42 protein-coding genes, 1 tRNA gene and 2 pseudogenes (2 of these 45 cut by a window edge) are annotated in these 57,671 nt (G+C 56.0%); 14 read left to right on the forward strand and 31 right to left on the reverse strand.

What is annotated here, in order from left to right; genetic code table 11:
• On the reverse strand, positions 1-555 hold the 5' portion of the coding sequence (gene cobN, locus KCQ76_RS00260; protein WP_060941886.1) for a cobaltochelatase subunit CobN. It extends 3,165 nt beyond the left edge of the window; the window shows 555 of its 3,720 coding nt (coding positions 1-555); it begins with the start codon at positions 553-555; the stop codon falls past the left edge of the window.
• 193 nt (positions 556-748) lie between these two features.
• On the opposite strand from cobN, the gene KCQ76_RS00265 reads away from it, so the two are divergent.
• The 3 genes and pseudogenes from KCQ76_RS00265 to cobJ all read left to right on the forward strand — a co-directional run bounded on the left by KCQ76_RS00265 (position 749) and on the right by cobJ (position 4,329).
• Positions 749-1,972: a ferredoxin-like domain-containing protein gene (locus KCQ76_RS00265; protein ID WP_046202335.1), complete on the forward strand. Its 1,224-nt coding sequence runs from the start codon at positions 749-751 to the stop codon at positions 1,970-1,972.
• Entirely contained in the window at positions 1,965-2,741 is a 777-nt protein-coding gene (locus tag KCQ76_RS00270; protein ID WP_052722270.1) for a precorrin-8X methylmutase, read from the forward strand. The genes KCQ76_RS00265 and KCQ76_RS00270 overlap by 8 nt, the downstream gene beginning before the upstream one ends.
• Positions 2,738-4,329: pseudogene (gene cobJ, locus KCQ76_RS00275) on the forward strand (precorrin-3B C(17)-methyltransferase). The gene KCQ76_RS00270 and the pseudogene cobJ overlap by 4 nt, the downstream one beginning before the upstream one ends.
• Here the strand turns inward: cobJ and KCQ76_RS00280 are convergent.
• The 13 genes from KCQ76_RS00280 to KCQ76_RS00340 form a co-directional block, all read right to left on the reverse strand.
• Positions 4,316-5,038: a cobalt-precorrin-6A reductase gene (locus tag KCQ76_RS00280; RefSeq protein ID WP_046202334.1), complete on the reverse strand. Its 723-nt coding sequence runs from the start codon at positions 5,036-5,038 to the stop codon at positions 4,316-4,318. The pseudogene cobJ and the gene KCQ76_RS00280 sit on opposite strands and share 14 nt — an antisense overlap.
• Before the next feature lie 62 nt (positions 5,039-5,100).
• Positions 5,101-5,877, reverse strand: coding sequence for a precorrin-4 C(11)-methyltransferase (gene cobM, locus KCQ76_RS00285; RefSeq protein WP_046205193.1), 777 nt, complete (start codon positions 5,875-5,877; stop codon positions 5,101-5,103).
• Between the two features lie 54 nt (positions 5,878-5,931).
• Entirely contained in the window at positions 5,932-7,245 is a 1,314-nt protein-coding gene (gene cbiE / locus KCQ76_RS00290; RefSeq protein ID WP_082089856.1) for a precorrin-6y C5,15-methyltransferase (decarboxylating) subunit CbiE, read from the reverse strand.
• Between the two features lie 13 nt (positions 7,246-7,258).
• Complete coding sequence (locus tag KCQ76_RS00295) at positions 7,259-8,494, reverse strand: M24 family metallopeptidase (RefSeq protein ID WP_231725294.1); 1,236 nt, start codon at positions 8,492-8,494, stop codon at positions 7,259-7,261.
• Positions 8,495-8,530: 36 nt separating this feature from the next.
• Positions 8,531-11,395, reverse strand: a complete 2,865-nt coding sequence (locus KCQ76_RS00300) for a DEAD/DEAH box helicase (RefSeq protein WP_060941885.1) — start codon at positions 11,393-11,395, stop codon at positions 8,531-8,533.
• A 106-nt stretch (positions 11,396-11,501) separates the two neighbouring features.
• Positions 11,502-12,746, reverse strand: a complete 1,245-nt coding sequence (gene tatC / locus KCQ76_RS00305; RefSeq protein WP_046202332.1) for a twin-arginine translocase subunit TatC — start codon at positions 12,744-12,746, stop codon at positions 11,502-11,504.
• 225 nt (positions 12,747-12,971) lie between these two features.
• Positions 12,972-13,247 carry a Sec-independent protein translocase subunit TatA gene (gene tatA, locus KCQ76_RS00310; protein ID WP_046202331.1) on the reverse strand — a complete coding sequence of 92 codons (276 nt, stop codon included), beginning with the start codon at positions 13,245-13,247 and terminating at the stop codon, positions 12,972-12,974.
• A gap of 84 nt (positions 13,248-13,331) precedes the next feature.
• Positions 13,332-15,413, reverse strand: a complete 2,082-nt coding sequence (locus KCQ76_RS00315) for a WYL domain-containing transcriptional regulator (RefSeq protein WP_221914769.1) — start codon at positions 15,411-15,413, stop codon at positions 13,332-13,334.
• A gap of 18 nt (positions 15,414-15,431) precedes the next feature.
• On the reverse strand, positions 15,432-16,829 hold the full coding sequence (gene pafA, locus KCQ76_RS00320) for a Pup--protein ligase (protein ID WP_046205204.1): 1,398 nt from the start codon (positions 16,827-16,829) through the stop codon (positions 15,432-15,434).
• Positions 16,830-16,861: 32 nt separating this feature from the next.
• The gene (locus KCQ76_RS00325; protein ID WP_046202329.1) at positions 16,862-17,050 is read right to left on the reverse strand and encodes a ubiquitin-like protein Pup; all 189 of its coding nucleotides are present in this window, start codon (positions 17,048-17,050) and stop codon (positions 16,862-16,864) included.
• A 117-nt stretch (positions 17,051-17,167) separates the two neighbouring features.
• A complete protein-coding gene (gene dop / locus KCQ76_RS00330) occupies positions 17,168-18,730 on the reverse strand; it encodes a depupylase/deamidase Dop (RefSeq protein WP_060941884.1) in 1,563 nt (520 codons plus the stop codon).
• A complete protein-coding gene (arc, locus tag KCQ76_RS00335; RefSeq protein WP_046202328.1) occupies positions 18,720-20,438 on the reverse strand; it encodes a proteasome ATPase in 1,719 nt (572 codons plus the stop codon). The genes dop and arc overlap by 11 nt, the downstream gene beginning before the upstream one ends.
• Before the next feature lie 152 nt (positions 20,439-20,590).
• Positions 20,591-21,427 (reverse strand): tRNA (adenine-N1)-methyltransferase, encoded by an 837-nt coding sequence (locus KCQ76_RS00340; protein ID WP_046202327.1) that lies wholly within the window; start codon positions 21,425-21,427, stop codon positions 20,591-20,593.
• A 117-nt stretch (positions 21,428-21,544) separates the two neighbouring features.
• On the opposite strand from KCQ76_RS00340, the gene KCQ76_RS00345 reads away from it, so the two are divergent.
• Entirely contained in the window at positions 21,545-22,357 is an 813-nt protein-coding gene (locus KCQ76_RS00345; protein ID WP_046202430.1) for a RecB family exonuclease, read from the forward strand.
• Between the two features lie 53 nt (positions 22,358-22,410).
• Here the strand turns inward: KCQ76_RS00345 and hisG are convergent, their stop codons facing one another.
• The 6 genes and pseudogenes from hisG to KCQ76_RS00375 form a co-directional block, all read right to left on the reverse strand.
• On the reverse strand, positions 22,411-23,265 hold the full coding sequence (gene hisG / locus KCQ76_RS00350; RefSeq protein ID WP_046202326.1) for an ATP phosphoribosyltransferase: 855 nt from the start codon (positions 23,263-23,265) through the stop codon (positions 22,411-22,413).
• Positions 23,266-23,355: 90 nt separating this feature from the next.
• Positions 23,356-23,619, reverse strand: coding sequence for a phosphoribosyl-ATP diphosphatase (locus KCQ76_RS00355; RefSeq protein ID WP_046202429.1), 264 nt, complete (start codon positions 23,617-23,619; stop codon positions 23,356-23,358).
• Positions 23,620-23,660: 41 nt separating this feature from the next.
• Positions 23,661-24,350: an HAD family hydrolase gene (locus KCQ76_RS00360; protein WP_046202325.1), complete on the reverse strand. Its 690-nt coding sequence runs from the start codon at positions 24,348-24,350 to the stop codon at positions 23,661-23,663.
• A gap of 149 nt (positions 24,351-24,499) precedes the next feature.
• The gene (gene metH, locus KCQ76_RS00365) at positions 24,500-28,096 is read right to left on the reverse strand and encodes a methionine synthase (protein WP_373369241.1); all 3,597 of its coding nucleotides are present in this window, start codon (positions 28,094-28,096) and stop codon (positions 24,500-24,502) included.
• Positions 28,097-28,610: 514 nt separating this feature from the next.
• Positions 28,611-29,798, reverse strand: a pseudogene (gene mshC, locus KCQ76_RS00370) (cysteine--1-D-myo-inosityl 2-amino-2-deoxy-alpha-D-glucopyranoside ligase); the annotation flags it as partial.
• A gap of 34 nt (positions 29,799-29,832) precedes the next feature.
• The gene (locus tag KCQ76_RS00375) at positions 29,833-30,660 is read right to left on the reverse strand and encodes an undecaprenyl-diphosphate phosphatase (RefSeq protein WP_046202427.1); all 828 of its coding nucleotides are present in this window, start codon (positions 30,658-30,660) and stop codon (positions 29,833-29,835) included.
• A 440-nt stretch (positions 30,661-31,100) separates the two neighbouring features.
• On the opposite strand from KCQ76_RS00375, the gene KCQ76_RS00380 reads away from it, so the two are divergent.
• Together KCQ76_RS00380 and KCQ76_RS00385 are read left to right on the forward strand one after the other, a co-directional pair.
• Entirely contained in the window at positions 31,101-32,285 is a 1,185-nt protein-coding gene (locus KCQ76_RS00380; protein ID WP_221914770.1) for a YncE family protein, read from the forward strand.
• 2 nt (positions 32,286-32,287) lie between these two features.
• Positions 32,288-33,448: a quinone-dependent dihydroorotate dehydrogenase gene (locus tag KCQ76_RS00385; protein ID WP_082089847.1), complete on the forward strand. Its 1,161-nt coding sequence runs from the start codon at positions 32,288-32,290 to the stop codon at positions 33,446-33,448.
• Positions 33,449-33,455: 7 nt separating this feature from the next.
• On the opposite strand, the gene KCQ76_RS00390 is transcribed toward KCQ76_RS00385, so the two are convergent.
• The 3 genes from KCQ76_RS00390 to KCQ76_RS00400 form a co-directional block, all read right to left on the reverse strand.
• Complete coding sequence (locus tag KCQ76_RS00390; protein WP_046202322.1) at positions 33,456-34,058, reverse strand: YbhB/YbcL family Raf kinase inhibitor-like protein; 603 nt, start codon at positions 34,056-34,058, stop codon at positions 33,456-33,458.
• A 39-nt stretch (positions 34,059-34,097) separates the two neighbouring features.
• Positions 34,098-35,711 (reverse strand): hypothetical protein, encoded by a 1,614-nt coding sequence (locus KCQ76_RS00395; protein ID WP_236881541.1) that lies wholly within the window; start codon positions 35,709-35,711, stop codon positions 34,098-34,100.
• Between the two features lie 190 nt (positions 35,712-35,901).
• On the reverse strand, positions 35,902-36,441 hold the full coding sequence (locus tag KCQ76_RS00400; protein ID WP_146003221.1) for a hypothetical protein: 540 nt from the start codon (positions 36,439-36,441) through the stop codon (positions 35,902-35,904).
• Positions 36,442-36,952: 511 nt separating this feature from the next.
• Here KCQ76_RS00400 and KCQ76_RS00405 point away from each other — a divergent pair.
• Positions 36,953-37,038, forward strand: a tRNA-Leu gene (locus tag KCQ76_RS00405).
• Between the two features lie 72 nt (positions 37,039-37,110).
• Here the strand turns inward: KCQ76_RS00405 and meaB are convergent.
• From meaB to KCQ76_RS00420, 3 genes are all read right to left on the reverse strand, one after another.
• Positions 37,111-38,253, reverse strand: a complete 1,143-nt coding sequence (meaB, locus tag KCQ76_RS00410; protein ID WP_046202319.1) for a methylmalonyl Co-A mutase-associated GTPase MeaB — start codon at positions 38,251-38,253, stop codon at positions 37,111-37,113.
• 291 nt (positions 38,254-38,544) lie between these two features.
• Positions 38,545-40,794, reverse strand: coding sequence for a methylmalonyl-CoA mutase (gene scpA, locus KCQ76_RS00415; protein ID WP_046202318.1), 2,250 nt, complete (start codon positions 40,792-40,794; stop codon positions 38,545-38,547).
• 23 nt (positions 40,795-40,817) lie between these two features.
• Complete coding sequence (locus tag KCQ76_RS00420; protein WP_046202317.1) at positions 40,818-42,680, reverse strand: methylmalonyl-CoA mutase family protein; 1,863 nt, start codon at positions 42,678-42,680, stop codon at positions 40,818-40,820.
• Positions 42,681-43,106: 426 nt separating this feature from the next.
• Between KCQ76_RS00420 and KCQ76_RS00425 the strand changes: the two genes are divergently transcribed.
• Entirely contained in the window at positions 43,107-43,868 is a 762-nt protein-coding gene (locus KCQ76_RS00425) for a TVP38/TMEM64 family protein (protein WP_231725290.1), read from the forward strand.
• A 21-nt stretch (positions 43,869-43,889) separates the two neighbouring features.
• A complete protein-coding gene (locus KCQ76_RS00430) occupies positions 43,890-44,495 on the forward strand; it encodes a hypothetical protein (protein WP_046202316.1) in 606 nt (201 codons plus the stop codon).
• Here KCQ76_RS00430 and KCQ76_RS00435 read toward each other — a convergent pair whose 3' ends face one another.
• The 3 genes from KCQ76_RS00435 to KCQ76_RS00445 are packed head-to-tail and all read right to left on the reverse strand — an operon-like array spanning position 44,496 to position 47,061.
• Complete coding sequence (locus KCQ76_RS00435) at positions 44,496-45,683, reverse strand: SPFH domain-containing protein (protein WP_373369108.1); 1,188 nt, start codon at positions 45,681-45,683, stop codon at positions 44,496-44,498. It abuts the gene before it with no gap.
• Between the two features lie 60 nt (positions 45,684-45,743).
• Positions 45,744-46,178: an NfeD family protein gene (locus KCQ76_RS00440; protein WP_046202314.1), complete on the reverse strand. Its 435-nt coding sequence runs from the start codon at positions 46,176-46,178 to the stop codon at positions 45,744-45,746.
• Between the two features lie 52 nt (positions 46,179-46,230).
• Positions 46,231-47,061: a DUF3097 domain-containing protein gene (locus KCQ76_RS00445; protein WP_046202313.1), complete on the reverse strand. Its 831-nt coding sequence runs from the start codon at positions 47,059-47,061 to the stop codon at positions 46,231-46,233.
• Between the two features lie 81 nt (positions 47,062-47,142).
• Here KCQ76_RS00445 and KCQ76_RS00450 point away from each other — a divergent pair, with 81 nt between their 5' ends.
• On the forward strand, positions 47,143-47,922 hold the full coding sequence (locus KCQ76_RS00450; RefSeq protein WP_052722267.1) for an Rv1486c family protein: 780 nt from the start codon (positions 47,143-47,145) through the stop codon (positions 47,920-47,922).
• A 39-nt stretch (positions 47,923-47,961) separates the two neighbouring features.
• Here the strand turns inward: KCQ76_RS00450 and KCQ76_RS00455 are convergent, their stop codons facing one another.
• Together KCQ76_RS00455 and KCQ76_RS00460 are read right to left on the reverse strand one after the other, a co-directional pair.
• Complete coding sequence (locus KCQ76_RS00455) at positions 47,962-49,143, reverse strand: ferrochelatase (protein ID WP_102215113.1); 1,182 nt, start codon at positions 49,141-49,143, stop codon at positions 47,962-47,964.
• Between the two features lie 156 nt (positions 49,144-49,299).
• Entirely contained in the window at positions 49,300-51,747 is a 2,448-nt protein-coding gene (locus KCQ76_RS00460) for an NlpC/P60 family protein (RefSeq protein WP_221914771.1), read from the reverse strand.
• Positions 51,748-52,797: 1,050 nt separating this feature from the next.
• Between KCQ76_RS00460 and acnA the strand changes: the two genes are divergently transcribed.
• From acnA to KCQ76_RS00480, 4 genes are all read left to right on the forward strand, one after another.
• Positions 52,798-55,587 carry an aconitate hydratase AcnA gene (gene acnA, locus KCQ76_RS00465; RefSeq protein WP_046202312.1) on the forward strand — a complete coding sequence of 930 codons (2,790 nt, stop codon included), beginning with the start codon at positions 52,798-52,800 and terminating at the stop codon, positions 55,585-55,587.
• Positions 55,588-55,617: 30 nt separating this feature from the next.
• A complete protein-coding gene (locus KCQ76_RS00470; protein WP_046202311.1) occupies positions 55,618-56,178 on the forward strand; it encodes a TetR/AcrR family transcriptional regulator in 561 nt (186 codons plus the stop codon).
• Between the two features lie 203 nt (positions 56,179-56,381).
• Positions 56,382-56,651, forward strand: a complete 270-nt coding sequence (locus KCQ76_RS00475) for an ACT domain-containing protein (RefSeq protein ID WP_041629296.1) — start codon at positions 56,382-56,384, stop codon at positions 56,649-56,651.
• Between the two features lie 12 nt (positions 56,652-56,663).
• A protein-coding gene (locus KCQ76_RS00480) for a PFL family protein (protein ID WP_046202310.1) crosses the window boundary here: on the forward strand, positions 56,664-57,671 show its 5' portion. Its footprint extends 351 nt past the window's final position; the window shows 1,008 of its 1,359 coding nt (coding positions 1-1,008); the start codon lies at positions 56,664-56,666; its stop codon lies beyond the right edge, outside the window.

Genomic DNA, 57,671 nt, shown 5'->3' on the forward strand with positions numbered 1-57,671 from the left:
CGCACGGTAATACAAGACAGCAATGCGTCGAGTATCAGACTCCGCCTCAGACTGGAGGCCTGCCGTGCGGTTATCTTCCCAGCCTTCTAGTATTCCCCATTCAGGCAGATGGATTGGGGCGTCGAAACCTAGGCCGGTGAGAAGCAGAGTGTCGGACAGGAAATTATGAAGGTTGATGAGGTTATTTTTCCCGCCCTCGGCAAGATAGCGGTGGGCGGTGGTGACCACATTCGACGGAGCAGTGGACAGCTCTGTGAGCTCTGCGTCCATAGTCTGTTCACCCGATACGGCAATAGTCGGAATACCTGAGGCGAGAAGCTTATTCAGCCCCTCTTCCCAGGCCCGCCGTCCACCCAAGAGCCGGACGATAATGATGTCTGGCTGGGAACCCGTAGCCCCACCGGATCCCGGAATAGGTGTGCCACCGAGGAGCGCATCAACATCGTCAAGCATCAATCGCGCCGGATTAGCCCAGCGGAACTCCACGTCGGGGTGCTCATTGGCCGCTTTTGCCGTAAGCAGATCGGTGTCAGAAGTGGACAGCAGAAGAATCATGTTTTCCTTTCCGGATACCGCGCCGGACGTTGTTCATATACGGGGTCTGGCTTGACAGTGGCGCGACCGCTCCCTGAGGGATTCCCGTTTCCCGCAACTATCTTAGAGGTCGGGTTGATTATCGGTGGCTACGACCTTTCATCGAGGTCTCATAATACTTTGACGCTGCGTGCACGGGGGTACGGTAGAAACCATGCACAGTGACGGTACTCAGACGACGACCCGGAATCGGGGAGACATGTGCCCCGGTACATTGCGTCTTTTTACTGCATCCGACGGGATGATCGGCCGCGTTCGGTCCCCCGGCGGGTATATCCAGCCGCACCAATGGACGGCATTAGGCGCTATGGCTGACGACTTGGGGGACGGCGACGTCCACATCACGTCGAGGGGAAATATCCAGATTCGTGGTGTGAAATCGGTTGACGATTTTGCTTCTGCCGTGACTGAAGCAGGACTCCTGCCTTATCCACGGCATGATCGGATGCGTAATTATCTTGCCTCTCCCCTGTCAGGACGGTCTGGTTCTATAGGGGACGTGCGCTCCTTGGTTCGTGCCGTTGACCGTGAACTGATCCAGTATGACGACACAGCAGATCTACCTGGCCGAACCCTCTTTGCTTTCGACGACGGACGTGGCGACGTGATTGCAGAGCGCCCGGATTTCGGAGTCGTCGCGACGACGAAGACGCGACCGTCCGACTCCCATGACTTCTTCGACGTCGTGATCGGAGGGGATTATCTGGTGGGCTCGCTCCCCCGGGCGCGCGTCGTCGATAGCCTCGTCGAGTTGGCACGTCAATGGCAGGCCCGGCGCGGTAAGAATTGGCGAATCGAGGAGACTCCCGGCGCGGCTGAGGATCTTGCTCAGTGGGCTCGTGAGAACCTTGTGGGGTTGGAAAATCCGGTTCATGATGTGCTTCCGACGTATGAGGAGTCTGCGGACAATGAGCTGGGGTTGCGCCAGCCTATGGGGTGGATTGACCAGGATGACGGGCGCGTGAGCTTGGCTTGTGTGTTGCCTTTTGGCCGGATGGATTCGGCGTGTGCGCGGTTGTTGGGCGCTGTGGGCAAGCCCTCGACGGTGACATGTTGGCATGGTGTGGTGGTTCATGATTTGACCGCGGCAGAGGCGGATGAGGCTGTGCGTTTTTTGGCTCCGCGCGGTTTGGTCTTCGATGCGGCGTCACCTTTGGCTCGTGTGACAGCGTGTACGGGATTGCCTCAGTGTCGGAAATCCCGTGATGATGTTCGTTCCGATGCGGTGCGGGCTATTAATGCTGGGTCCCTGCCTGGTGGGCGTGTGCATTTTGTGGGGTGTGAGCGTCGTTGTGGTGCGCCGAATATGGATTACACGGAGTTCCTCGCTGAGGGCGATGGTGTTTATGAGACGTCAGAGGTGACTCATCATGCCTGATGTCGTGGGGTCGGCAAGTTCGGAGAGGGCTGGTGGTGCGGTGTATAGCCGGGATCGCTATGTTTCGCTGGGGAATGATATTTATCGCCGTTCGTTCGCGATTATCCGTGACGAGAGTGATTTGAGTCGTTTTACTCCCGACGAAGAGACCGTGGCGGTGCGGATGATTCACGCCGCCGGCGATGTGTCCTTGGCCGACGATATTGTGTTTTCCGACGGTGCTGTCCGGGTGGGGCGGGCGGCTTTGGAGTCGGGTGCGCCGATTTTTACGGATGTCCGGATGGTGTCGAGTGGTGTGACGCGTCGGCGTCTTCCCGCGGATAACGATGTGGAGTGTTTGCTGAATACTCCGGGTGTTACGGAGAAGGCGCATGAATTGTCGACGACGCGGTCGGCGGCGGCTATTGACTTGTGCGCGGATCGGTTGGGTGGCGCGGTGGTAGCAGTGGGGAATGCTCCTACTGCGTTGTTCCATCTGATGGATGTGTTGGCCGCGCGTCCTGATCTGAAGCGGCCGGCGGTGATTATCGGCATTCCTGTTGGTTTTGTGGGTGCGGCTGAGTCGAAGTCTGAGCTGGAGGAACGTGCCGAGTCGTTGGGCGTTGAGTTTATTACGGTTCGTGGGCGTCGTGGTGGTTCTGCGATTACGTGTGCTGCGATTAATGCTTTGGCCCGGCGGAATGAGCTCATGGATGAAGCCCCTGCTACGACGAAAGGCGCGGCGGAGCGTAACGGCGCGGCCATCAAGGGTGAGGCGGACTATCGGTGACAGAGTCGGGGCATTTGTACGGTTTAGGGCTAGGCCCAGGCGATTCAGGCCTGGTCACGGTGGCGGCGGCGAAGATCATTGGGTCGGCCGACGTCGTGGCATTCCATGCTGGCACGCATGGCCATTCGACGGCGCGGAGTATCGCCGCCCCGTATTTGGGCAGTGACAATCCAGATCAGATCGAGGAGCTACTCACCTACCCCGTCACGACGGGCGTCGCCGACCATGCTGGCGGCTATGCGGGAGCTTTAGGAGAGTTTTATGCCAGCGCCACCGCTCGATTGGCTCACCACCTTGACCAGGGACGCTCCGTCGCAGTCCTCAGCCTCGGGGACCCCATGCTGTACAGCTCCTACCAGCACCTTCATCGAGCTTTAGCAGACCGCTACCCCACTACTGTTATCCCCGGGGTCACATCGATCACTGCTGCCGCAGCCTCCGTCGGGCGGCCATTGGTCGAAAAAGATGAAACACTGGGTGTTATCCCGGGAACTTTATCTGAAGATGAGCTGATGCAGCGGTTATCGCAGTCCGACGGTGCCGTCGTGATGAAGTTGGGGCGAACATTTCCGACGGTTCGCCGGGCGCTGGTGCGGGTCGGTCAAGCTGATCGTGCCTATGTTGTTGTGCGGGCCACGATGGATGGTGAGCAGGTCATTCCTCTGCTCGAGGTGGACCCCGCTGCCGTGCCGTATTTCGCTGTTGCTGTGGTGCCGTCACCGACTGATAGCGAATTGCGGCGGTCGGCAGAAGGACCGATAGAAAGAAGTAAATGACAATGGAACACACATCAATGGGCGAGGTTGTTGTTATCGGGCTGGGGCCTGGCAACTCTGAGTGGATTACTCCGGAGGCGTCGGAAGAATTGGCCCGAGCCACCGATGTGGTGGGCTACTCCACATACGTCAAGCGTGTTCCTGAAATCCCAGGTCAGCGACGGCATCTCTCGGACAACAAAGTAGAAGCAGTTCGGGCGGCCATGGCTTTGGACATGGCCCGGCGCGGCAGCCGGGTGGCTGTGGTGTCTTCTGGTGACCCCGGGGTGTTTGCGATGGCTGCTGCCGTTCTTGAGACGGCAGATGATGATCAGTGGCGGGATGTTCCGGTGAGAATTGTGCCGGGGATGACGGCGGCCCAAGCGGTGGCAAGCCGCGTGGGGGCACCATTGGGCCATGATTTTGGCATGGTGTCGCTGTCGGATCGGTTGAAGCCGTGGGATGTGGTGGTCAAGCGTGTTCGCGCTTTGGCGGGCGCGGATATGGCCTTTGCTGTTTATAACCCGGCGTCGAAGTCGCGTCGGTGGCAGGTCGGTGCCTTGCGGGACATCGTGCTGGAATTCCAGAAGCCAGATACCCCGGTCATTGTGGCCCGGGCGGTGGGGTCTGCCGGTGAATCAGTAACCGTGACGACGTTGGCGGAGCTTGACCCCGGTGTCGTGGATATGCGGACGATGCTGATAGTGGGAGCATCGACAACGCATGTGTACGACGGGCCCGATGGTCGTCGCGTCTTTACTGCTCGGCATTATGAGGCGCCCGCTACAGGTGACCGAGGGGTTACACAGGACCAAGTTCTTAAAGATGACTGAGTGCCTCCACGGCTTCATCTGCTGAGGGCACAACCCATGTGGCCGGTAGTGGTGGCCGATCAACGATGATGACTGGGATATTAAGGCTCCGCGCGGCCTCAAGTTTGGGATAGGTTGATCCCCCCGAGTTTTTGGTGACGACAACATCGATTTGATTGTCAATGAGCGTCTTCTTCTCCGAGGCGAGGCTGAAAGGGCCGCGGTCAAGAATAATGCGGTGTCGGGCCGGCAACGGCGCAGATGGTTGTTCGACGCTGCGGATGACGTAGAGGTTATCCGGGTCGTCGGCAAAAGGAGCGAGTTGCTGTCGGCCGATCGTAAGAAATATGTGAGCAAAACGTTGAGCCTTCAGAGCTGCCTCACGCATAGTGGCAACGTGGATCCACCGATCCCCCGGCTGCTCTTCCCAAGCAGGACGATGAAGCGCCAACAAGGGGACCTGCGTCGCACGAGCTGCCTCATATGCGGACGTGCTAATGCGCTCGGCGAAGGGATGCGTGGCGTCGACAATAACGTCAACATTTTCGTCGAGTATCCACCGTGCCAAACCGGATGGCCCACCGAACCCGCCGATACGAACCTCCCCCGCGGGAAGTCGGGGATGTTTCACTCGTCCAGCTAACGACGTCGTAATATGCCACCCTTTATTGACTAAAAGAGTAGCTAGTTCTCGAGCTTCAGCGGTTCCACCAAGTATGAGAGCGCGCATAGGTGAAGAAGTGTCCTTAATAGTCATTGAGCCGGAATCCACTCCGACGGCGGGCAGGCGGATTAGTCGTGGCTACAGGGGATGGTACGTCCGTGCGCATCACGGGGCCGGTCGTCAGAATAAAGGAAACTATCGGGGAACTCATCTGCGGCCAAACTTTGTCCCACGATAATGACTGCGGTCCGCGTGATACCTTCCGCGGCAATATCGTCGGGTAGTTTGCTCAGCGTTGTGCGGAGAACACACTCATTCGGACGAGACGCGAACGCAACAACAGCTACAGGACAATCGGCGCCGTATGTTGGGGTGAGTTCATCACTGATGCGCTGGGCATCGTGCGCCGCAAGATGAATACACAAAGTCGCACCATGCGAGCCCAATTCCGGCAACGACTCCCCCTCCGGCATCGATGATGCACGCCCCGAGATCCTCGTCAAGATCACCGATTGCCCAATCGTGGGAACGGTAAGCTCATGGCCTAATGACGCAGCCGCGGCAGAGAAAGCCGGAACCCCCGGAACGATTTCATAGTCAATATTTCGCTCCACGAGACGACGTGCCTGTTCGGCCAGGGCAGACCAGAGCGAGGGATCCCCCGATTGCAACCGAGCAACGTCCTTGCCCTCACTATCGGCCTTCGCGATTGTCTCCACGATGGCATCAAGAGGCATCCGGGCAGTGTTAATAACATCAGCACCCTCGGGGCAATGCTCCAGAACCTCGGGCGGGACGATAGATCCAGCGTAGAGGCACACCTCGCAACGTCTGATCAACGCATCTGCCCGCAGGGTGAGCAGGTCAGCCGCGCCGGGCCCGGCACCAATGAAATAGACAGTCATGAATACACACCTTTTCAGCCAGTGGTATTTAAGCAGCAGAAGCACCGCTACGCGTTATACCACCGGTTTTGTTGTGACGAAACGAATAATCGGGAGAGCGGGCCGCCACGCATGGAACGATCCCAAGGCTGAATGATGAGAAACGTCAAAGCGCGTTAATGAGCCACCCCACTTTTCCTGAAGCTCTAGCACCATCTGCTCCGACTCCACAGTCACAGCGTTGGCGACGAACCGCCCACCAGGGCGCAACGCTTCCCAAGCACGGTCGACGACACCGGGGTGCGTCAGTCCCCCGCCGATGAACACCGCATCGGGGGACGGTAAATCGTCAAGGGCTTCGGGCGCTTTCCCGTGCATGACAGTGACCGGGTAGCCCAGTGAGTTTGTCGTAATTCGTGCAGCTCTCTCATGGACATGCTCAATCACATAGGACTCTGCACCCCGCGCGAGCCGGCACCACTCGACGCTGACCGAGCCCGATCCCCCACCGATATCCCAAAGAATCTCTCCCGGATGCGGTGCTAGGGCAGCCAAGGTCAGCGCGCGAATGTCGGATTTAGTCAATTGACCATCATTCGCGTAGGTTTCATCCGGTCTACCCGGTGCACGACTGAGCCCAACTTTCGTGGGCGTGACTGCCACAATGCACAAATTCGACTGGGCATCGAGCGCCTCAGGCTGACGCGCCGTAGAGACCGTATGGGTCTCATGTGACGACCCCAAATCTGACAGCAGATCAACCCGTGCGTCACCCAGCCCATGCGAGCACAGGTAGTCGCAGATATCCGACGGTGAATGACTATCGCGGCACAGGACGAGGAAAGGGATTCCGTCGTCGCATAGTAGGCCGAGTATTTCGACGGGCTTGGTCAAAAGGCTCACGACAGGTGTTGTATTAAGCCCCCACCCTAAACGCGCACATGCCAAACTTGCCGACGATGCTGCCGGGATCACAGTGAACGCATCGGGCCCGAGAATCCGCGCCAGCGTCGTACCGATGCCGAAAAACATCGGGTCGCCACTGGCCAGGACAACAACCCGGCGATCCGCGAGGGAGTCGAACAATTCTGCGATGTGCGGAACCAGCGGTGACGGCCACGGTTTCTTCGTTGCCTGACAACTATCCGGAACGAGTTGAAGTTGCCGCCAGGACCCGACGACGACATCAGCGCTCGTGATGGCGCGGTGGGCGCGCTCCCCTATGCCGTCCATCCCATCGGCTCCAATACCGACGACAATGATCCACCCACTGCCGTCATGCCCCAATAATGGGTTGCGCCGGTGCGGGTTGGTGCCGGATAGGTGCGAATCTGATTCGTCACTGTCGCGTGGCGGGGTATCGACCGCCCTTAGAGGTGAGCTTGTCATGACAGTGCGCTCACTATTTTTCAGTCCGGACGAGGTCATGCGTTTGGTTATTGACTGACGTAGCACCGTCGTCGGTAACGATCAGAATATCCTCGATGCGGGCTCCCCACTCGCCTTCCAGGTAAATCCCTGGTTCTACCGAAAACGCCATTCCGGGTTCGAGGACCAATTCATTGCCTGTCACGATAAACGGTTCTTCGTGGGTGGATAGGCCGATACCGTGGCCCGTCCGGTGAATGAAGTTATCGCCATATCCCGCCGCGGTAATGACATTTCGGGCAATGGCATCGATCTGTGCAGCGGATACACCGGGCTTCGCCGCTGATACGGCTTCCTTCTGCGCCTGCTGGAGGACATCGTAGATTTCTTGTTGCTTCTCGGTGGGCTCACCCACAACATATGTGCGTGTGCAGTCCGAGTGATAGCCATTAAGTGTTCCGCCGATATCGACGACGACGACGTCGCCGGCGGAGATTATGCGGTCCGAGTATTCGTGGTGCGGATTCGCGCCGTTCGGTCCTGATCCGACGATGATGAAGTCGACGGCTTGGTGCTCTTTGAGAATGAGTTGTTCGATGTCGCGAGCGACATCACGCTCAGTACGGCCGTCGCGGAGCAGGCCCGGGACTGCTGCGTGGACTCGGTCGATGGCCTGGCCCGCTGCGGTGAGCTGCTCAATCTCGTAGGCGTCTTTCCTCATCAACAGCTCTCGGAGCACAGGTCCGGCTAACACCCAGCGATAGCCGCGATCCTGCAGAGGAAGAAGATGATCAGCGGTCATCGTTGAGCCGACACCCACTGTCCCCGACGGAGTATCTCCTTCGTCATTGCTGGGGTTACTCGATGTCAGCACACGAATAACCGAGTCATGAGGATCTTGTCCATCGACCCAATAGTCGACTGTGACCTCAGATCGGGGAACGTAGCTATCCTCGATTTCTCCGCGTTCGACAGCTGGAGCCACCAGGACGGCACGGTCATGCGTAATAACAAGAGCAGTCAGGCGCTCGTGCGAAAATAAGGGCGTCCCGATGAAATACTCCAGCTCGACGCCTGAACCGAAAACGAGGCCCTCTAGCTGGTTGTCTTTCACCAACCGACGGGCCCGCTCAAGGCGGCTAGCGAAGGCCGCGTCACGATCATGCTCACTGTTCGTGCCCGACTGCGCTGCTGGAGAACCAGACACGTCGTTCGATGGATTGTCGCCAGAGGAAACGTCGTTTGTCGTTTGCGAAGTCGATTGAGTCATATCTAAGACACTACTAGGCATTTTTGGTGATCGCGTTTAGCTCCCCATGGCAACGACGCCTCGACGCATGGCCTCCACTGCTTGCCGAGCATGCGCGCGAATATCGTTGGAATATCCTGCTGTTTTAATTTGGTTGAGCACGTCGATCACTTGACGACACGACCGGACAAAATCACCTGGTGTTAGAGATGCTCCGTTCGCCGCGGCGGCTTGAACGCAATATGCCAAAGGCGCACCGGCAGTCCACTGGTGCATCGCTGTGGACAGCTCGGTCTCAATCGGCCTGGTCATGGGGAGATGATGTCGCTCTTCATCGGTAACGATCTCCTCCCAGAGACGCTCAGTGTTTTCTATCGCCGTGGCTAACGGCTGCGTCGGGACCTCAACCTCTCCTGGAACCGACTTGCGGTTCTCGAAGACGCAGGTGCTCACCACCCCTGCGAGCTCAGCGGGATCCAAGTCATCCCAAATCTTTCGTCGCAAACACTGAGCAATGAGCAAATCCGACTGATTGTGAATCCGTGCCAGACGTAGGCCTTCTTCGGTTAATGACAAGTCATGGGTGTCATCGGCATCTTTTTGGGCAGCGTCGCTGGAGGTCGCCGGGCCGGGTTCGTCGTCGATGGGCGGATCCACGTAGTCCATCTCACGCAGCAGTGCGATCATCCTGTCGAACGTAGAGACCAGCGTATCCGCATCGAGCACTCTTCCGGACGCGCCCGAAACCGACTGTGCATCCGATTGATCTGCTATTTTCTCCCGCGTGCGCGCTAAACGAGCAAAGGCACGAACGAGCTCTTCCCGGTTCTCCCAGTTGTGCACTGGGTGGGCGCGCAGCTCTTTCCTCAACGACTTGATTGTGGCGTTCTTTCTCACGCGGGCTTTGGGCTTGAGAGACCGAGGCCGATGGAAAGATTGACGACGGAACTCAGAGCGGACAAGTGAGCGTGCTCGTTTGGGGTGACGAGACACATCTCGAGGGAGACGCATCCGCCCCACGGTCATGGGCACATTGCCTAGCTCATCTGCATGGAGTTGACCCACTCGCCCATCTTCCGTGATCACCATTGGCCGTGGATCCTGGCCATTCGTATCTGGGGTTTCACGGTCATGGTGTCGACGGCGGCCGCGGTAGCGTCGCGACGAATCGTGGCGGTGTTTCTCCTTAGACCCCTTACCTGCCCCAGCAGCTCTGACGCACACAGCCAATGCGGGGTTGCGGCCTTCGGGAAGTGCGATCACGTCACCCACGGTGAGCGAACCGAGACAACGAGAGATTTCCTTAAAACGCTCTTTCCGGTTCTCTGCCTGGGTTTTCTTCTCCTCATGGGAGAGATTTCTACGAATAGCGACGTATTCTGCCAGTTTATTTTCGGATCGGTGCCCGAGGAGCTCCAGAAGCTCATCATGCTGAGAATCCGCGTGACGCTGGTGAGCGCGTCGCTGATGAGCACGAGCAACCACATCCTCATTCGCCAAGAACTGGGCAAATGATCGCTCTAGCAGGCGGTGCGATTTCTCAACCCCCAGCGTATTGAGCAGATTGACGGACATGTTGTAGCCAGGGCGGAACGTCGAAATCAGCGGATAAGTTCGTGTCGACGCCAACCCTGCGACAGCTTCTGGATCCATCGACGGCTGCCAGAGCACCACGGCGTTTCCCAATACGTCGATACCGCGACGCCCGGCGCGGCCGGTGAGCTGGGTGTATTGCGCAGGAGTGAGATCAACATGGGCTTCGCCGTTGAATTTGACGAGTGATTCGAGGACGACGGTGCGGGCAGGCATGTTGATCCCGAGCGCTAGTGTTTCTGTGGCGAAGACGACTTTGAGTAAGCCACGCACGAATAGTTTTTCGACGATGTGTCTGAAGGCGGGCAGCATCCCGGCGTGGTGTGCTGCAATTCCCCGCGAGAGGTTGGTGCGCCATCGGCGGAACCCCATGAGGTCCAAGTCCTCGTGAGGGATGTCAGCGGTGTCGGCGTCGATAATGGAGAGGATTTCGCGTGCTTCGTCGCGCGTGGTGAGATGTACTCGCGCTGTGTAGCACTGGGCTAGCGCTCCTTCGCAGCCGGCTCGGGAGAAGATGAATATGATCGCGGGGAGCATGGATGCTGCCTGCAGCTGCCCGATTACGGCTGGCCGGTGTGGGCGTTTACGTCGGCCGTTACTTCGCCGTTCCGCGGCCGCGCATCGTGAGACTAGTTCTGGGTTGATCGGGGCTGATAGTTCCTGCGTAGCGTCGTCATTGTCTCGCGAAAATAGCGGGATTATGGAGTTTCCTACCAGCATGTATTGGTGAAGTGGGACCGGGCGGTGCTCCCAGACGATGATGTCGGTGTCGCCGCGGGTCATCTTTATCCACTCGCCGAATTGTTCGATATTGGAGACGGTGGCGGAGAGAGCGACGATAGATACCGACTCGTCCAAGTTGAGGATGATTTCTTCCCATACTGGGCCGCGTTCTGGGTCGGCAAGGTAGTGGACCTCATCCATTACGACGTGGGAGAGGTTGTCCAAAGAGTCTGCGTCGGCGTAAATCATGTTCCGCAGGACTTCAGTGGTCATGACGATGACGTCGGCATCCCTATTGATGGAGACGTCCCCGGTCATCAGCCCCACACGGTCATCACCGTAGGTGTAGCGGAGGTCGTTGTATTTCTGGTTCGACAGGGCCTTAATAGGGGTCGTGTAAAAACAGCGTTTGCCTGTTTCTAGTGCGAGAAATACGGCAAATTCTCCGACGATTGTTTTTCCTGAGCCCGTTGGTGCGCTGACGAGTACTCCGCGGCCCCGTTCGATGGCGTTACATCCGTCAATCTGGAATTGGTCGAACGGGAAATCGTGCTGGTGCGCGAAACGGTGGAAAATAGGAAGGTCCTCGGCTGACGCTTCGGTCACACTTCTCCTTGTCGATTGTCAGTTCTTAATTGTGGTGTCGGTCATGAGGTTTGTGGTGTTGTGCGGTCGTTGCGCGCCCACAGTTTTCGTGTGCACAATGTAGCCGTTAGAGGACGTCGTCGAAACTGCTGGATTGGATTGTGTCCTGGCCGGGCTTACTGTCGTCGTCTCCAGTGGAATCGTTCCATGATCGTGGGCCCCGACGGAGCACTGCTGCTGGTGGAGCGTGGTGTGCGCCTGGAGTCGGCGAGTCAGACGGTGCCGGGTTCGGCGTCGGTGTGGGCGGCTCACTGGCCGACGGGGCGCCCGATGGGGCTGTCACGGGCGAAGGTTTCGGTATCGGCCCTGATCCTCCGGCGGGGTGGGCATCTCCCCCGCCGGCAACGCCTTTTCGCTGCCCGTCGTAAATTGACTCTGCTGCGGGGATAGATGATGGTGCAACCTTCAGGGGGGAGGCTTCGTCGTCACTTAAACCCTCCCACTCGGACACATGCCGGGCAACGCGGCGGTCATGGATTCGCGTGAATTGCAGGGCTAACTCCATAAGAACAACCAGTGTGAGGGCGAGGACCAGCATGGAAATGGGATCCTGCCCTGGTGTGGCAATGGCAGCGAAGATGAAGATCACGACAATCATGATTCGCCGCTTGTCCTTGAGCTGCTCATAATGCACAACCCCAGCGAGGTTAAGCATCGCAGTAAAAAGTGGTACTTCGAAACTCAAGCCAAATACGAGAATCAGTGCGATAACGAAATTGAAGTATTTCTCACCGGTCAGCGCGGAAATCTGAGTGCTATCGCCCAGATGGAGCAGAACATCTAATCCCATCGGAAGGACGAGGTAGGCAGCAACAACGCCCAAAACGAAAAGGAACCCGGCGATGGTTCCCACGGATAGTGTCCAGCGTCGCTCGTTTTTCAAAAGTCCCGGGGTGATAAACCGCCATATTTCGACAAGCCAGATGGGGCACGCCATCACAAGTCCGGCCAATCCGCCCATCTTCATACGAAGCATGAACATTTCGAAAGGACTCGTGGCGAGAAGACGGCACTCGTTATCCGCAGAAAATGTTGCGCGGGCCGACGGGGGTAACGAACAATACGGCTCTTTGAGAATCTCGCCGAGACTAGGGAGCCGTGGCACGTGGAGGGGCCCGATGGCCCAGGCCGGGATTCCGTGTTCGTACCAGATAAACCCGATGATTGTTGTGACGGCAATGGCTGCGAGAGCCCGCAATAGCCGTGTACGGAGTTCGCGCAAGTGATCGACGATGGACATGGTTCCATCTGGATTCTTCTTGGCTTTGCGAGACACGCGTCCACCCTTGCTTACCGACGTTGATTGAGTCACGAGCGGCTGTTCTCCCGTGCTTCTTAACACAAGTGTTCGCGCCGAGATGCATCGATTGCGTCGTCATGAGCACGACGGTCACTATCTTTGTGTGGCGGATACACTCGGCGGCGGTCACTGTGAGGAGAACACGGTTCTCTCATGCCCCAGCTAGTGGGAACGGCTGTAGAAAACAGCTACAGAGAACAAAACGTGACAGTGTTATGACAATACTGTTGTGTGCCTTTAGGCGGGATGCTTCTTTTCGTCCTTGGACTCCACCGTCACCGTTGGCTGAGGTGTGTCGGTTGACGATGCTGAGGTGATCTCATCAGTCTTGGTTGCTGCAGTGGAGGTCTTTTCCGTCTCTGCTCCGTCGTTCTTCATTTCTGAAACTTCAGATTTGAAGATGCGCATGGAACGACCAACTGAACGCGCAGCGTCAGGAAGTTTCTTCCATCCAAAGAGGACGAGTATGACGACTGCGATGAGAACGAGTTCTGGAAACCCTAGGTTAGCCATGGTGTACACCTTACGACGTGTCGGTGAGTAACGCAGAAGCCACCCCCGCAGCTTTGTCGATGCGCGGGCGCGACTAGACGGTGCCTAACGATACCGGAGTAATCCGTCTTCTGCACGGTCTCTTACGGAATCGCGCACCGTGGGCTCAAGAGGAATGATCGATCCTCCGTGCCTGAGTATGAAGCTCTGAATCCACTCGGGACGCCCAAGGACGTCAACAATAAGGCCGCCTTTAAATTCGGCAACAGGCCATACATGTTCATAGTCGACAACCCATCGCGCCTCAGGTGCGACCCACACTCGAGCCCAATGTGGGCTTTCCCGGAAACCGAAGGGATCAAGCGGATTAAGGGTGGAGCGTAATCGGTCTCGTTTTTTAGCACTCAGTGTCGACGGTTCCCGTTGCTCCAATGATTGGATTCGGTCAATGCGGAAGTGTCGGATCCTGTTTTTTTGAGCCTGGGCCTCGCCCGTGGACTGGTTGTCCCCCGCGTCGGCGTGGTCGTGCGCGCCAGTCAGGGATAGTCCTCGAAGATAGCTCACTCCATCGACGACCATAATCGAGAGCGGATCGACGAGACGTGGTGTTGCCCCCGCATCGCCGAGGGAATCGGCGTACGCGATGGCGATAGTTGTGCGCGTGTTTACAGCGTCGGCAAGGTCGTTGACCAGAGATTTTCCGCCGCCTTGTGTCGCGCGGGCAATGGCGTCGGCATGATTGCCAGCCATCGTTCTTAGCTTGTCTTCGGTGCGATGAATGGCCTCGGCGTCGGCAATCCCCGGAATAGAGTCAATAGTCTCCAACGCCATGAGGATCGCGCTGGCTTCTTCCATAGTGAGTCCCACCGGCGCGGTCAGACCTTGATCCGCCCACAACGAGATGTGCCGGGGATCAGCGTCGATGTCGATCAAGTCCCCGCCGGATAATCCCGGAAGACCACAAAACGTGAGTGTGGTGATATCGTTTTTCAGCTGCGTCGGCGACATAGCCAGGTCATGGGCTGCCTCAAAGAGAGTGACCCCGGGATGCTGTCGGAGGTAAGGAACAATCGTGAGGAGACGTAATAGTTCCGTGTGGTGTTGATCCGAAATGCTCACCGCAGCTGGTGCATCAACGGAATGGTCGGTCTCGTTGAGAGGAGGCACACTCGACGGTAGTGTCCACGCTGTGGAGCTCGTTATCCCCGTAATCAGGGATTTCAATTGGTTTGCGATGGTAATCCGGTAGTCGCCAGACTCCTCGACTACGATCTCCGGTGCTTCGGCCAGGACACAAGACCGCAGCTGTCCCGCGTCATCATCAGCAATAACCCAGCGCGTGTCACTGCGTTTCTCCGGATGAAGGTTGTGGGAGCGCAAGAGCTCAATAATTCGCCCGCTGTTATCTGGCGACACGCTAATCACAGCATGGGTAGATTGACCACCGCCATCACGGTGAAGCTGTGACCGGACGAGTTCACCAGGAGCAATAGCTGCCCGTTGATCAGTGTGGGTAGCCGGGGTATCGGTGTCTTGAAGGGAGTTAATTCGAGCGAGCCGGAAGCTACGTGGCTTCTCGCGGTCACGGTCAAAGCAGGCGAGGTACCACCGTCCACTCTCAGGAACGAGTGCCCAAGGCTCAACAGTGCGCAGCGAGGGCTCGTCTTCGATCGACGGATAGTACAGGAACTGGACGACGGTTGACTCCGTGATAGCCCGCAGCAACGTGGAAAAATCAGGCCCCGTGAGGTCGGTACTGTCCGGTACGCCATGTATCGGAGCTACTGTTCCGAGTGAACCCGCCGCCGAAAGTTTGACCCAGGCCCGTCGCCCCAATGCGGCAAGGTCCCCGGACAAGGCGAATTGGCTGGCCAGGGCGATGACTCCCATCTCTTCCTGTGTGAAGTGGACGTCGACAGTTTGTGTGAAGTCCATCAGATAACCGTCATCGGTCGCGTCGATATCGAATCCGAGATCACGGAGTTGGGCAATGTCGCGGTTGAGCTTCCGCCTGCTCGATTCCTGCGATCCATCCTCATAACCGCTGACATGCTCGATAAGCCACTTACCGTTGAGGGGCCGGGAGGAATCCTTGAGTGCCAGCACAAGGTTGATGAGCCGCTCGTAGGTGGCTTGGTTGCGTCGGGACGTCGAGCTGGTCTGAGAGCGGTCACTCGGTGGAGCCATGGCTAATCGCCTCGTACCTTATCGGTCAAGAATCGAACTGATCATGTCATCGGCCCGCGAATCGTGCGCGGCAAAGGGGTCGAGGAGCGCAATGTCGTGGGGCTCTGGCCGGTTGATTTTCAGCCGCGTCCAATCGACAGACACATCGGCATCCTTCTCCTGAGCAATATGGAGGAAATCTCCCCGCATTTTTGCTCGTGTGGTCTGCGGCGGTGTATCAGCCGCATCGGTGATAGGTGAATCCGCACCGTCCAGCCACCGTGAGACACGGCCGCGCTCTTCAAGAGTCCGGAGAATACCTTTACCAGGCCGGATATCGTGATACGCGTAGTCGATCTGTTGCAGTTTCGGATGGGTAAGGTCCCAGCCGAACTTGTCCTGGTATCGGTCGATAATGCTCTTCTTGATCACCCAGTCAATATCCGCCGCGATCGACGTTGTGTCCCCAGAATCAATGGCCGCAAGCACTTTCTTCCACAAGTCGACGACGCGCTGCATGTCGGCAGTGGGCGTGCCATGCTGCTCCTCGGGGCGCTCGTCCAGCCACTGCTGAGCTTTCTCAGCGAAAGCCTGCTGGATCTCAAGAGCGCAGCTTATCCGCCCCGACCGGAGCGGAACTTCTGCCCGTCCGGTGAGATCACGGCTGATATCGCGAATAGTTTTTGATGGGTTGGCGATTTCCCACTCGTCGAAAGAGCAACCAGCTTCCAGCATTTCGAGGACGAGGAGCGCTGACCCGATTTTGAGAGCAGCCGTTGTCTCCGACATGGACGAATCCCCGACGATGACGTGGAGACGTCGGTACATTTCGGAATCAGCGTGAGGCTCATCGCGGGTATTGATGATGGGGCGTGAACGGGTTGTCGCCGACGACACCCCTTCCCACACGTGGTCAGCGCGCTGACTCAGCTGATAACCAGGGGTGGTGTACCCGTCAGAAAACCTCGAATGAGGGCGCGCAATGTGCCCGGCGCCGCAGATTAATTGTCGGGTAATAAGGAACGGTATGAACTCTTGGCCCAATTTCTTCAGAAGAATCGCCCGGCCCACAAGATAGTTCTCGTGACACCCATATGAATTCCCGAGGGAATCGGTGTTGTTCTTCATCAAATGGATCGCGCCCTCAATGTGTTGGTCAGCGAGGGCGTGCTCTGCCTGGTCAGCGAGCCGGTTAAGCGTCACTTCCCCAGCCCGGTCATAGATGAGCAGTTGATCGAGGCTATCGCACTCAGGGGTGGCGTACTCCGGGTGCGAACCGACGTCGAGATATAAGCGTCCGCCGTTGAGCGTGTAGATGTTGGAGCTACGGAAACGGTCGACGATCGGCCGAAATAGCTGACGAGCAATGTCGTCGGGAGCGACTGCTTGTACTCCGTCATGGGTACAGGTAATCCCGAATTCGGTCTCAATTCCCATGATCCGGCGGGTGAAAACGGCTTTGTCAGCGCTCACTGTCCACCCTTTTGAACGTAGGAACGAACGAATTCTTCTGCGTTCGATTCCAATAAGCCGTCGATTTCGTCAAGAAGGTCGTCGGCACCTTGTCCCCTAATCTGTGACTGGCCGGCGGCGTTCTCGGGTTCATCGGCGTTGTCGTCGCCGGGCTTGGAGCCGTGAATCTGCGATGATTTTTCCATGCTTAAAAGCCTTCTTAAGTGTTCTCACTATGTGTGATTCATTGTAATCTGACGATCTCAGTGCCCGTTATAACCTTATCGCGTATGAGTGGTTTATAACTGCCTATGACTCACAGATTATGGACTTGGTAGCGGCGTGACATCGCAGACACCTGACGACGTGAGATAACGCGTCACATCATCGACGCTCTTTGCGCTCTCAGTGATGTCGTAGGTGGCGGTGGCGTTGGCGGCCGTCGGTGAGCTCAGGTCGATCCGTTGCGGGTGAGCTGGCGTGACGATGAGATTATCCCAGTTCGCTGCGATAACCTCACTGGAAAAACGGTCCACCAATCGTCCTCTGAGCCAAGCCCGTGTATCGGTGGGCGGCGTGTCGATCGCTGCCGTCACATCGTCGGGATCAACGAGTGTCCGGATCTTCCCCCGTCGAACCAGGGCATAATAAAGCCCCTTCTCAGGATCGCAATCGCTGTATTGCAAATCAATGAGGGCCAGCCGGGGATCATCCCACTCCCCTGTCCCACGCTGTCGAAAACCATCGAGCAGCGCATATTTCGCCGTCCAATCGAGACGATCAGCCGTCGACAAGGGGTCGGACTCTAAGTCATCAAGGATCTCGCTCCAGACCTCTATCACTTTCTTTTCGGCGGCGCTCAGGCTGATGACCCCGCGGTCCGCGGCATCGATCACACGATCACGGTAGATACGCTGAATATCCATGGCTGTGCGCTCAGTCTTACGGTCCTCCCCGCGCAGGGTCGCCGTACACGTGAGGTCACGTGAGACGCGATAGACATCGTCGACCGGTGATTCGAGGGCGAGGTCAGAGAAATCAACGCCGGCTTCGATGGCGTCGAGAACAAGCGACGTGGTGCCAACCTTGAGGAACTGTGAATACTCGGACATGTTGGCGTCCCCAATGATGACATGGAGGCGCTTCCATTCGTCGGCATTGGAGTGCGGCTCGTCGCGGGTATTGATGATGCCCCGGTTCAGCGTGGTCTCAAGCGATACCTTGGTTTCGATGTAGTCAGCACGCTGCGAAATTTGGAAGCCGGCGGTATCCCCCTGCTGCCCAAGGCCGACGCGACCAGCTCCAGTCATAATCTGGCGCGTCACGAAGAAAGGGATCAGTCCTTGTTCAATCGTGGCCATATCTGTGTCGCGGCGATACAGGTAGTTCTCATGGGTTCCGTATGAGGCACCCTTGCCGTCCACATTGTTCTTGTAAATCTTGAGGTCCCAATGCTCCTGATCTTGCCCGATGCCGGCCTGCGTAGCAGCGCGCGTCGCCCGGTGCATAATGACCTCACCGGCTTTATCCCAGATCACCGCCGACAACGCATCTGTGACCTCGGGAGATGAATATTCCGGGTGCGCGTGATCCACATAGAACCGTGCGCCATTGCGCAGAATGATATTTGCCGCGCCCATAGCATTGGGTTCCAACACGGGCGTGTGATTCATAGCGTATCGACGAAGATCAAACCCGCGCGCGTCACGAAGAGGCGATTCAGGCTCATAATCCCAGCGCGTCCGCCGAGCACCGAGCCCCAGCGCGTCGGCATACGACATGACAGCGGCCGTCGAGGTCAGAATAGGGCTGACTGCGGGGTTTTCGGGGCACGAAATTCCGAATTCGGTTTCTGTCCCTATCACTCGGGGTTGGTTATGAAGCATCGGTATGTCCTTTGCCGGAATCGGTATCTGCTGGCTCGGTCGCCTCTGTCTCGGTTGTGGTCTTCCGGTTGTGGCGCGCCACCGTTACCTCTGTGACACGCTGGCCTGTTCGCCCGGATATCCGTGCCCATTCGTCGGGATTAGCGGTGTTGGGGAGATCATCATTTTCAGCGAACTCCTGGTCAACTGCCGTTCTCACGTCCTCGAGCGAGACACCATGATCATCAGGCTGCCCCGACGCTAATGCCCGCTTCAGTGCATTCTTCTTCGCGCGGTCAACGATGTTGGCAATCATCGCACCAGAGGCGAAGTCGCGATAATAAAGCACCTCGCGGCTACCATCCACGAAAGTGAGCTCAACAAATTCATTATCCGAGTGCTGCGCATACATCCGACTACTGAGCTCATCAATCAGTGCAGCCACAGCAGCATGGCGGTCCCCCGTCTCCTCAACCAGGGCCGGATCCAATGGCAGGGTATCCACAAGATACAGCTCTGCGATTTCCCGCGCCGATTTTTCATCGGGACGCTCAACGCGGATCTTCACATCCAACCGACCCGGCCGAAGAATAGCCGGATCGATCATTTCCTCACGGTTAGAGGCACCAATAACAATGACATTGCGCAGGTCCTCAACCCCGTCGATTTCAGACAGAAGCTGTGGAACAACGGTATTTTCCAGATCGGAGGAAATACCCGAGCCACGAGTCCTAAAGATCGCATCCATTTCATCGAAGAACACGATGACCGGCCGCCCGTCCTCAGCGATCGATCGAGCACGGTCGAAAATCTGCCGAATCTGCCGCTCCGTTTCGCCCACAAACTTATTGAGCAGCTCCGGGCCCTTAATGTTCAGGAAGTAACTCTCTCCCCCACTACCCATTTTTTCCGCTAACGAATGGGCCACAGCCTTGGCAATCAACGTTTTTCCGCAGCCAGGTGGGCCATAAAGCAAAACACCCTTCGGCGGCTGGAGATCAAACTTCCGATACAAGTCAGGATGAGTGAAAGGCAGCTCAACAGCGTCATGAATCATCTCAATTTGGTTATGCAGACCCCCAATGTCCTCGTAGGACACCTCGGGGATCTCTTCCAAAATAAGATTTTCGACGTCGGCCTTCGGGATGGATTCGAAGGCGTAGCCCGCCCGGTAATCAACGAGCACCTGATCCCCCGCGCCGACGTTCTTCTGCGACCACAACTCGTAGAGCGGCGCGGCAATCTTAAGGACGCGCAAATCGCCCATTGTATCGGCGACGACGACCCTCGAGCCGCCGGGGAGAAACTCCTTAACTACGGCGATATCGCCGAAATCACTAAAGCCACAATGCTCGACGACTTCCTGCCCCTCCCCCAACCGAACAAGCGCGCCGGGCGTTAACTGCGAGGTATCCACCCCGGGAGCAACCACTAAACGCATCCGTCGATTAGACGTAAAAACTTCGGCGGAGTGCCCACCGGGGTTGAGTTCGAGGAGAGTGCCGTACGTACTCGGCGGATCGGACAATGCGCGGATTTGTTCATTAAGAGCGTCTAATTTGTCGCGTGATGCCTTCAGCATCTCGACGAGTTTGGCGTTTCGTGTCCCTAAGGTCCGATTGGCTAATTGTAATTCTTTCAGCGACGGGGTCGCGTCGTTATTGTTGCCTTTTCGCGAGGTGCTCGATGCCGTGCTGTGGGATGAGGTTTGTTGTGAAGCTGTCGTCATAACTACCAGTCTACAAAGACGATCAAGCTCCATACCGGTGTCGGTTCTAACCTCATTGAGGACGAATGCTAAGCCCAGGCTCACCTGGATTTATGACCTCGTTATACCCCCTCATCGCGTATCATTTCCCGAGACAGATACCTCTGAGATAACTACTTTTGGGGGCGACGCTTAGGCTTGGGTGGAACAGTGCCATCAGCCAGACGACGCGCCCATACCAAGAATGCCGTGTGCGCATTCATGCGATGCTCGGGGCGAGTAGCTAGCCCATCGACCTTCCATTCGCGAACCAACGATTCCCACGCTCGAGGTTCCGTAAAGCATCCGCGGTTCCGGATTCCTTCCATGACCTTCATTAATTGGGGAACTGTCGCTACATAAGCCATCAACACCCCGCCAGGTAGGAGCAGATTCTGGCAGGTTTCCAAGCACTCCCACGGTTCCAACATGTCCAGAATGATCCGATCGATGGGGCCATCGAGGTCATCGACGGTGACGTCGCGGAGATCACCTAGCCGGGGCTGCCAATTATCCGGTGCCGACCCCATGAATTCGGAGACATTCGACAACGCGTATTTCAGGTGATCGTCGCGAATTTCATACGAGAACACCGTCCCGCGCTCCCCGACAGCGCGAAGAAGGGACAAGGTGAGCGCTCCCGAACCAGCACCTGCTTCAAGGACTCTGGCACCGGGGAAGATGTCCCCCTCAATCACGATTTGTGCAGCGTCTTTGGGGTAAATAACCTGCGCTCCGCGAGGCATGGACAGGACATAGTCCACCATCAGGTGGCGGAAACACAGGTACTGGCCGCCTTCGGTAGAAACGACGACTGTTCCTTCGTCCTTACCAATGATGTCGTCGTGAGCAATGGCCCCCATGTGCGTGAAGAATTTCTCCCCCTCGGCCAGCTCAATGGTGAAATGACGACGCTTCGCGTCGGTAAGTTGAACGCGATCTCCGGGTCGAAATACACCCGTATAGGCCATTGAGCAAGCTCCTTCACGAAGAGAAATGACGGTTGTGCGGTGAGTAGTCTCACGGTAGCTCACGGATAGTCTACGGGGTGCATGGGTGACGACGGTCATGCGCTAGGGTCATGGATCATGAGTGCTCGACGTCGTATGGCTTTATCCCCTTCCCGGGCAGGAGACTACCGGCAGTGCCCTCTTCTGTACCGGTATCGTGCCATTGATCGGCTCCCTGAGCCAAAGACGGTTGCGCAGGTCAAGGGCACTTTAGTGCACGCCGTGCTAGAGAATATGTACGGCCAACCACGTCCAGAGCGCACGTATCCCAAAGCCACCAAAATGCTCAAACCGCAGTGGGCACAGATGGTTGATAAGGATCCGGACCTAAGGGAACTCGTTCCTGATGACAAGCTTTTTCCCTTCTTAGTGGAATGCCGTTCCCTCTTGAAGGGGTACTTCGCCATGGAAAACCCCGAAAACTTCGACGCTGACGAGTGCGAAATGTTGGTGGACACCACGCTGCCTAATGGCGTTCCCGTGCGAGGGTTCATTGATCGTGTCGACGTTGCTCCGACAGGAGAAATCCGCGTGGTTGACTACAAAACTGGCAAGAAACCTATACCGCGGTTTAGCCAGCAGGCCGTATTCCAAATGCGGTTTTATGCGCTTGTGTACTGGCGTTTATTTAATATCATCCCGACGCAACTCCGCCTCATGTACCTCAAGGTGATGGATTCTATGTACCTGGCCCCTTCCCAGGTGGAGTTGGAGTACTTCGAACGGGATATTGGCGACCTATGGTCGAAGATCACCCGCGACGGGAAGACGGGCCGGTTTCTGCCCAAAGAATCCAAACTGTGCGATTGGTGCTCTTTTCAGTCTCTCTGCCCCGCCAAAGGGGGAACGGAACTGCCCTATCCAGGGTGGCCCGATGACGCGCGAAACTAACGCTCCTCCCTGTGCACCTGTGTGTGCGATCACCGAGTTACATATGCCCGTTTTTACCGAGTAAGGCGGGCAATACGTATATCTGTTGCCAGGATCGCTTCCGCACCCAATGCCGATAAGCGGTCCATAAGTTGGTTAGCGTCCTTGCGCGGAGCCATCGCACGGACAGCGACCCAGTCATCGTCGGCAAGTGGTGAAACAGTGGGCGCAGATAAACCAGGTGTGAGCTTGGTAGCCTCAGCCAGGAGCGACTTCGGGCAGTTGTAATCAATCATGAGGTAATTCTTCGCGTGCAGAATGCCCTCAATCCGTCGCAAGAGGATCTGGTGTTCATCAGTAACGGGCTGATTATGCCGGCCGACAATGATGGCCTCGGATCTACAAATCACGTCCCCAAACGGCGACAACCCCTGTTGGCGTAGAGTTCGTCCCGTGGAGACAACATCAGCGATGATGTCAGCTACCCCGAGACGGATGGAAATCTCTACCGCCCCATCCAATCGGATAACGTCGGCCTGGATGCCCCGCTTTGCGAGATCTGCACTGACCAGATGCGGATAGCTCGTCGCGATGCGCTTTCCCTCGATCTTGTTGAGATTCCACTCCTCATTCTCGGGGGCCGCGTAGCGGAAGGTCGACGCGCCGAAGCCAAGGGCGAGGAGTTCATCCACTCCATTCGCAGCAGAATCCGCAGCTAAGTCGCGGCCGGTGATTCCTAGATCGAGGTGGCCTTTAGCGACGTAGATAGCGATATCTTTGGGGCGGAGGAAGAAAAACTCCACGTCATTTTGTTCGTCCCATGACGTGAGGTCTTTGGAGTCTCGGCGCATCCTGTAGCCCGCCTCCTCCAAAATGTGGGTAGCAGTCTGAGACAGAGAACCCTTGTTGGGAACGGCGACGCGAAGCATGGAATAAAACTCCTGAAGGCAAGAAAGAGAAGGTGGACAATGGGGTGAACCGGGGTCGCTGTGGTTGCTGAATAGCTGTACGTAGAAGGACTACAGATACCGGTAAATATCGTCCAAGGACAGACCGCGTTTGACTGCGATAACCTGTAGCCAGTAGAGCAACTGGCTGATTTCCTCAGATAGTTCGTCGTCTGACTGATATTCAGCGGCTAACCATACTTCGCCGGCTTCCTCGACAACTTTCTTTCCAAGGAAGTGGAGGCCCTTGTCGAGAGCTTCAACAGTTCCTGAGTCTTCGGGGCGCTGTTGTGCGCGGTCGGTGATTTCAGCGAAAAGCTCATCAAAATTCTTCACAGTCGTCATTCTTTCATATGCTCGTCGTGGCGTATGCACATCTAGAGTTCGTTCCATAGTTCGCGGAAATCGTCGATGCCCCACGCATGCCCATCGCGCGAAGCGAAACTGGTCACTCCGCGTAGTTCATGGAGGGTTTTTATTCCCTGAGGTAGCTCTAGGCCCGGCTCCACCGGAACGCCGAGGACACGGCATCCGGCCGCACGAGCTGCAGACATTCCGGTCGGTGAGTCTTCTACGACGAGGACGTCGTCGGGATTGACGTTCATCAGGTCGCATGTTCGCGCGTACCCGTCGGGATAGGGCTTACCGCGAGGGACCTCGTCCCCGGCTACCGACGTGGCAAAGAACGCGCCACCGATAACTGGTAAACAGTGATCCACCAACGAGCGGGCCGTGTTGGTGACCAGTGCTTGGGGGATACTCGCGTCGTGAATATCTTTGAGGAGCGTGGGAAAACCGGGCCGAAAGTCGAATCCCTCGGAAAGAATCTCGCCCATTCGCGCAAAAAACCACGTTTTCCAGGTGTCAATGAGCGCCGGATTCGGGGTCTGTCCAGCGAATTCCAGGCACGTTGAAATGGTGTGTTCCGCAGTTCCGCCGACGGTGACCGCTCGTTGTTCGGGTGTGAGGTCTACTCCCATCAACGTGGCCATCTCGTAGGTGGCTATCCCCCATCGCGGTTCAGTATCGACGAGGGTTCCATCCATGTCCCAAGCAATCGCACGCATGCAACATAGTGTACGGAGTGGCACTGCACCGCAGCGCGAGGAGTTCATGGAATGGTGCGTCGTCTGGTTGTCACGACGTTCACGCCGATACTTGATGGTACGAGCAGACATGATGGTCGGAGACTATCGGTTCCGGTCGTGGCACGAATTTACACATTGAAATACTTTGCCTCCGGGTGGTAAAGCACGAACGCGTCAGTTGATTGCTCAGGGTGCAATTGCAGCTCTTCAGACAACTCGACGCCGATCCGCTCAGGACGTAGAAGGTCCACCAGTGCCCGGCGCGATTCCAGGTCGGGGCATGATCCGTAGCCAAAGGAGTAGCGTGCTCCTCGGTATTTGAGGTCGAAGAATGCTCGGTCTTCGGTGCCGTCGTCGTCGCCGGCGTGGGTGCCGTCGGCGAAGGCGAGTTCGGCTCGGACGCGGGAGTGCCAGTATTCGGCAAGAGCTTCGGTGAGTTGGACGCCGATGCCGTGGAGTTCGAGGTATTCGCGGTAGTGGTTGTCTGTGAAGAGGACGTTGGCTTTGTCCGCGATGGGTTGCCCCATGGTGACGAGCTGAAGTGGGAAGACGTCGGTGTGCCCGGTGCGCTGGGCTTCGTCGCGTGAGCGGATGAAGTCTGCGATGCAGAGGAACCGTCCCCGTTGTTGGCGTGGGAACTCGAATGATGTCACGGGTTGTGCCGCGGGATCTGGGTTTTCTGCCTCGTCGGGCACGGGCAGGATGTGGACGGTGTTGCCTTCTGAGACAGCCGGGAAGTATCCGTAGACGACAGCCGAGTGGTTGAGGATTCCTTCTGCTTTGAGATCATTGATCCATGCTCTGAGCCGTGGGCGCCCTTCGGTTTCGACGAGTTCCTCGTAGGAGGGGCCGTCGCCGCCACGTGTTCCGCGGAGGCCCCACTGGCCCATGAAAAGGGCGCGTTCGTCGAGGCAGGTGAGATAGTCTCTGACGGGTAGGCCTTTGACTATGCGTGTGCCCCAGAATGGTGGGGTTGCGATGGGGGTATCGGTGGCGACGTCGGAGCGATCAGGAATGACGGCAGGGGTGCTTTCTGCTTTCCGCTTTGCGGCGATCTTTCGTGAGCGTTCGTGCCTGGCTTTCCGTTCTTCTTTCTTTTTTTGTGCGCGTGTGGCAGCGGCGATTTGTTCTTCGGTGAGTTCTCGCTGTGAGCCGCGCTTCATGGACATGATCTGATCCATCAAGTTCAGGCCTTCGAAAGCGTCGCGCGCATAGTGGACATCGCCCTGGTAGAGTTCGTCGAGGTCATTTTCGACGTAGGTGCGAGTCAGTGCTGCTCCGCCGAGGAGGACGGGATAGGTGGCTGCGCCGGCTGTGTTCATCTCGAGGAGGTTGTCTTTCATGACGACCGTCGATTTCACTAAAAGTCCGGACATGCCGATGACATCAGCGTGGTGCTCAGATGCTGCGTGAAGGATGCTGGAAATTGGTTGTTTGATGCCCAGGTTAACTACGTCGTAGCCGTTATTGGACAAGATAATGTCCACGAGGTTTTTCCCGATATCGTGGACGTCTCCTTTGACCGTGGCCAGGATGATCTTGCCCTTGGAGGCGGAGTCGTCGGTAGCCTCCATGAACTGTTCAAGGTGGGATACGGCTGTTTTCATTGTTTCAGCTGATTGCAGCACGAAGGGAAGCTGCATCTGGCCCGAGCCGAAGAGGTCTCCGACTACTTTCATGCCAGACAAGAGATCTTGGTTAATGATCTCGAGGGGGTCTTTGTCAGCTCGGGCGAGATCGAGATCAGCTTCAAGTCCGTTCTTTTCTCCATCGATGATGCGCTGCGCTAGCCGCTTAAAGAGCGGGAGTGCCTGCAGGGCCTCTGCCCGTGCGTCCTTGGCATCGGCGGCCGAGACGCCTTCGAATAATTCCATGAAGGTTTGCAGCGGATCGTAATCCTCTGGGGCCGTTCCACCTCGTCCTTCCGTTCCACGACGGTTATAGACCATGTCCAGGGCGACGGTGCGTTGATCGTCATCGATACGGTTCATCGGTACGATCTTGCTGGAGTGGGCAATGGCTGTATCCAGCCCGGCCTCGATACATTCATTCAGAAAGACTGAATTCAAGACTTGGCGTGCTGCCGGATTAAGCCCGAAAGAAATATTCGACAGTCCCAGCGTGGTGTGGATGTCGGGGTGACGTGTGGTGATTTCGCGAATGGCGTTGATCGTTTCGATACCATCGCGCCGGGTCTCTACTTGTCCGGTTGAAATCGGGAAAGTAAGGCAATCGACGATGATGTCGCTTTCGCGGAGCCCCCACCGCGTGGTGATGTCCGAAATAAGGCGTTCAGCGATCTCAACTTTCTTCTCTGCAGTCCGCGCCTGCCCCTCTTCGTCGATAGTGAGAGCCACTACCGCCGCTCCATGCTTCTTGACCAGTGACATAATCCGGTCATAGCGGGACCCCGGGCCGTCACCGTCCTCAAAATTCACCGAGTTGATCGCGCACCGGCCACCAAGGTGCTCAAGTCCCACACGGATAACATCGGGCTCCGTCGAATCCAACATGATCGGCAGCGTCGAGTTCGTCGCCAAACGGCTCGCAAGCTCGGCCATGTCTTGGGTGCCGTCACGGCCCACATAGTCGACGCACAAATCAATCATGTGGGCGCCGTCGCGAGTCTGGGCCTTCGCGATATCCAAGCACTTATTCCAGTCGCCCTCGAGCATCGCCGTGCGGAAAGCCTTGGAACCGTTAGAGTTCGTCCGCTCCCCAATCATGGTGATCCCCGTGTCCTGAGTCAGCGGCACGGTTGAATACAGAGATGAGACATTATCGTCGAAGTCGTGGTGGCGCGCCGGGCGTGTGACGGTGGGAGACTCCGAGGCGTCCTGTTGTGAGTCCGGCGAACCGATCACCGCGTCACGAACAGCAGTTATGTGCTCTGGGGTTGTCCCGCAACAGCCGCCGACCATGGAGAGACCATAATCGCGCACAAAGTGGACACTCGCTGCGGCAAGTTCGTCGGGAGTCAAGGGATAGACAGCCCCGTTGGCGCCGAGCTCCGGCAAGCCAGCGTTCGGCATGACTGATACCGGCATGGGCGCATGAGCAGATAAGTAACGCAGGTGCTCGTTCATCTCGTCGGGGCCGGTTGCGCAGTTCATCCCGATGACGTCAATGCCTAGGCGTTCCAGGGCGGTGAGGGCTGCGCCGATTTCTGACCCCAGCAGCATTGTGCCGGTGGTTTCTACCGTCACGTGGCACATGATCGGTAAGGTGGTCCCGCAATCGTCGAAAGCCTGCTGGACGCCGTGTACCGCGGCTTTGACTTGCAAGAGGTCTTGTGCGGTCTCGATCAGGATGGCGTCTGCCCCACCGCGGACTAATCCGCGGGCTGCTTCCGTGTATGCATCGCGGAGATCTGAGAACGGAGCATGCCCGAGTGTCGGAAGCTTTGTTCCCGGACCTAATGATCCGAGGACGAAACGCCTCATGCCTTCTCGGCCAGGCCCCATGTCGTCAGCAACCGATCGAGCGATCTGGGCGCCGGCGTATGCAATCTCCTGAATGCGATCTTCGATACCGTAGTCTGCAAAATTGGGAAGGTTGCAGCCGAAGGTATTTGTTTCTACAGCATCGGCTCCCGCTTCGAAGTATCGGCGGTGAATGTCGGCCAAGATGTCGGGGCGGGTGATGTTGAGAATTTCGTTGCATCCCTCGAGTCCTTGGAAATCTGCGTCTAAGTCAAGCTCAATAGCTTGAAGTTGCGTCCCCATAGCTCCGTCACCGATAAGTACCCGGTCATGGAGGGCCTGGAGAAACTCGGAACTCGTAGGATTCAAAGGTTGACACTCATCATTCACGGATAGACAGCTTAGTCTATTGTTGGGGTGCTCGACCAAATCCGGCGGTGATTTACAGTTTCAGCCCAAGCAGAGCATCGACACACCCGGCAACGAGAGCTGCAGCGGGTGAAAGATGAGAATATAAAGCAGAAGGGTCATCACCGCGCTGATGGGTTGCGGGTAACAGGTCTACAGTAAGTTCCCCTGATGCATGTGAGTGCGCTCCGCACCGCTGGGTACCCGCCGTTGCGGACGCAAGCTCCACAGACTTGGCATCCGCTTCGCTGTCTTTCCCGTCGTCCAGAATAGTGATCTTCCCTTGAGCAACACTGAGTTTTTCATCCGCTGCTGGAGCCGCGCAGGGAACTGGAACAGATAGCGATTCGTGGGCGTTCTTCCCGTCGACACCAGGCAGGTTCCAGATCTTCTCCTTGTCGACGATACCGCCTGCCCACTCGTCGATGAGATCGACAGCGGCTGGTGTGTCCAAGTCAGTTGCGAGGGCGCGACGAACGTCGTCAACTAGTCGACGGGCTCGCGCTTCAGAATCAGCATCGTTGTGGGTATGAACCGCCTCGGCGGCGGTGCGCCACAGCGCTAAACGTCGTGAGGCGGCAGCCAGAAGAGCATCCGACCAGTTGCGCTGGTCACGGTAATGCCCTGCATAGAGGGCTAAACGGATGGACGATGGATCAGTTCCGGCATTGCACAACCTGGATACAAATACAAGGTTGCCCAACGACTTGCTCATCTTGACGCCACCGAGGGCGATAAGTCCGGTGTGCATGTAATGGTCAGCCATGCGTTCTACACCGCATGCCGCTTCTACGTGGGCTGCCGAGTATTCGTGGTGAGGGAAAATGAGGTCCTCTCCCCCGCCCTGGACATCAAAATGACTGCCTAAATACCGCGCTGCAATAGCGGCGCACTCAATATGCCAGCCGGGCCGTCCGCGTCCAAAGGGTGAATCCCACGCAGGTTCACCGGGGCGCTCTGCACGCCACAGTAGGGAATCTAATGGATCGCGTTTCCCGGGGCGGTCTGGATCGCCGCCCCTCTCCGCGAAGAATTGTTCCATCGTGGATTCGTCGTAACGCGATTCGTAACCGAATTGTGGAGTCGCTGTTCGATCGGCATAGACATCTGGGTAGGTGGGATCGTCCACAACATAGGCAGACCCGTTGTCGAGCAAAGTACTAACCATGTCGATGACGTCGGGAATAGCTTCAACTGCACCGACATATGACGTTGGTGGAATCACCCCAAGATTAGCCATATCCTGGCGGAAGAGGTCGGTTTGTTCCTCCCCCAGCTCCTGCCAATCCACCCCGTCGCGTTGGGCTCGCTCGAACAGCGGATCATCCACGTCAGTAACATTTTGCACGAAGTTCACGCGGTGGCCATTCGCCAGTAACTGCCGATTCAAAACGTCAAAGGTGACGTACGTAGCAGCATGCCCCAAGTGCGTCGAATCATACGGGGTAATTCCGCAGACATACACCGTCGCCTCGTCGAACGGTGTGAGAGGGGTGATCTTACGGGATGCCGTATCCCACATGTGGAGAGGAACCGGCTGGTCCTCCCCGACAACGGAACGGAAATCAGCAACAAGGGGTTTTTGCCACGACTGCATGAGCCTTAGTCTACGGCCCTCCGGGCGATAGGGCTTAGGCGGCTGCCATCACGCCTGTAGCCAGGAGGATCATTACGATAATCCCCACCGGGATGCGGTACGCAGCAAACCAGGCAAATGAATGGTTGGCGACGAATTTGAGCAACCACGCAATAGAGGCGTAGCCCAGCGCAAACGCTATTAAGGTACCTACCAAAAGTTGCGGACCGGAAGCGATTTGCCCGTCGGATGGGTGAAAAGCATCAGGCAGAGAAAAAAGTCCGGAAGCCAGAACGGCAGGGATAGCTAGCAAAAACGAAAAACGCGTCGCAGCCTCACGATCCTGGTTAAGGAAGAGCCCCGCGGACACGGTGCCACCCGAACGAGAGACGCCGGGAATGAGCGCAAGGCATTGAGCGAACCCCATGATGATGGCGTCGCGCATGGTCAAGTCTTTCTCCGTCCGCGTGTGACGGCCCACCCGTTCGGCCCAAATGAACACGGACGAGAACAGGATGAGCACCGCGGCGGTGAGCCACAAATTGCGGAAATTGTCGCGGATGAAGTCTTTGAGGAGGTATCCAAGAATTCCCACGGGAATGGTGCCCACAATCACCATCCACCCCATGCGGTAGTCGGCCCCGCGCTTGGTTTTATCCATCAGGCCAGCGAACCATCCGGTGATGATGCGCCAAATGTCCTTGGCAAAAAACACCAACACTGCCGCTTCTGTCCCCAACTGAACGACGGCAGTGAATGAGGCACCAGCATCCTGGTTCCACAGAAGTTGGGACACGATCCGGAGATGGCCCGACGATGACACAGGCAAGAACTCTGTGAGGCCCTGGATGATCGACAGGATGATCGTTTGTATCCAACTCATGTGGGTCTCGGTACCGGCGGCCGCAAGATCAGTGGCTACATGGGCATGGCTAGCAGCGTGAGCGGACGTGTCCGCCTGACTCAGCCACGAGGCTGGTGATTGCGCTAATAAGGATGCGGTTTCGTGGATTCTTCCCGTCACCGATCCAAGAAAACCGTGAGCTTGGTGGAGCTGATGTACGTGCGCGAACGCATCGTGAACTCCCCCTGAAATAGAGGTGAGTGCCGAATTGGCCATAGAAACTACCTGTCGTGTAGCCCGGACTAGGAGCCCGGAAATGGATAGAGACACGGCAAGTAGGCTAGCAACTTTATGGCCTCACCGTTATCCTCCAGCGTATGGGCTATTCGTCCACGAACGAAAGCATGTGAGAATCACCGCGCATTTTTTGGTCGTCGCCTTGGTGTCTTAGCTCCTTGACCTGTAGTAGCGTTACGAGAGTGATTTCCGACGGTACTCCTGGTCAATCGATTCGTACTGGTACATTGCCGACGCAGCGCAAACAACGTCGTCTCGGTGCGCGAGCGATAAGCATCGCGTGTTGCAGTGGTCTGGCCGTCACGATGTTGGCGGGTTGCTCACGCAGCGATGATCAAGAAGCGTTATCGAAGGCAGAAGACGTTTCTCCGACGTCGGTACCTGCCGCGGAACCCCCGTCGGGAGATACTCGCGATGTTGACCTCCCTGGCGACGGTGTTTCCGATGTGGTGGTGAGTGGTCAATCAGACTCACCAGTCATCGCGGGGCTGTCCGGTGGAAAAATGGTAGTCGGAACCTCGTCGGACTGGACGAACGGTAGTCCCAAGGCCGTTGATCTTGGCAAGGATTGTAAAGATCTTTCTCGTGCTGCGGGCGGCGGTTTTTCTGTCGCATGCGAGAACCATGTGCTCGTTTTCGATGGACAAGGTAAGAAGGTTCACGATCTCGAGGTTGACGGCACCGCGACGACGGCGGCGGTGACCAACGATGTTGCCAGTGTGACTTTCGCCGGTGAGAAGAAAATCAAGTACTTCCCTCTGGACGGTTCCGATAAGGATGGAAAGTCAACTGTTTCTATTGGCGAAGGAGCAATCCAATCGCTGATCGTGGATCCTGATCCTAAATCTGGGTCAGATAAAGAGATGTCAGCAGTGTTTGACAAGAAGCAGTCGAGTTTGACGGGTGTGTACCCCGGTGAGGACAAGGAAGGCTCGTCGCTACGAATCGGCCAAGGTGCTGGGCAAATTGCCGGTGGGCAGGACGGCGTCGTTGTGGCGTCGTCAACCAAGTTGAACTCGATTGAGATTTTCACGGCCAACGATATCTTGAGGAAACACCAAACAATCCATACCGATTCCGTTCCGTGGGGTGTGACGTGGGATGCCAACACGCGCACGGTATGGGTGACGTCAACGGGCAAGAACACTGTCATTGGTTATGACATTTCGTCGGGTGTTCCAGTCAAGGTAGCGACGGTGCATACGATTCCCGATGCTCAGTCGGTTGTTGTTGACGGCGATGGGGGCCTGTTGATTGCGTCGCCGCAGTCGTCGACCGTGCAACACATATCGAAGGATCAGGTCAGCGAGGCACGTCATGAAGGAGCCTCGAGTGAGCCGAGTTATCCCGTGAAGAAGGAAGCGTAACCATGTCGTTGACCAGCAATGATCGTATTGATGCCGATCTTGACGAATGCAGGAAGGAACATCCCGTACGAAGCGCTATTTACTCCTGGTCGTTGCGGCAAATGTTTCGCTTGGACCCTGAGACTATTCATTCATTAATGACGAAGGCCTTGGCCATTTTTCAGCGTATGTCGATGGCTAATCGGGCTCTTGAGCGATGGTGGGCTGTTCATGACACAGCGCTGGAACAGACTGTTTTCGGTGTGAAGTTTCCTCGTCCGTTGGGCCTGGCTGCGGGGTTTGATAAGAGCGCAACGTCCCCGGATGTGTGGGCTCCTTTGGGCTTTGGGTTCGCGGAGCTAGGTACTGTGACCGCGGAGGGACAACCTGGTAATCCCTCCCCCCGGCTTTTTAGGTTGCGACGGGACCATGCGATTTTAAATCGGATGGGCTTTAACAACGAGGGTGCCGTGGTGTGCGCACGGCGAATTGCTCGCCGCCGAAGCCGTGATGTGATTGCGGTTAATATCGGGAAGACGAAGAAAACCCCGATTGACGAGGCTGCAGAGGATTATCGCTTATCGGCTCGTTTGCTTGGGCATCACGCAGATTTCGTGGTGGTGAACGTCTCGAGCCCGAATACCCCGGGGTTACGGGATTTGCAGGCTGTGGATTCTTTGGGGCCAATTGTGGACGCTGTTCTTGATGAGGTCGAGGACACACCTGTGTTGGTTAAAATTGCCCCTGACCTGTGTGATGACGACATTATCGCGGTTGCGGATTTGGCCCTGGAGAAGGGGCTTGCTGGGATTGTGGCGACGAATACGACCATTTCCCGCGAGCATTTAACGACGCCGTCGACTGAGGTGGAGGCGATGGGGGCTGGTGGTGTGTCGGGTCGCCCGGTGGCGGACCGTTCCCTGGAGGTTCTGCGTTTGTTACGCAAACACATGGGTGGGTCGTTGGCTCTTGTCTCTGTCGGTGGAATTGAGACCCCGCAGCAGGCGTGGGAGCGTATCGGTGCGGGCGCGAGTTTGCTCGAGGGGTACACCGGGTTGATTTATGGTGGCCCAGATTGGATTCGAGATATCCATCGTGGTTTGGCAGAGCAGGTTCGACGCCATGGATTGAGTTCGATCGCTGAGGCTGTGGGCCGGGAACTCCCCTGGATCCCAGCCTCGTAGTGGTTCTTTAGTTTTCTGCCCAGCCCCAAATTATTGAGCGTGCGAGGGTGTGGAAGTTGAGGTTGAAACCGAGGATTGTCGGAGTTGAGTCCTCCGGGATGTCGAGCTTGTCGACGTCGACGGCGTGCACGGCATAGAGGTAGCGGTGCGGGCCGTGTCCTTCTGGAGGCATTGCCCCGTAGTAGCCGCGTTTTCCCGAGTCGCCTTTGAGGGTTTGGGCGCCTTCCGGGAGGGATGGCGTGTCTTCGGATCCGGCGTTTTTGGGGAGTTCTGTGAGATTGGCTGGGAGATTGAATACTGCCCAGTGCCAGTATCCGGAGACCGTGGGGGCATCGGGGTCGTAGACGGTAACTGCCAGGGATTTTGTTCCTTCTGGAAGGTCAGACCACGAGAGTTGGGGTGAAACCCCGTCGGGTCCTTGCAAGTCGTCTGGTAGTTCATCGCCCGATGAGAAGTCTGCACTGCTTAGCGGAAATGTGGGAACGTCCGGTAGGTATGCGTATGGGTCTGCGGCTTTGAATCGGGGGTCAACGTAACTCGGTGTGCTGGTCGCGGTGGTACCAGAGGTTGGTTCTTGCGTGTTGTCGGTTGCTTTCGGTGAATCGCTCATGACCCCAGTATGCCCGGATATCTGTTCCGATGCAGCGGTTCACTTGTTTTCCCGCAGTTGTGCGCCGATCACGTGTGGCGTGGTGAGACCAATATCTCCCCGGAGTTGCCGGAGGTTGTACTCTGCTTCGAATTCGCTGGTGATGGGCTTGTATTTCCCTTCTGGCTCTTGTTTTTGTTTTTTAGATGAGTTGCCGTAGCCGCCCATGGGCGCGATGCCCGTCCTGCCCGTGGTTGGGCGTGAACCGTCGTGCCCGGTGGGATGTGGAAAGTTACTTCGTCCCGTTGAGTGTTCGTTGTGACCGTAATTTCGATCGTTGTATGAATTTCCACGGTCCGTCATGTCACTGTGTGAAAACCTATTGCGGTCGTTGCCATGCACTGGGCTGTGGTCATGAGGACCAGGGTGCACTATGACGCTGCGGGTCCGAGGTTCGCTGTGTGAACCCGCGGGGCTTTTATCGAGATGTGAAGTTGGGGAATTGGGCTTCATCGACTTGTGGTAAGCGTTCGCGTTGTTCCGGTTCCACGGATCTTGGGACCTGGGTGTCACTGTGTGATTGTTACGGCCATTGTTATACGAGGTCCGTGGAGTGTGAGGTGCGGAGGTACGTGGCGACTGATTGACCGCATTAGTTGTCGGCGGCCCATACGGCATGGGGATGTGTGTATGTGCGGATGCTCCGGGATTGGTGTGTGAAGGAGAAAAACTGTTCGTTCCCTTAGATGGCCGGAATTGAGAAGGAACCGCGGCGGGGACTGTATTTGCCGGGGTCGGTGGTGTGGTGGTGTTGCCAACTACCCCTCCGCCTGCTGGTCCTCCACCTGTGCTGGTCGTTGTTCCTCCGACGGATGTCCCGGCTGTTCCGACGGCTGGTGTGCCGTGGGTGGCGCTCATGACGCTAGTCGGGGAAACACCGGCTGTGCTGCTGTGTATGGGTGTTGGTGCATGTGCAGTGAGGTGTCCTCCACCCTGGCCGACGTTGGGACGTTCGGTGAGGTTGCGGAGTGGTGGCACCGCCGCGGTGAGCATGGCTTGATAAGGACCGGTCATGAATTCACGAGTGGCTGCCCGTGCTGCTTCCCCGGCTGCGCGTACTCCGGCGGGGTTGGTGGCTGCGGCGACCGCTGCGGCGTGCTCGGCTTCGATGGCGGCAATCTGGGTACGGGCGGCCTGCCGGATGTGGGGCAGTTGGGAGACCGACGCATGCATGGCAGTGGCGTTATCGGCGAAGGATTGAGCCGTGGCCATCACTTGGGTACAGCACGCGGCGGCGGCATCAACAGCCTCTCCTGTGTTTTCTTCCAGTTGAGTGCGGGCTCGTGCGAGGGCGTCGACAGTCTTGTTTAAAGAACTGGACAGGCTGCGCCAATAGTCGGCGAGGGCATAAATGTCGCTATCGTTCCCGGCATCAAGCATGGCCACGAGGGCCGCCGGGTCATCGGTGCCACCGTGAGTGGGGTCAGTGAAATCAAAGGGGCTAAATGCCCCATCCGGACGTGTCGGGAAGGTGAACTCTGTGTCCTGTATCGACTTCAGCCCGCAGAGTATGGCTGCTGAGGCATCGTCTTGGCCGATGAAAGCACCCCGCATCGCCCTCGTGCCTTCAGCCAACCAGCGGATGAGATGCCGGAGCTGCCGCAAAGTTTGCATCGCACTGCCGGTTTCACCGTCAATTACCTGACAATGTTGCTCTCCCAACATTCGCAACCCAGGCTCACCAGTGTAGTCCCCAGATAATTTTTTGGAATATAGAATATATTTGCCCCCAGAGATATCATTTCCATTCTCTAGGAATTCTAGAGCCCTATCTAGGGAACAAGTATCAATCGAAATGGCCACTTTAAGTTAACCTCTCATTCAGTGTCTTAACTAAATCGCATAATTCTGCTTCGTTCAAAGTCTGTGTCTCATCTATAGCTTGAACCGCGACGCGTCCGAGTTGAGTTTCGGTGTAGACCACGCAATGAGGATCTCCTACTATCCTTCCCCAACGTGTAAAGGTTGTAGGATTCTCGTTCTCAACCCTTTTACCTGGGACTTCTTCTCTACTTCGTTTGTCGGTACCGAAATCCATCAATAGTGGCTGCGTTTCATTCGTCTCTCTCAAAAGGCAGTCATTAAAATGCAAAAATTCATCTTTGTCGGATGATTTCTTTATGAATCCCCTACTCTCCCAATACCCTGGTGGGGCGTCTTCACAAAGGTCGGCGTTCTCAAAAAGTGGGTCTGAGTAGTCATAGGATCCGTCGGGGTTCTTTTTTGCTTTCACTGGATATTTAGCCAATATTTCCGGACGCTCCCACAATGGAACCTCATCATCGTTCTTTTTTGAGCTACGTTGTTGCACTGGTGATTGTGAAGAAATGGGAGGATGCGTCATTACCGAACTACTCAGCGTCGTCTCGGATAGGTCCGAATTTATTTCACTGCTCTTATCAGTGGTTGTGTGACACCCCGCTAGCATCCATACGGCCATAGCGATACAAGTAAACTCGAGGAGGCCTTTCTTACGCTGGTGATGGGCCGATAGCGATACCGTGGGCACACGGTATCTATTAGGACTTGGATTGAGCGACGAACATGTCATCGTAGATAGATCCCCCAAAAATTAATCCCCCATTGCGCTCCGCGTGCCTGTCCCCCAGGATGCGGTGCGAATCTGGCCTAATAGTAGCGCACTAAGACGTCCTTGCCTAGCGTCAGTCGGTGATGACCAGTTATCGAATTAGCCCCGATACGCAGGGGAAAAAGAAATCCCCATTGCCACGCATCCGGAATTGCGTGAACCCTTCAAGACGTGTGTCACGATTTGTGACCAGCAGATTTGTGCACAGACTTTGAGACAACTAGAGTATTGCCTCGTGCTCAGCTAATTGCTGACTTTTTACCCTGTCCGGGTGGCGGAATGGCAGACGCGCTAGCTTGAGGTGCTAGTGCCCTATTAACGGGCGTGGGGGTTCAAGTCCCCCTCCGGACACAGAATAAACCCGGGTTCCCATCAAATCCTGATGAGAACCCGGGCTTTGCAATGCTCGGAACACTGCCCTAACTACTCGCGCTTGCTCAGCTGACTGTCAGTGGTCTCTCCGGTATCAAAAGCCTTGAGGATGCGTTCTGCCGCAATCGTCGGTGTCACCTGGCCGGTGCGAAGCTGCTTTTCAATCAACTTCTTTTCCTTCTTCACTGCCTCAGATGTGTTCAACCGGGTCAGTAAAGTTTCATGGACCATTTGCCATGTCCAGCCGATTTGCTGGTTCCTCCGTTGCTCATCAAACCGGCCTTCGGCCACCATTTGATCGTGGTGCTCTTCAACCACTTTCCAGAACTCCTCGACGCCGTTACCTTCAGCAGCGGACATCGTCATCGTCGGAGGTTTCCATGAGGCATTTGCTGGTCGAACCATGCGCATTGCCGCACCTAGTTCTCGCGCGGCCCTCTTTGCACGGCGAACATTGTCTCCATCTGCCTTGTTGATGGCGACGAGGTCGGCGAGCTCAAGAATGCCTTTTTTGATGCCCTGCAGCTGGTCCCCGGCGCCTGCTAGAGCTAGGAAGGTGAAGCAGTCGACCATCTCGCTAACAGCGACCTCCGACTGCCCCACACCAACAGTCTCGACGAGGATAACGTCATATCCCGCGGCCTCCATAACAATCATGGTCTCGCGGGTTGCTTTAGCTACACCACCAAGTGTTCCGGCACTTGGGGATGGCCGAATATACGCGTTCTCGCTTTGCGAGAGCTTCGTCATTCGGGTTTTGTCTCCCAAGATTGATCCTCGTGAACGAGTAGACGAAGGATCAATGGCGAGAACTGCCACTTTGTGGCCGTTTTCTACAAGGTATAAACCGAGGCGTTCAATGAATGTCGATTTACCGACGCCGGGGACGCCCGTAATACCTACTCGCAATGCCTTTCCAGAGAAAGGCAGCAGCTTCACCAATAGTTCTTGGGCCAACACGTGATGCGCCGGCGCGGAAGACTCAAGCAAAGTGATGGCCCGAGCAAGCTGGGTTCGCTCATTATTCCGTACGGAGGTGAACAAAGCATCCACGTCGATGCGGTGGCGGGCTCGCTTAACCGCTTCCGGAGCAACCGCCGACTTTCCTGGAACTTCAGTCCCTGCGGTCGTCGTTAATGACCCGAGGGTTGACTCGAGAAATTCATCTCCCCGCGCTTGGCTATTGGAAGACATTGATATCTCCGCCTTTCTACGAAGAGCTCGTCATAAAAATAATTCTATAAGTAAAATATGTAATTAATTATTTATTTGTATAAAACTCGACCGACCGCACGATGCTCGACCGACCGCGGGACGTTTGACGTTTCTCTCTACATAATGCCCATCATGAGGACAAAGCGCTCCCTTCCCCACCCCAATCGGCCGGGAAAAGAGCGCTCATCATGCAGCTAAGGAATCTCGGCACAACCCGAAAGGATCACCACCGGGAAGAACAATGGTGCCGCAATTCCCTAGCTTTATGCCTTAGGCCTCCGTTTTGTCCTCAGCCTCAGAGTCGTCCGATTTTTCATCGTCATCGATATGAAGCTCGATTCCCATGTGTGCCGACAGCTTGGTCAGCATGTCGATCACGGAATCTGCGATAACAGTGCCCGGTGGGTAAATGGCGGCAGCACCGTCGTCGTACAGTTCTTGGAAATCTCCTGGAGGAATAACGCCGCCCACGATGATCATGATGTCTTCGCGGCCCAGCTTCTTTAATTCCTCGCGAAGCTCGGGAACGATCGTCAAGTGGCTAGCTGCCAGCGACGATACCCCGACGACGTGCACGTCGGAATCAACAGCAGACCGAGCAGCTTCGGCAGGAGTTTGGAATAGAGGTCCGACGTCAACGTCCATCCCTAAGTCGGCATAAGCGGACGCAACGACTTTCTGCCCGCGGTCGTGACCGTCCTGTCCGATCTTCGCGATGAAGATACGTGGCCGGCGGCCTTCTTCCTCGGCGAACGCATCCGCCATAGCGGTGGCTTTAGCGACATTACCCACGGAACGGTCCTTACCTACCTCGTCTTTGTACACACCCGAGAGCGTGTGGATCTCTGCCTGGTGACGGCCGAATACTTTTTCGAGAGCATCAGACATCTCACCGACGGTGGCACCAACGCGGGCAGCGTCGACAGCAAGCTTTAGAAGGTTGTGCTCGAGGTTGCCGTGGGATCCGTCCATGCCCGCAGCTCCGGTTAGAGCATTCAGAGCTTGGTCGACGGCACCCTGATCACGCTCAGCGCGCAGTTTCTCCAGCTTGTCGTGCTGTTCTTGGCGAACGCGGCTATTTTCGACCTTCAGAACTTCGATGGCTTCATCCTCGACGCCCACGTACTTGTTGACACCGATGAGAGCCTGACGGCCAGAGTCGATACGGGCCTGAGTACGTGCTGCAGCCTCTTCGATGCGCAGCTTCGGAATGCCTTGCTCGGTAGCCTTCGCCATACCGCCGGCTTCTTCCACTTCGCGAATGTGCTCGCGAGCTTCCTCGACCAACTGGTTGGTCAACCACTCGACGTAGTAGGAGCCAGCCCACGGATCGACCGGGCGAACCGTATTGGACTCTTGCTGCAAGATCAGCTGGGTGTTACGGGCAATACGAGCTGAGAAATCTGTCGGGAGCGCGAGAGCCTCGTCCAGAGCGTTCGTGTGCAGTGACTGCGTGTGCCCCTGCGTTGCCGCCATAGCCTCAATGCAGGTACGCCCGACGTTGTTGTACACATCCTGAGCGGTAAGCGACCACCCCGATGTCTGAGAGTGCGTACGCAAAGCGCGTGACTTCGGGTTTTCGGGGTTGAACTTGCTGACGATTTCGCTCCATAAAATACGGCCAGCACGGAGCTTCGCAATTTCCATGAAGGTATTCATCGAAATGCCCCAGAAGAACGAGAGGCGAGGTGCGAAAGCGTCGATGTTAAGGCCAGCATTCAGGCCAGCGCGAATGTACTCCAGGCCATCCGCCAGGGTGTACGCCAACTCAAGGTCAGCCGTCGCTCCAGCTTCCTGAATGTGGTAGCCGGAAATCGAAATGGAGTTCCACCGCGGCATCTTGTTAGAGGTGTACTCGAAGATCTCCGAAATAATCCTCATCGACGGCTGTGGAGGATAAATGTAAGTATTACGGACCATGAACTCCTTCAGAATGTCATTCTGAATCGTTCCGGCCAGCTTCTCCGGAGGAACACCCTGTTCTTCGGCGACGATAATATACAGAGCCAAAATCGGCAGCACAGCACCGTTCATCGTCATCGACACGGACACGCTGCCAAGGTCAATTCCCTCGAACAGCTGCTTCATATCCAGGATGGAGTCGATGGCCACACCAGCCATACCAACGTCACCCTGAACACGAGGGTTATCTGAGTCATAACCACGGTGAGTGGGCAGATCGAAGGCCACCGACAAACCCTTCTGACCAGCGGCTAGGTTACGACGGTAGAACGCGTTCGACTCTGCAGCGGTCGAGAAACCAGCGTACTGGCGGATTGTCCACGGGCGGTTCGTATACATCGTGGGATATGGACCACGCATAAATGGCTTGATGCCAGGATACGAATCTAGGGGGTGCCCCGCCTTGAGGACGTGTTCCCTATCTTCGCCGTTATAGACGCGTTTGACGTCGAAACCCTCGGGGACTGTCCACGTCCCCTTATCTTCTTCAGCTGATGTTGTCGCTGCCTTCTCTGTAGCTCGCGAAACATCGGCAAAATTCGGAATACTTGTGCTCATTGTTGTCACAGTCCTAACAGCGATTATGCGCCGAGCTCATCGAGCAGGCCCGACAACGTCGAGACTGCGTCAATCTTCATGTTCAGGTAGTCATCAGGCTTTGAAGAATCATCGAGATTCTCAACGGCCTTCGGAGCGCCCGCCAGGAGAACTTTCTTCACTCCTGCAGCTCGTAGGGCATCGATTGCGGAACCAGCGTTCTCTGCGTATTCCGCATCCGTACCGCAGACGACCACAATGGGAGCGTCCTTGAATTGAGCTGCGAAGTTCTTGTCGTCTGGGTTGACTTGCCCTGGGTTATCCGCCTGAATACCACCAGAAGCCAGAAGGTTCGTGGTGAAACCAGTGCGGATGTTGTGCTTGGCCAGCGGACCAAGAGGCGCCAACTTAATGACAGGCCGCTTCTCTTCCTTCTCGAAGAAGGCGTCCGACCTGTTCCTCAGCGCCTCAAAATCTGCTCCCCAGCGCCGAACGCCTGTGGGTTCGGTGCGCAGGTCAGCCGCGAGAGGCTTTTCTGCCAGGTTCGGGAACTCGTTGATCGCTGTGACTTTGGTGCGGCGATGGGCAATATCGTCGCGACGCTTTTCATACGACTCATCGAGGAGCTTTTGGATATCGCCGTTATCGGTTTCAGCGATGAAGCCATTCTTAGATTCGACGTCTGTTAAGACTCCCCATGACTTCTCCTCGAGCTGGTCGGTGAAGAACTCAGCGTAGTACGAGCCACCAGCGGGATCAGCAACAAATCCCAAGTGAGACTCTTCCAAAAGGAGAAGGTTGATATTTCGCGCAATGCGATGAGCGAAGCTACGTCGAGCTCCCGGCAACCCATTCTTGATTGCATAGTCGAAGGGATGAACCAGTACGCTCGTGGCCCCACCGACGCCTGCCGCAAATGAAGCAATCGTGCACCGGAGAATATTCGTGTAGGGGTCGCGCTGAGCGAACATCACTGGTGCTGTTTCCGCATGGATCGCGGGCAAAGGATGCTCCACAATCCCCAACACTTCCCACACGCGTGCCAGAAGCGACCGGAGCGCACGGAATTTACAGATCGTCGAGAAGAAGTCGTCGGTTGCGGCGAGACGAATCGAAATCTGATCGACTGCGTCATCGACAGATAGACCCGCTTCGGTAAGCTTCCGCAAATACTCAAGCGTTGCCGCCAGGACCAGCCCAATTTCTTGGGAGTCTGTAGCACCTTGGTTGCTTAACGAAACACCGTTGACAGTGATGGCGTGAACTGCCCCGGGAAGTTGAGATGCTTTCTTTGCCCATGCAATGGCTGTGTCGAGATCAACACTTTGCGATGAATCGAAGCCTGACGTCAGCGGTGAAGCGCCGAGGTCAGCAGTCGTCTTGTCGTCGCCATTGGCCTCAAGGAAATCGAGAAAAGCGTCCCCTAATTCTTCAGAGGGGGTAGCAAGCGCAATCGGGGCAAGATCAAGATAGACGTCATTGAGGACTCCTGAGATATCCGTGGGTTGAATTCCCTTGAGCTCAATAACTGTGGTCCCGACATTCAGTGCGTGGAGGATTCGCTTGTTAATGTCTTTCGCGCTCTGTCCGCCGGCAGTTGCATTAACTTCGACGGCAGGTCCAAAAACCTCGCGAATTCCCCATCCGGCATTGTCAGCCTCAAGGAGCTTAGCTCCACGTGTATATGGGAATTCACCGGGAGCAGATGGTTCTGGTCCTTGATCGGTCCGCATATACAGCGGTTTGACATCTATTCCGTCGTAAGTCGGCTTGATGAGCTTCTTCCACACATCATCCGGAACGTCGGAAGGATCCTGCTTGCGGGTTCGGGCAAAAACTTTCGCAACTGCCCGATACCATTCGTGCTGCAGGGCGGCATCTTCCGTGCCAACCTGTGAGTCAGTCACAACTGACCCTCCGTCCTGGTCGTTCAAAGTAGGTTAATCTTGCAGGTGAACCGGTGCAGTGGTCTAGCTCAGCGATGCTGTGGCAACACCATTCATAATGGTTATCTTGCAGGTGTTTTCGTTAAACACAACGGAGCCTGCACGACGTTCACTCCCTTCTCAGGGTAGTCCCCATTGGTTGATATTTTCCCGACTCCACGTCGCTACCGCCCGTTTGATAGCGAATTATCTGTCAATTCTAGCATGATGTGACGTACGTCTCCCCTATGTGTGGTGAATAATGTGAGCCACAATCTGGGGTCACCTTTCTTATCCACGGAGCAGCCAGAAGGTAGGCTTGCCGACGTTATGCGACGACGTGACGTAGTAACTCAAACGTGCGCTCAGGCCGACCCACCGGGCCGACGCTCCAGGATCCATCGTGCCATGACAACAACGTCACGAGCTTTAGCGCAGTTCCTCAATATCATCGGTGTCATCATTCGCGATGTGTGTCATGGTTGGTTGCGTTGGACGCGTCTCAATCAAGTGCTGAGTGTTATCATCCTCGTTGCGCTGGGAGCCGCCCTATTCGTCGTTCCACTCCCCTCAGTGACCACCTTCAGAGACTGGTCCGTGGGTGCTGGGTGGTGGTTTCCCTTTGTCTTTTCGGCTGTTTATATTCTTGCAACCCAGTTTCCAATACCCCGGACAGTTTTTACCCTTAGTTGTGGCGTCCTCTTCGGCCCGCTTATTGGCATAGGTGTCGCGCTGATATCGACCGGATGTTCAGCGTTACTATCCCTGCTCATTGTTCGCCGTCTGGGACGAGACTGGGTGCAGTCACGCCTCACCCACCCTGCTGTCGATGGGGTTAATGCCCATTTACGACGACGCGGCTGGCTAGCAGTTGGTTCTCTCCGCATGATTGCCGCCGTCCCATTTTCTGTTCTGAACTATGTGTGTGCTTTGTCGTCGATAAACGCATTGCCCTTTACCTTGGCAACGGTAGTTGGGTCGGCTCCAGGTACGATCGCTACTGTTCTCGTTGGTGACGCTGCGGCGGGACAAGGTAGCCCCTTAACCATTTTGATCAGTGTCATACTTTTTGGGGTCGGCCTGACGGGCTTAATTGTCGATATTGCGCGGCCACCACGGGCAAGTAAAGACGACACCACGATTGAAAAGCACGAAAACACGAGAATATGACAAGCTAGTATCCTTGACTTCATGGCAATGGCTCACACGCGAGGAACGTCGGCTCGATCACTTTTTGCAGTACATGCTCGGTTCCGGGGACGGACCATGAGACGGGCGGAATACGTAAAAAATAGTGCTCAGGCTATGGAGCACTTGGCGGGAGTTCTCAAGTCCACAGTAGAAGGCGTGGAGGAGATTTCGCTCCTTACTCGCGACGCAGAATCTGAAGCGCAAGTCGTCATGGCTTTCCTCTCTGCTGGTGAGTGGGCTATTGGGATTGGGATCGGAGGGCACGATCCGTCCGTGGTTGCCCGTAGTTGTACAGGTAAGCGGGCCGGCACGGTGGGCGCGTCGATAGCCACGATCTCCCAGAACTCTTCCATAGCGAGTTCGGAGCTCGCTTCAGATATTTCCGCGGCGTTTTCTTTGATTGGCCATGTGCTAATCCGGCGGACTGAGGAAGGTCGAGAAGCAACAGCGCTTATGCGGCAAGGATATACACAAAACGACGCTGCGGCAGAGCTTGGCATCTCTAAGCAAGCTATGTCGCAGCGTCTTGTTGCGGCGGGGTGGCAGGCAGAGCAAGCAGGATGGGACCTTGCCGTCCACCTTTTAACCCGGGCGGAGGAACTTTAACTACTCGTCCGACGTGTCCTCCGGCGAATCGACGTTCGGTTGATCGTCAGCACCGGCAACGTCGATGCTCTCTGATCCTGCAGTGGAGGGATCTTCCCCGAGCTTCTTCGCCGTGTTCCGTTTAGCGGCCAGAGCACTGTCTAATGGATCATCCACCGTTTTGTTCGCGACGGCGTTTGCCTCAGCGACAGCTTTGGCGATTTCTGGGGCCGACTGAGTGGTAAACCAGTCGTCATCCTCATCCGTCGCTGCCTCTGCCTTGGTTTCCTCGTCGACACTAGGAGCTTCGTAGCGGAATACCCCGTCAGAATCCTTGTCCGAGAACTGCTTGGTGAAGGACTCCAGAGCATCACCGAATTGTGACGGAATCAGCCACATCTTGTTGGCAGATCCTTCAGCCATTTCAGGAAGCTTTTGGAGGTATTGGAAAGCGAGAACATCTGGTGTGACCTGCGAGGTTTTGATGGCAGCATTCACCTTACGGATGGAGCGAGCTTCACCCTGTGCGCGTAGGTAACGGGCTGCTCGCTGTCCCTCGGCGCGAAGAATTTCAGCCTGGCGCTCGGCTTCCGCTTGCAAGATGGCAGCATGCTTTTCGCCCTCGGCGGCAAGGATACGAGCTTGTTTTTCACCTTCGGCAGTCTTGATATCAGCCTCGCGCTGGCCTTCCGCAGTCAAAATCATGGCGCGCTTTTCGCGGTCTGCTTTCATCTGCTTTTCCATCGACTGCTGAATCGACGGTGGCGGATCAATCGCCTTAAGCTCGACTCGACTAATACGCAGCCCCCACTTTGTCGTGGCGTTATCCAGTTCACCACGGAGACGTCTATTAATGACCTCGCGTGACGTTAAAGTCTCTTCCAGCGTCATGCCACCCACGACATCACGAAGCGTAGCCGTCGTGGTCTGCTCAACACCGGTGAGGTAATTATCCACACCGTAGATGGAGTGCATGGGGTCGTTTATTTGGAACGTGACCACGGTATCAATTGCCACGGTCAAGTTATCCTGCGTAATCACCGCTTGGGGCGGGAAGCTGACGACTCGTTCGCGGGTATCCACGCGGGATCGGACACGGTCGACAAATGGAATGAGGAACGTTATTCCCCCTTCGACAGTTTTCGTGTACCGTCCCAGTCGTTCAATGACTGCCGCCGTCCCCTGTGGGACCAACTTGATGGACATCATGATGATAAGGACGATGACCACAATGATGGCTACGATCACGATAGTGCCAGCGCTCATGAATTAATCCCTCCTTTCTAAGACAAAAGCTGTGTTGCCTTCAATGCGGCTCACCACGACGGTGTCCCCAGGTTCGAAAACGTCGTCATGAAAGGCACTTCGAGCGGACCAGAAATCGCCATTGAGCCGAACAATTCCCGATGAGGACGAAATCTGCTCGACGGTCTCCCCTGTTGTTCCCACCAAGGCTCGCGGTGAGAAATCCGCTGTTTCGATCTTTTCGCTGAGTTTGCGCTTCAAAAAGGGACGCAGAACGAACATGAGTGTTAATGACACAATAGCGAAAACCACGACTGAGACCCAGAGCGGGGCCTGGAAAAAAGACACACCTGCTGCGGCGAGAGCACCGCCAGACAACATCAATAGTGCGAAATCGCCACCGAAAAGCTCCAGCACAGCTAGAAGTACCGCACCGATAAACCACACCAAGGCATTCACGTTGTCCAGCGTACAGAAAGGCTATGACAGAAAACAGGGTCGTCGTTTCTGCCTACTCGGGCCCGACGGTGACAAAATCGACCAGTCGTTCAACCGCACCAATGAGCGAGGAATCGACGTCTCGGAACGAATTCACACTGTTGTAGACACGGTTCCACCCCTCTTTCGGATCCGACCATCCGAGCCGTCGGCACACACCCGTCTTCCAATCCTCACCATAAGGAACGTCGGGCCAGGCCTTGATACCAACGGACGATGGTTTGACGGCAGCCCAGATGTCAATGAACGGGTGACCAGTCACCATGACATACGGACCAAGCTCCTGGGTCAATAACGATTCCTTTGAACCCTCAACCAGGTGGTCGGCGAGGATCCCGATACGACGCTCAGCAGTGGGATGAAAATCTTGTACCCGTTGCGGTGCATTATCGAGACCCTCAAGGTACTCGACGACGACGCCTTCTACGCGAAGATCATGGCCCCATATACGCTCCACGATCGCCGCGTCATGGACGCCTTCGACCCAGATTCGTGATGGAGCAGCTACTTTGGCACGCAGGTTTTCTACACGCCGTGATCCGGATGCGCTTCGTTGTTGTCGTGGATCTTTTGGTGGAACATAGCGGACTAATGTGACGGGTTTTCCTTCGTAGAGGAACGCCCCTTTGCGCATTTTGAACAGACGCGTTCGTCGGTATCGGTCCTCCAACCGAACGAAATCTCCGTCGTATGTCCGCTCAAATTCGACGATCGCCCCCACATAACCACTGGCGATATCTTCAACCACTAAGCCAGGTTTAGCTGGGAGTATGGGGAACTCGCGGGGCTTGGAGCGTGGATGCCCGGCATAGATGTCACCTGAATAGCGGTCGTGGAAACTCATACCGAGGAAGTGTACTGAGGCGACGTGAACCTGGTGAGACGAGGACACGGTATCCCGTGAGAGGTGCTATGGTGGCACGCCATGAATGTGTCAACTATCTCGGGCCTGTGCAATGAGTGGGCGCGCGTTCACCGGTTAGCAGCATGGACAGCGTTTTGGCTCATTGGTGAGGCGTCGACGGACGACACTATTGATGCGTGGCATGATCTGTATTCACTTCCACGCAACGAGATGGTCCACTTCTTGGGTGAACTCCGACAGGCAGCGTCGGATTATTCCGATCACACTGCCGACGACCCGCTCGTCCGTATAGTTTTGGCAGCGCCTGGTGATCCTCCGCACGTGCCCGGTCATTCGGATGACCAGAAGGCTATTTCCCGCGCGGGAGCGGGATTGATGATTTCGTCTGGGGATCCAGATTCGCGCGTATTGGTTATTCCCTCTCGTTCCGACGGGATCCCGCGTTTAACGGCGTCGTCAATTGGGGAAGACGTGCCGGCTCCACCGGCACCAGCGATTGGTGAAGCTGATTTAGCTCTTTCCGAGGCTACGAGGAACGCTGCGTCGATGATTACATCGATGCGAGCAGCTATTGCTGATGTCCCGAATGTACGGCTTCGGGTGGGAACTCTGACGGATTTTTATGACTCTGCTGGTTTTCCTGCAGGTTTTAATCCGCGAGCAGAGAAACTGTCCGCGCGAGCTGACCATCTATCAGCAATTATTGATACAGCGCGCGCTACCGACAATGGAGCAACGTGGGACGAGCACGTCCTCCCTCTGCTCAGGGTTATTCGGCAGGCCCGGATAGCCTCGCTGGATTACGCTGTCCGCGAGATGCTTCGTGCGATACCTAGGTAATCGATACCAAGATGAACAATCCCTAGGTAATCTCTGCGACTATTTATGGTGTTTGTGCTTTGCCGGGGGAACACAGCAGTTGTCAAAACACGGGACCCCGTTGAGGCTGCATCCATGTTGGGGCTCACCGCCGAGGCGGAGAGGCTCTCTGCCTTCGATGTATTCATCGATCAAATCGATGATCATTCGGGTGAATCGCTGCGTCGGCCCCACGGTTGCCGCCCGCTCGATGGCCATATCAAAATCTTTTGCTTCATGAGCTAGCTCAGTGTCAAGGTCCCATGCCACTTCTACGTGGTCGGACACGAACCCTATAGGAGATACAACGGCAGCCGGAATCCCCTGGTCGTGGAGTGTTGAAATATGATCAACAATATCGGGTTCCAACCACGGAATATGCGGGGGGCCGGAACGCGATTGCCAGACGAGGTCGAAATCATCGTCTGACAGCCCAAGTTTGGTGGCCGTCAAATGTGCGGCCTCATAAATTTGCCGTGAATACAGGTAGTCCCCATCATCTGGGTTTCCGGACGTCTTATCCGCGGAGACCGGAATAGAGTGAGCTGTGAAAACTATTCGACAGTCTTCTCTCCTGTTGCTGGGTATTTTGGCGAGTGCTTCTTGGACGGCTTCTGCTTCAGCCTCGATGAACTCTGGGTGGTCGTAAAACTGACGCAGTTTCGTTAAATCCGGGGGCGTAATCCCCAGTTCCTGGCAATGGCGCCGAGCCTTTTCAATGTCCTCGTCGTACTGACGGCATCCCGAATATCCCGCCCATGCAGAGGTAGCAAATACAAGCGCATGGCGGATTCCGTCATGAGCCATCTTCTCTATGGTCTCGTTCCAGAATGGATGCCAATTCCGGTTAGCGAAATACACAGGGAGATTGCGACCTTGCTTTTCAAGTTCTTTTTCGACGTGTCTAATGATCTCGCGGTTTAAACCATTAAGAGGGCTGATGCCGTTGAAGTGGTGATAGTGTTCTCCTACTTCGTCGAGACGCTCCGGCGGGATGCCACGACCCCTAGTTACATTTTCGAGGAAAGGACGAATATCGTCCAGACCCTCCGGGCCACCGAATGAGGCGACAACGATAGCGTCAACGGGGTACTCACTGGTCTGTGAGTTGCCACAATCGTTGGCGTTGATCTGGTTGTGCGCCGGTCGATCGTCCTTCCTGCCAGGCGGTTCTGTCAACGCCGGGGCATCGTTTATGGCCATCTCAACAGTCTCAATTCTCAGTAGACAATGGTGTTAACGGCAAAAGCCACGCGCTGCGCTCGTGCCGTGCCAGTACACGACCGTACCGGCAAGGTGATCCCCACGTCGATAAGGAGGGGAGTGAGCAGTGCGTGTGGAGTGCAGACCTAGCCTAGTTTATGAGATGAGCCGGACAACGTTCGGAGTCATGCCACCATAACGAACTGGGCTGATCTTGACGACCGAGCCGGACTCAGGTGCCTCAATCATCTGGTCGTTGCCCAGGTAGATTGCGACGTGCTGGCTAGCATTAGGACCGTAGAAGATCAGGTCACCGCGCTTCATCTGGGAAGCAGGATACTGAGTTCCCGATTGGTACTGCGCTCCTGTGTAGTGCGGCAACTTGAAGCCAGCGATGTAGAAGGCGTACAGCACCAGGCCGGAGCAGTCGAAACCAGCGTGAGCGTAATCGCCGTATTGGTCAGCGACCCCGCCATCCCTAATGCCGACGGTCGGGCCATAGTAGTTTCCGCCACCCCAGGAGTAACGCACCCCTAGCTGTGATTGTGCACGAGCGATGACGGCGTTGATCCGGGTTTCTGCAGAACCGCTGGTTGCGGTTTGTGCATTGTCGCCTGTGTTGGTTGTTCCCGTCGTGGAGCTATTGGCTGAGTTTCCTCCGCCAATTGAGGTAGCGAGTGATGCCTGGTCAGTACCGTCGGTCACTCGGTTCAAGGCGTCAGAGTTGTTCTTGAGACCGTTGACTAGCTGCGAAGTAGTCGACGTGGATTCGTCGTCCGAGTCGGATCCATCGCTGTCGGTGTCAGTGCTGGTTGATCCAGTGCTACCCGACGATGTTGAGCTGCTGCTCTGATCATTACTCGTGTTGTCAGATCTCGTCGAGCTGGAACCAGAAGCCGTGGATCCACTGTTGTCGCTACCCGAGCCGCTACCAGTGTTGCCCGTTGCCGTAGACGCAGATCCCGAACCGGTGTTGGCACTACCGGTGTTACCGGCGTTACTGCCGCTGTTATCGGACTGATTCTGAATCTGGTCCCACGCTTGACGTGCTGCCTGACGTCCGCCATTAACGGCGGCAGCAACCGGGTCGTTTCCTTCCTGGCCTGCCTTCAGTCCGGCTGCTAAGGCCGCCAAGCCACTCGAGGTGAGCCCGATGAGTGCCTTGTCAGCGTCGTTAGACGAGGAATCGAAGGCTGCACCCAAAATCTGCCGCAGCTTTTCGGTCAACTCTTCTACACGCTTGACCGCCTCGGAAGCGATCGTCGCCAGGTTGGCTGCATTTTGACGTGCCTGCTCAACGGTTGGATCGCCGTTGTCTTCCTTCTCCTTGGCATCCTTGGCGGCAGCTAAAGCGTTATCAGCTTTCTGCTTCGCGTCGGCGGCAGCTTCGGACCGCTCTTTTTCGGTCTGATCTGCAGCAGCGTAGTCAATGCCCTGGTCGGCCTTCGCGCCCTGGTCGTCCGCATTATCTGCACTACTGGAGCTGTCTGCCTGGTCATTCTGTGCAGAATCCTGCTGATCCTGAGCAGAATTCTCCGAGGAAGCCGTAGCTGGCTCATTTGAAGACGACTGCTCAGTTGTATCCGACGAGGGCTCGGTGGATTCCTGCGTGGGTTCGCCGGTCCCCGTATCACCGTCATTAGCCGTGTCGTACGCTAATTGCTCCGTTGTAGGCGCAGAGCTTGTGCTCGATTGGTCGTCAGAGGAAGCGCTGTCCGACGAGTTGTCCTGGTTGTCAGCAGCGTTATCAGCTGGTGATGCAGAATCTGAATCAGGTTTGTTGTCCTGCGTTGCCGAAGCAGAGGTGGAAGGACTTGCCGCACTTGTGTCACTGGCGTTGTTCTGAGCCGGCGCCGCTGTTGAATTGCTAGAGGAACCAGTCTTGTCGCCCTTTACTTCGTCGAGGCGTGACTGGATCTCATTCTTGCGAGCTTCGGCTTCCTGGATAGATTTTTGCAGGTCCGCTGCTTTTCGTGACGCTGTTTGAATCGCTTCAAGAGCCTTGTCCTTGGATTCCTTCGCGTCCTTACGCTTAGCGGAGGCGTCGGCAAGCAGCTTGCGGAGAGAGGACTCCTCATTAGCAGCCTGAGTACGCACCTTGTCTAGCTGCGAGACAACTTTGCGTTGCTTCGCTGCCTCGGTGCGCAAGTATGAAGCGCGGTCAAGAGTATTAGCGACGGCATCTTCCCCAGCTGCCATCGTCACCGCATTGGAATCTTGACCTTGCGTGTACTGCGAACGCGACAGGGAGTTTAACTTGTCCTGGGCTTCCTCGACGTCTTTTTGGGACTTGTCGAGCCTCGCCCGTGCCTGGACAACCTTCTCCTGTGCATCGTTTGCATCGCTGGTGGCCTCATCCAGCTCATACACAGTCTTATTTGCTTCTTGACGGATGCCGCCTTGTTCATTTTGCAGCTCAGTCAGCTTTTTCTGTGCCTGAGTTAAATCGTTGGCAAGCGACGCGACGGAATTGGGATCGTCGTTCGGCGCTGCCATGGCATGTGGAGCAGAGGTTACCCCTAGCCCGGCACACAGCAAGACGGCCGCAAGCCGAGTGCGTGCATGTCGCGGATGGGACGTCCGGAAGGCCCTGCGGTCTACCACGCCATTTCTCCTTTGATCGGAAGCATTCATCGTCTGAGCTATGCCTGAAGCCGTCAGTCAATAGAGGTAGAAACCTGATAACCAGCCTTGCTACGGAACCTAGCGACCCACGGAAGTGGTAACAGGAAAGTCAAGGTTTAAAGCTTGACGACTTTCTGCCCACTGTAGCCACGTTGGTGTGCCGATCCCCTCACCTTCTGTCAATCGGGCATACTTCCCCGCATGCCCGGTTGGCGGATGGTTGAAGAGTCTTCTCTAGCCTCAGGGGTTGACTCGTATCGACTTTGGTTGCACAGCTTTATTTTTTTGAACAGTGCCACCGTAGAGCACGTGAACATCGGAAGAAACTCTAATCACATAAAAAACAAGCTTCACATCCTGACACGAGTCTCGCTTAAAGGCTTGACCAGGGATGATAACGGAATAATTACAAAGTGTGATTTACACCACGTTTTAAATATTTTCGGCGTGTCAACTTGAACCTCAAGTTGAGGTTGAAGGTTTGGGAACGCTGTGGCGCTTCCCCTTAGTTTGTGGATCAGCTAATAAATGCGCTAGAAGGGGTCGCTCTCGGGCCTCTTTAAGTCCTCTGTCCTAACCCGACGAAAGTCGCCGACTGTAACGCGATAGCGAGCGCTCTATTTGTGGCGCGCATCTTTAACTCGCCCATGCGCTTGTCGACGCTGCGTGCCGCGTCGTAAGTGAATGCGTTACCCCAATACGTGTCCCAAGTGAAAGGAATCAATGCCTTGTGGGCGACCTTCCGATCTCACAGGATCAACTTTCAGGCCCCGTAAGTAACTTTTGGGGGTGAATAAGGCCCCAGATTCGCTTACAGTACGTCTGTACTGTTAGAGTTTGGGCTGCAATATGCTGGGCAAACCCCCTTGTCGTGGGATTCTGAGAGCAAAGTTCAAGGTATTGCGCGCAGGCGGCCTTGAATGCTGCCACAATGGATCATGAGGAATCACGACGTTGTGCAGCTTTGTCAGTAGTTTTCTGACAGCTGTGACCCCTGAAAGTCGAAAGAGAAGAGGACTGGAGCTCGCTGTGTCAGAAAGTAAGAACTCCTTTGATGCCAAATCGACGTTGAAGGTTGGAGATAAGTCGTATGACTATTTCCGTCTTTCCGCCGTTCCTGGCATGGAAAAATTACCGTACTCCCTCAAGGTTTTGGGAGAGAACCTCCTCCGCAACGAGGATGGCAAGAACACTACTGTTGACCACATCAAAGCTGTTGCAAACTGGGAACCGAGCGCAGAGCCCGATACTGAGATTCAGTTCACCCCGGCCCGCGTCCTCATGCAGGACTTCACGGGTGTCGCCTGCATCGTTGACCTCGCTACCATTCGCGACGCGGTGGTCACGTTGGGTGGCAAGGCAGAATCGGTTAACCCGCTCAACCCTGCAGAGATGGTCATTGACCACTCAGTGATTATCGAAGCGTTCGGCTCTGAAGATGCCATCGAGAAGAACGTCGAAATTGAATACCAGCGCAATGACGAGCGTTACAAGTTCCTCCGTTGGGGCACTGGCGCCTTTGACAACTTCCGGGTTGTTCCCCCGGGAACAGGCATTGTTCACCAGGTAAACATCGAGTACCTCGCCCGCGTCGTGTTCGACCGTGACGGTCTTGCCTACCCGGATACATGTATTGGTACTGACTCCCACACGACGATGGAAAACGGCCTCGGAATTCTGGGCTGGGGCGTCGGCGGTATTGAGGCTGAGGCCGCCATGCTCGGTCAGCCGGTGTCGATGCTCGTACCACGCGTTGTTGGATTTAAGCTCACGGGCGAAATTCCCGCCGGCGTGACCGCGACCGACGTGGTCCTCACTATTACCGACATGCTTCGTCAGCACGGAGTCGTCGGTAAGTTCGTTGAGTTCTACGGCCAAGGCGTTTCTTCAGTGCCGCTTGCTAACCGTGCAACCATCGGTAACATGTCGCCAGAATTCGGATCGACAGCGGCCATCTTCCCGATCGATGAAGAGACAATCAGGTACCTACGCTTGACTGGCCGTTCCGAAGAGAAGTGCGCTCTCGTCGAGGCTTACGCTAAAGAACAAGGCATGTGGCTTGACGAGAACACTCCGGAGGCAGAGTACTCCGAGTACCTCGAATTGGATCTGTCGACGGTCGTTGCATCGATCGCTGGACCTAAGCGCCCACAGGACCGCATCGAGCTCACCGATTCTAAGGCTCAGTTCCGCAAGGACCTTCACAACTACAGTGATGGCGAAGTCAAGGACGTTGTCGAAGCAGATGCTCCTGCTAAGGAAGATGTCGCCGACTACAACGAGTCCCGGCCTGGCCATGGCGAATCTGCTGCCGAGGGCGCTGAGGGTCGCCCCTCGTCCCCGATCGTCGTGAAGTCCCCTGAAGGTGGCGAATACACGCTCGACCACGGCATGGTCGCGATTGCATCGATTACCTCGTGTACTAACACCTCCAACCCCTCAGTGATGGTTGGCGCAGGTTTGCTCGCGCGTAAGGCTGCTGAAAAGGGACTGCACGCGAAGCCATGGGTCAAGACCATTTGTGCCCCTGGTTCGCAGGTTGTTAATGGCTACTTCGAGCGCGCTGACCTCTGGAAAGACCTCGAAGCCCTCGGTTTCTATCTCTCCGGCTTCGGTTGTGCAACCTGTATCGGTAACTCCGGCCCACTGCCCGCCGAAATCTCACAGGCCATTAACCAGGCTGACCTTGCCGCAACGGCTGTCCTGTCCGGTAACAGGAACTTCGAAGGCCGCATCTCGCCAGACGTCAAGATGAACTACCTTGCATCGCCTATCTTGGTTATTGCTTACGCAATTGCCGGGACGATGGATTTCGATTTTGACGAGCAGCCACTTGGCCAAGACCAGGATGGCAACGACGTCTACCTCAAAGACATTTGGCCCTCCACGGATGAGATCGAATCCACGATCGAGTCCAGCATTTCCCGTGAAATGTACGAGACGGACTACCAAGATGTCTTCGCAGGCGACGACCGCTGGAAGAACCTGGATACCCCGGATGGTGAAACATTCGCGTGGGATGATGAGTCCTCCTACATTCGCCGTGCCCCCTACTTCGATGGCATGTCCGTCGAACCGGATCCGGTTGAGGACGTGAAGGGCGCTCGTGTCCTCGCGCTGTTGGGCGATTCAGTGACCACTGACCACATCTCCCCCGCGTCGGCAATTAAGCCCGGTACCCCGGCGGCCCAGTACCTGGACTCCATGGGTGTGGCCCGTAAGGACTACAACTCATTGGGATCTCGTCGTGGTAACCACGAAGTCATGGTCCGCGGTACTTTCGCCAACATTCGCCTGCAGAACCAGCTCCTTGATGGGGTTTCCGGTGGATACACCCGAGACTTCACCCAAGAAGGCGGACCGCAGTCCTTCATTTACGACGCTGCGCTGAACTATGAGAAGGAAAAGACTCCTCTCGTCGTCTTGGGCGGTAAAGAATACGGCACCGGTTCGTCCCGTGACTGGGCAGCTAAGGGCACCCTGCTGTTGGGTGTTAAGGCCGTCATTGCCGAATCCTTCGAGCGTATTCACCGCTCCAACCTGATCGGTATGGGCGTCATCCCGCTTCAGTTCCCAGAGGGCGAATCCTGGAAGTCGCTGGGCCTCGATGGCACGGAAACCTATGACATTGAAGGCATCGAGAAGTTCAACGATGACACCATCCCGAAGACGGTCAAGGTGACCGCGACGAAGGAAAACGGTGAAACCGTCAACTTCGATGCAGTTGTTCGTATCGACACACCCGGTGAGGCAGACTACTACCGGAACGGAGGCATCCTCCAGTACGTCCTGCGTCGGATGATGAAGGAAGACAGCTAAGGCAGACTGCCTTCGCAACAGGTATTGGTCATGCCTAAAGTCAGTGACGTTGACCTCGAAAGAAGGAGGTCACAGATTCTCGACGCCGCGCGTACATGTTTCGCCGAATACGGCTACGAAGGCGCAACAGTACGGCGGCTCGAGGAGGCGACCGGACGAACCCGCGGAGCGATCTTCCACCACTTTGGCGATAAACAAGGTCTGTTCTTTGAACTAGCGCGCGAAGACGCGATTCACATGGCAGACATTGCGGCCTCTCACGGACTGATCGACGTTATGCGAAACATCGTCGACAATCCTGATGGATACCAATGGGCATTAACCCAGCTCGAAGTGGGAAGGCTCGTTCGGACTGACCCATCATTTCGTTGTCGTTGGAATAGCGAACACAAGCGTATCGACGATGCGGTGCGGCGAAGGGTCTCCCAGCAGATAGACGACGGTGTCATGCGGACCGATGTCAGCCCTGAGGTCATTTGTTCGTTGCTGATCGTCGTTTTTGATGGGGTGCTCTCTGCCGTTGGTGCAGGTGATACTGCTCCGGAGTTACCCCTCGCCCTTGATGTTTTGGAAGACAGTTTGCGCAAGTAGGTCGTGTTAGGCCAACCACAGAGGTGCTGCGTTATGTAGCGCCTCTTTTTTCATACCCTCATGCCTTTGACGGTGCTGCGTGCATATCTTGACGACGCCGCGCCAGACTTCCACGTGCGAGCAAAAACACCACGTATCAGGCACGTATGAGGGATGGAAGCGCAGTTGTTTTCCTGCTATGGGTTCCCGCTATTCTGTATAACATGATCGCGATCATGACCGTCACCGGGTTAGATCACACCGGAATTATCGCTGCTGTGGCCACGCAATTGGCAAAAGTAGACGCAAATATTACTAACGTGTCTCAAACAATTATGGGTGATTATTTCACCATGATTCTGCAAGTAGATTTTGATGAGAATTCTCAAAGTCTCGATGCTCTACAGGATGCTATGAAACCCGTAGAGGTAGAGCAGAAACTCAAGATACGTCTTCAGTCGGAAGCTATTTTCCGTGCCATGCACGAGTTATAGGCCGGTGTTGGTATGGATACAAAGCATAATATTCTCGAGACCATTTCCATGATTGAGGAGCAGCGTCTCGATATTCGCACCGTGACCATGGGAATCAACATTCTCCACTGTGCGAATTCTGATATCGAGAAGGCTGCCACTCATATTTATGACACCATTACGAGCTGCGCTGAGCATCTCGTTCCGGTGGCCGAAGGGATTTCCCGAGAACTCGGAATACCTATTGTCAACAAGCGCGTATCAGTCACCCCTGTGTCTCTCGTCGCCGCTGCCTCAGACTGTGTGGATCCGACACCCCTTGCTCACGCCTTGGATAAAGCGGCGAAAAACACCGGTGTGGACTTCGTCGGCGGCTATTCTGCCCTCGTCGAAAAGGGAATGACGAAATACGATCGGGCGCTTATCGATTCCATTCCCGAAGCCCTGGCATCCACCGGGTTGGTATGTTCATCGGTCAATATTGGCTCCTCCCGTGCCGGACTGAATATGGACGCCATCGGGCGGATGGGTGAAGTGATCGTTGAATCGGCACACTCCAACACAGAGAACTCGGTGTTGGGGCCAGCCAAACTCGTCGTCTTCTCCAACGCTGTTGGCGACAACCCCTTCATGGCCGGCGCGTTCCATGGAATTGAAGAGCCCGATTGCGTAGTCAGCGTCGGCGTATCAGGCCCCGGGGTTATCCAACGTGCCCTCGCAAAGGTGCCTGATTGCTCATTTGATGACATGGCGGAAGTCATTAAGAAGTCCGCCTTTAAAGTGACTCGGATGGGGCAGCTTGTGGGGACATTAGCTGCAGACCGTCTAGGCAAACGTTTTGGAATTGTCGATCTTTCCCTCGCCCCTACTGCTGAAATCGGTGATTCGGTCGCTCATATTCTTGAGGAAATGGGGCTTGGGAAGGTCGGGACGCATGGCACGACGGCAGCCTTGGCTTTGCTGAACGATGCGGTCAAGAAGGGCGGGATGATGGCCTGCTCGCATGTTGGTGGGCTATCAGGTTCTTTCATTCCAGTTAGT

Source organism: Corynebacterium parakroppenstedtii (assembly GCF_019754935.1).
GTDB lineage: Bacteria > Actinomycetota > Actinomycetes > Mycobacteriales > Mycobacteriaceae > Corynebacterium > Corynebacterium parakroppenstedtii.

Coding starts and splice junctions, on each gene's coding strand:
- KCQ76_RS00295 (WP_231725294.1), bottom strand. CDS start 8,494: ATGACTCAATCGACTTCGCAAACGACAAACGACGTTTCCTCTGGCGAC.
- KCQ76_RS00455 (WP_102215113.1), bottom strand. CDS start 49,143: ATGGCCATAAACGATGCCCCGGCGTTGACAGAACCGCCTGGCAGGAAG.
- arc (WP_046202328.1), bottom strand. CDS start 20,438: ATGACGACAGCTTCACAACAAACCTCATCCCACAGCACGGCATCGAGC.
- KCQ76_RS00315 (WP_221914769.1), bottom strand. CDS start 15,413: ATGGCTCCACCGAGTGACCGCTCTCAGACCAGCTCGACGTCCCGACGC.
- tatA (WP_046202331.1), bottom strand. CDS start 13,247: ATGGCTAACCTAGGGTTTCCAGAACTCGTTCTCATCGCAGTCGTCATA.
- scpA (WP_046202318.1), bottom strand. CDS start 40,794: ATGAGCACAAGTATTCCGAATTTTGCCGATGTTTCGCGAGCTACAGAG.
- cbiE (WP_082089856.1), bottom strand. CDS start 7,245: ATGACAAGCTCACCTCTAAGGGCGGTCGATACCCCGCCACGCGACAGT.
- KCQ76_RS00280 (WP_046202334.1), bottom strand. CDS start 5,038: ATGCGCGCTCTCATACTTGGTGGAACCGCTGAAGCTCGAGAACTAGCT.
- KCQ76_RS00395 (WP_236881541.1), bottom strand. CDS start 35,711: ATGCAAACTTTGCGGCAGCTCCGGCATCTCATCCGCTGGTTGGCTGAA.
- cobM (WP_046205193.1), bottom strand. CDS start 5,877: ATGACTGTCTATTTCATTGGTGCCGGGCCCGGCGCGGCTGACCTGCTC.
- KCQ76_RS00425 (WP_231725290.1), top strand. CDS start 43,107: ATGACAACAACGTCACGAGCTTTAGCGCAGTTCCTCAATATCATCGGT.
- hisG (WP_046202326.1), bottom strand. CDS start 23,265: ATGCTTCGCGTCGCCGTTCCCAACAAGGGTTCTCTGTCTCAGACTGCT.
- meaB (WP_046202319.1), bottom strand. CDS start 38,253: ATGTCTTCCAATAGCCAAGCGCGGGGAGATGAATTTCTCGAGTCAACC.
- KCQ76_RS00400 (WP_146003221.1), bottom strand. CDS start 36,441: ATGACGCATCCTCCCATTTCTTCACAATCACCAGTGCAACAACGTAGC.
- KCQ76_RS00445 (WP_046202313.1), bottom strand. CDS start 47,061: ATGAGTTTCCACGACCGCTATTCAGGTGACATCTATGCCGGGCATCCA.
- KCQ76_RS00435 (WP_373369108.1), bottom strand. CDS start 45,683: ATGATGTCCATCAAGTTGGTCCCACAGGGGACGGCGGCAGTCATTGAA.
- KCQ76_RS00265 (WP_046202335.1), top strand. CDS start 749: ATGCACAGTGACGGTACTCAGACGACGACCCGGAATCGGGGAGACATG.
- KCQ76_RS00345 (WP_046202430.1), top strand. CDS start 21,545: ATGAGTGCTCGACGTCGTATGGCTTTATCCCCTTCCCGGGCAGGAGAC.
- KCQ76_RS00390 (WP_046202322.1), bottom strand. CDS start 34,058: ATGAGCGATTCACCGAAAGCAACCGACAACACGCAAGAACCAACCTCT.
- KCQ76_RS00270 (WP_052722270.1), top strand. CDS start 1,965: ATGCCTGATGTCGTGGGGTCGGCAAGTTCGGAGAGGGCTGGTGGTGCG.
- KCQ76_RS00470 (WP_046202311.1), top strand. CDS start 55,618: ATGCCTAAAGTCAGTGACGTTGACCTCGAAAGAAGGAGGTCACAGATT.
- metH (WP_373369241.1), bottom strand. CDS start 28,096: ATGGGGACGCAACTTCAAGCTATTGAGCTTGACTTAGACGCAGATTTC.
- KCQ76_RS00375 (WP_046202427.1), bottom strand. CDS start 30,660: ATGAGTTGGATACAAACGATCATCCTGTCGATCATCCAGGGCCTCACA.
- KCQ76_RS00360 (WP_046202325.1), bottom strand. CDS start 24,350: ATGCGTGCGATTGCTTGGGACATGGATGGAACCCTCGTCGATACTGAA.
- pafA (WP_046205204.1), bottom strand. CDS start 16,829: ATGGGAATTGAGACCGAATTCGGGATTACCTGTACCCATGACGGAGTA.
- KCQ76_RS00325 (WP_046202329.1), bottom strand. CDS start 17,050: ATGGAAAAATCATCGCAGATTCACGGCTCCAAGCCCGGCGACGACAAC.
- KCQ76_RS00450 (WP_052722267.1), top strand. CDS start 47,143: ATGAATGTGTCAACTATCTCGGGCCTGTGCAATGAGTGGGCGCGCGTT.
- dop (WP_060941884.1), bottom strand. CDS start 18,730: ATGCTTCATAACCAACCCCGAGTGATAGGGACAGAAACCGAATTCGGA.
- KCQ76_RS00385 (WP_082089847.1), top strand. CDS start 32,288: ATGTCGTTGACCAGCAATGATCGTATTGATGCCGATCTTGACGAATGC.
- KCQ76_RS00340 (WP_046202327.1), bottom strand. CDS start 21,427: ATGGCCTATACGGGTGTATTTCGACCCGGAGATCGCGTTCAACTTACC.
- KCQ76_RS00430 (WP_046202316.1), top strand. CDS start 43,890: ATGGCAATGGCTCACACGCGAGGAACGTCGGCTCGATCACTTTTTGCA.
- KCQ76_RS00475 (WP_041629296.1), top strand. CDS start 56,382: ATGATCGCGATCATGACCGTCACCGGGTTAGATCACACCGGAATTATC.